Source organism: Blastococcus sp. SYSU DS0510 (assembly GCF_054050835.1).
Window position 1 is genome coordinate 1 of sequence record NZ_JBJHAC010000026.1, and the last position, 57,671, is coordinate 57,671.

The 57,671-nt window shown below is 74.9% G+C and carries 51 protein-coding genes (1 of these 51 running past the window's edge); 24 read left to right on the top strand and 27 right to left on the bottom strand.

All coding sequences use genetic code 11. The features are described from left to right. Positions 1-172 (bottom strand): helix-turn-helix domain-containing protein (locus tag ACI79P_RS18310; protein ID WP_456581648.1); only part of this gene is annotated, 172 nt, incomplete at its 3' end. 103 nt (positions 173-275) lie between these two features. Further along, a complete protein-coding gene (locus ACI79P_RS18315) occupies positions 276-977 on the bottom strand; it encodes a class I SAM-dependent methyltransferase (RefSeq protein WP_456582494.1) in 702 nt (233 codons plus the stop codon). A gap of 79 nt (positions 978-1,056) precedes the next feature. Between ACI79P_RS18315 and ACI79P_RS18320 the strand changes: the two genes are divergently transcribed. Next, on the top strand, positions 1,057-1,809 hold the full coding sequence (locus tag ACI79P_RS18320) for a MerR family transcriptional regulator (RefSeq protein ID WP_456582495.1): 753 nt from the start codon (positions 1,057-1,059) through the stop codon (positions 1,807-1,809). Positions 1,810-1,856: 47 nt separating this feature from the next. On the opposite strand, the gene ACI79P_RS18325 is transcribed toward ACI79P_RS18320, so the two are convergent. After that, complete coding sequence (locus tag ACI79P_RS18325) at positions 1,857-2,651, bottom strand: methyltransferase domain-containing protein (RefSeq protein WP_456582496.1); 795 nt, start codon at positions 2,649-2,651, stop codon at positions 1,857-1,859. 152 nt (positions 2,652-2,803) lie between these two features. Further along, a complete protein-coding gene (locus ACI79P_RS18330) occupies positions 2,804-4,306 on the bottom strand; it encodes a glycerol-3-phosphate dehydrogenase/oxidase (protein WP_456582497.1) in 1,503 nt (500 codons plus the stop codon). Positions 4,307-4,344: 38 nt separating this feature from the next. Between ACI79P_RS18330 and ACI79P_RS18335 the strand changes: the two genes are divergently transcribed. Continuing rightward, the gene (locus tag ACI79P_RS18335) at positions 4,345-5,997 is read left to right on the top strand and encodes an FAD-binding oxidoreductase (RefSeq protein ID WP_456582498.1); all 1,653 of its coding nucleotides are present in this window, start codon (positions 4,345-4,347) and stop codon (positions 5,995-5,997) included. A gap of 158 nt (positions 5,998-6,155) precedes the next feature. On the opposite strand, the gene ACI79P_RS18340 is transcribed toward ACI79P_RS18335, so the two are convergent. Further along, positions 6,156-7,604 (bottom strand): FAD-binding oxidoreductase, encoded by a 1,449-nt coding sequence (locus ACI79P_RS18340; protein ID WP_456582499.1) that lies wholly within the window; start codon positions 7,602-7,604, stop codon positions 6,156-6,158. A gap of 203 nt (positions 7,605-7,807) precedes the next feature. Between ACI79P_RS18340 and ACI79P_RS18345 the strand changes: the two genes are divergently transcribed. Next, positions 7,808-11,125: a BTAD domain-containing putative transcriptional regulator gene (locus ACI79P_RS18345; protein ID WP_456582500.1), complete on the top strand. Its 3,318-nt coding sequence runs from the start codon at positions 7,808-7,810 to the stop codon at positions 11,123-11,125. A 140-nt stretch (positions 11,126-11,265) separates the two neighbouring features. On the opposite strand, the gene ACI79P_RS18350 is transcribed toward ACI79P_RS18345, so the two are convergent. Beyond that, entirely contained in the window at positions 11,266-12,033 is a 768-nt protein-coding gene (locus tag ACI79P_RS18350; protein ID WP_456582501.1) for an SDR family oxidoreductase, read from the bottom strand. Positions 12,034-12,151: 118 nt separating this feature from the next. Between ACI79P_RS18350 and ACI79P_RS18355 the strand changes: the two genes are divergently transcribed. From ACI79P_RS18355 to ACI79P_RS18365, 3 genes are all read left to right on the top strand, one after another. Continuing rightward, on the top strand, positions 12,152-13,378 hold the full coding sequence (locus tag ACI79P_RS18355; protein ID WP_456582502.1) for an arginine deiminase: 1,227 nt from the start codon (positions 12,152-12,154) through the stop codon (positions 13,376-13,378). A gap of 126 nt (positions 13,379-13,504) precedes the next feature. Beyond that, positions 13,505-14,989, top strand: coding sequence for an MFS transporter (locus ACI79P_RS18360; protein ID WP_456582503.1), 1,485 nt, complete (start codon positions 13,505-13,507; stop codon positions 14,987-14,989). Further along, a complete protein-coding gene (locus tag ACI79P_RS18365; RefSeq protein WP_456582504.1) occupies positions 14,986-16,428 on the top strand; it encodes a M20/M25/M40 family metallo-hydrolase in 1,443 nt (480 codons plus the stop codon). The genes ACI79P_RS18360 and ACI79P_RS18365 overlap by 4 nt, the downstream gene beginning before the upstream one ends. 66 nt (positions 16,429-16,494) lie before the next feature. Here the strand turns inward: ACI79P_RS18365 and araA are convergent, their stop codons facing one another. From araA to ACI79P_RS18405, 8 genes are all read right to left on the bottom strand, one after another. Beyond that, entirely contained in the window at positions 16,495-18,003 is a 1,509-nt protein-coding gene (araA, locus tag ACI79P_RS18370; protein WP_456582505.1) for an L-arabinose isomerase, read from the bottom strand. Positions 18,004-18,014: 11 nt separating this feature from the next. Then, entirely contained in the window at positions 18,015-18,698 is a 684-nt protein-coding gene (locus tag ACI79P_RS18375; RefSeq protein ID WP_456582506.1) for an L-ribulose-5-phosphate 4-epimerase, read from the bottom strand. Next, on the bottom strand, positions 18,695-20,368 hold the full coding sequence (locus ACI79P_RS18380; RefSeq protein WP_456582507.1) for a xylulokinase: 1,674 nt from the start codon (positions 20,366-20,368) through the stop codon (positions 18,695-18,697). The genes ACI79P_RS18375 and ACI79P_RS18380 overlap by 4 nt, the downstream gene beginning before the upstream one ends. Positions 20,369-20,397: 29 nt before the next feature. Then, a complete protein-coding gene (locus ACI79P_RS18385) occupies positions 20,398-21,444 on the bottom strand; it encodes a LacI family DNA-binding transcriptional regulator (protein ID WP_456582508.1) in 1,047 nt (348 codons plus the stop codon). Positions 21,445-21,494: 50 nt separating this feature from the next. Further along, positions 21,495-22,745 carry a multiple monosaccharide ABC transporter permease gene (mmsB, locus tag ACI79P_RS18390; RefSeq protein ID WP_456582509.1) on the bottom strand — a complete coding sequence of 417 codons (1,251 nt, stop codon included), beginning with the start codon at positions 22,743-22,745 and terminating at the stop codon, positions 21,495-21,497. Then, on the bottom strand, positions 22,742-24,280 hold the full coding sequence (mmsA, locus tag ACI79P_RS18395; protein WP_456582510.1) for a multiple monosaccharide ABC transporter ATP-binding protein: 1,539 nt from the start codon (positions 24,278-24,280) through the stop codon (positions 22,742-22,744). The genes mmsB and mmsA overlap by 4 nt, the downstream gene beginning before the upstream one ends. 255 nt (positions 24,281-24,535) lie before the next feature. Further along, entirely contained in the window at positions 24,536-25,681 is a 1,146-nt protein-coding gene (gene chvE, locus ACI79P_RS18400; RefSeq protein WP_456582511.1) for a multiple monosaccharide ABC transporter substrate-binding protein, read from the bottom strand. A 429-nt stretch (positions 25,682-26,110) separates the two neighbouring features. Further along, a complete protein-coding gene (locus ACI79P_RS18405) occupies positions 26,111-27,043 on the bottom strand; it encodes a DUF5926 family protein (RefSeq protein WP_456582512.1) in 933 nt (310 codons plus the stop codon). 60 nt (positions 27,044-27,103) lie between these two features. Here ACI79P_RS18405 and ACI79P_RS18410 point away from each other — a divergent pair, with 60 nt between their 5' ends. The 4 genes from ACI79P_RS18410 (at position 27,104) to ACI79P_RS18425 (ending at position 31,417) form a co-directional block, all read left to right on the top strand. After that, positions 27,104-28,312 (top strand): cytochrome P450, encoded by a 1,209-nt coding sequence (locus ACI79P_RS18410; RefSeq protein WP_456582513.1) that lies wholly within the window; start codon positions 27,104-27,106, stop codon positions 28,310-28,312. Positions 28,313-28,367: 55 nt separating this feature from the next. Then, the gene (locus ACI79P_RS18415) at positions 28,368-29,984 is read left to right on the top strand and encodes a long-chain fatty acid--CoA ligase (RefSeq protein ID WP_456582514.1); all 1,617 of its coding nucleotides are present in this window, start codon (positions 28,368-28,370) and stop codon (positions 29,982-29,984) included. 150 nt (positions 29,985-30,134) lie between these two features. Beyond that, positions 30,135-30,641 (top strand): SigE family RNA polymerase sigma factor, encoded by a 507-nt coding sequence (locus tag ACI79P_RS18420; RefSeq protein ID WP_456582515.1) that lies wholly within the window; start codon positions 30,135-30,137, stop codon positions 30,639-30,641. Further along, entirely contained in the window at positions 30,638-31,417 is a 780-nt protein-coding gene (locus tag ACI79P_RS18425; protein ID WP_456582516.1) for a hypothetical protein, read from the top strand. Before ACI79P_RS18420 ends, ACI79P_RS18425 begins: the two co-directional genes overlap by 4 nt. A gap of 76 nt (positions 31,418-31,493) precedes the next feature. Here the strand turns inward: ACI79P_RS18425 and ACI79P_RS18430 are convergent, their stop codons facing one another. Then, positions 31,494-31,823 (bottom strand): rhodanese-like domain-containing protein, encoded by a 330-nt coding sequence (locus ACI79P_RS18430; protein ID WP_456582517.1) that lies wholly within the window; start codon positions 31,821-31,823, stop codon positions 31,494-31,496. Positions 31,824-31,891: 68 nt separating this feature from the next. On the opposite strand from ACI79P_RS18430, the gene ACI79P_RS18435 reads away from it, so the two are divergent. Both ACI79P_RS18435 and ACI79P_RS18440 read left to right on the top strand, forming a co-directional pair. After that, entirely contained in the window at positions 31,892-32,431 is a 540-nt protein-coding gene (locus tag ACI79P_RS18435; RefSeq protein ID WP_456582518.1) for a PH domain-containing protein, read from the top strand. A 6-nt stretch (positions 32,432-32,437) separates the two neighbouring features. Further along, entirely contained in the window at positions 32,438-33,982 is a 1,545-nt protein-coding gene (locus tag ACI79P_RS18440; protein ID WP_456582519.1) for a PH domain-containing protein, read from the top strand. 90 nt (positions 33,983-34,072) lie between these two features. On the opposite strand, the gene ACI79P_RS18445 is transcribed toward ACI79P_RS18440, so the two are convergent. Beyond that, a complete protein-coding gene (locus ACI79P_RS18445) occupies positions 34,073-34,783 on the bottom strand; it encodes a response regulator (RefSeq protein ID WP_456582520.1) in 711 nt (236 codons plus the stop codon). 67 nt (positions 34,784-34,850) lie between these two features. On the opposite strand from ACI79P_RS18445, the gene ACI79P_RS18450 reads away from it, so the two are divergent. The 3 genes from ACI79P_RS18450 to ACI79P_RS18460 all read left to right on the top strand — a co-directional run bounded on the left by ACI79P_RS18450 (position 34,851) and on the right by ACI79P_RS18460 (position 37,055). Further along, complete coding sequence (locus ACI79P_RS18450; protein ID WP_456582521.1) at positions 34,851-35,588, top strand: sensor histidine kinase; 738 nt, start codon at positions 34,851-34,853, stop codon at positions 35,586-35,588. A 224-nt stretch (positions 35,589-35,812) separates the two neighbouring features. Further along, entirely contained in the window at positions 35,813-36,673 is an 861-nt protein-coding gene (locus tag ACI79P_RS18455; protein ID WP_456582522.1) for a manganese catalase family protein, read from the top strand. 100 nt (positions 36,674-36,773) lie between these two features. Then, the gene (locus ACI79P_RS18460; protein ID WP_456582523.1) at positions 36,774-37,055 is read left to right on the top strand and encodes a hypothetical protein; all 282 of its coding nucleotides are present in this window, start codon (positions 36,774-36,776) and stop codon (positions 37,053-37,055) included. Positions 37,056-37,179: 124 nt separating this feature from the next. On the opposite strand, the gene ACI79P_RS18465 is transcribed toward ACI79P_RS18460, so the two are convergent. From ACI79P_RS18465 to ACI79P_RS18490, 6 genes are all read right to left on the bottom strand, one after another. Beyond that, positions 37,180-38,793, bottom strand: a complete 1,614-nt coding sequence (locus ACI79P_RS18465) for a solute symporter family protein (protein WP_456582524.1) — start codon at positions 38,791-38,793, stop codon at positions 37,180-37,182. Further along, on the bottom strand, positions 38,786-39,181 hold the full coding sequence (locus tag ACI79P_RS18470; RefSeq protein ID WP_456582525.1) for a DUF485 domain-containing protein: 396 nt from the start codon (positions 39,179-39,181) through the stop codon (positions 38,786-38,788). The genes ACI79P_RS18465 and ACI79P_RS18470 overlap by 8 nt, the downstream gene beginning before the upstream one ends. 205 nt (positions 39,182-39,386) lie before the next feature. After that, positions 39,387-40,907 carry a sodium/solute symporter gene (locus tag ACI79P_RS18475; protein WP_456582526.1) on the bottom strand — a complete coding sequence of 507 codons (1,521 nt, stop codon included), beginning with the start codon at positions 40,905-40,907 and terminating at the stop codon, positions 39,387-39,389. A 25-nt stretch (positions 40,908-40,932) separates the two neighbouring features. Next, complete coding sequence (locus ACI79P_RS18480) at positions 40,933-41,283, bottom strand: hypothetical protein (protein ID WP_456582527.1); 351 nt, start codon at positions 41,281-41,283, stop codon at positions 40,933-40,935. A 27-nt stretch (positions 41,284-41,310) separates the two neighbouring features. Continuing rightward, positions 41,311-42,054, bottom strand: coding sequence for a LytR/AlgR family response regulator transcription factor (locus tag ACI79P_RS18485; protein ID WP_456582528.1), 744 nt, complete (start codon positions 42,052-42,054; stop codon positions 41,311-41,313). A gap of 68 nt (positions 42,055-42,122) precedes the next feature. Continuing rightward, positions 42,123-43,247 carry a sensor histidine kinase gene (locus ACI79P_RS18490; RefSeq protein ID WP_456582529.1) on the bottom strand — a complete coding sequence of 375 codons (1,125 nt, stop codon included), beginning with the start codon at positions 43,245-43,247 and terminating at the stop codon, positions 42,123-42,125. 186 nt (positions 43,248-43,433) lie between these two features. Here ACI79P_RS18490 and ACI79P_RS18495 point away from each other — a divergent pair, with 186 nt between their 5' ends. Then, entirely contained in the window at positions 43,434-44,747 is a 1,314-nt protein-coding gene (locus tag ACI79P_RS18495) for a Rieske 2Fe-2S domain-containing protein (RefSeq protein ID WP_456582530.1), read from the top strand. Between the two features lie 5 nt (positions 44,748-44,752). Here ACI79P_RS18495 and ACI79P_RS18500 read toward each other — a convergent pair whose 3' ends face one another. Continuing rightward, positions 44,753-44,902, bottom strand: a complete 150-nt coding sequence (locus ACI79P_RS18500) for a hypothetical protein (protein ID WP_456582531.1) — start codon at positions 44,900-44,902, stop codon at positions 44,753-44,755. A 107-nt stretch (positions 44,903-45,009) separates the two neighbouring features. Between ACI79P_RS18500 and ACI79P_RS18505 the strand changes: the two genes are divergently transcribed. From ACI79P_RS18505 to ACI79P_RS18530, 6 genes are all read left to right on the top strand, one after another. Further along, positions 45,010-45,582: a copper chaperone PCu(A)C gene (locus ACI79P_RS18505; protein ID WP_456582532.1), complete on the top strand. Its 573-nt coding sequence runs from the start codon at positions 45,010-45,012 to the stop codon at positions 45,580-45,582. Between the two features lie 75 nt (positions 45,583-45,657). Further along, positions 45,658-46,845: a sensor histidine kinase gene (locus tag ACI79P_RS18510; RefSeq protein WP_456582533.1), complete on the top strand. Its 1,188-nt coding sequence runs from the start codon at positions 45,658-45,660 to the stop codon at positions 46,843-46,845. Next, on the top strand, positions 46,842-47,549 hold the full coding sequence (locus tag ACI79P_RS18515) for a response regulator (RefSeq protein WP_456582534.1): 708 nt from the start codon (positions 46,842-46,844) through the stop codon (positions 47,547-47,549). The genes ACI79P_RS18510 and ACI79P_RS18515 overlap by 4 nt, the downstream gene beginning before the upstream one ends. Positions 47,550-47,680: 131 nt before the next feature. Further along, positions 47,681-48,454 (top strand): ABC transporter ATP-binding protein, encoded by a 774-nt coding sequence (locus ACI79P_RS18520; protein WP_456582535.1) that lies wholly within the window; start codon positions 47,681-47,683, stop codon positions 48,452-48,454. 3 nt (positions 48,455-48,457) lie between these two features. Next, a complete protein-coding gene (locus tag ACI79P_RS18525; RefSeq protein ID WP_456582536.1) occupies positions 48,458-50,914 on the top strand; it encodes an FtsX-like permease family protein in 2,457 nt (818 codons plus the stop codon). Between the two features lie 153 nt (positions 50,915-51,067). Beyond that, positions 51,068-52,276 carry an MBL fold metallo-hydrolase gene (locus tag ACI79P_RS18530; protein ID WP_456582537.1) on the top strand — a complete coding sequence of 403 codons (1,209 nt, stop codon included), beginning with the start codon at positions 51,068-51,070 and terminating at the stop codon, positions 52,274-52,276. Between the two features lie 106 nt (positions 52,277-52,382). Here ACI79P_RS18530 and ACI79P_RS18535 read toward each other — a convergent pair whose 3' ends face one another. After that, positions 52,383-53,237 (bottom strand): Fpg/Nei family DNA glycosylase, encoded by an 855-nt coding sequence (locus ACI79P_RS18535; RefSeq protein ID WP_456582538.1) that lies wholly within the window; start codon positions 53,235-53,237, stop codon positions 52,383-52,385. Positions 53,238-53,733: 496 nt separating this feature from the next. On the opposite strand from ACI79P_RS18535, the gene ACI79P_RS18540 reads away from it, so the two are divergent. Beyond that, positions 53,734-53,874, top strand: coding sequence for a hypothetical protein (locus tag ACI79P_RS18540; RefSeq protein ID WP_456582539.1), 141 nt, complete (start codon positions 53,734-53,736; stop codon positions 53,872-53,874). Between the two features lie 176 nt (positions 53,875-54,050). After that, positions 54,051-54,632 (top strand): AMIN-like domain-containing (lipo)protein, encoded by a 582-nt coding sequence (locus ACI79P_RS18545; RefSeq protein ID WP_456582540.1) that lies wholly within the window; start codon positions 54,051-54,053, stop codon positions 54,630-54,632. Positions 54,633-54,693: 61 nt separating this feature from the next. Here the strand turns inward: ACI79P_RS18545 and ACI79P_RS18550 are convergent, their stop codons facing one another. The 3 genes in view from ACI79P_RS18550 to ACI79P_RS18560 are tightly spaced (at most 7 nt apart) and all read right to left on the bottom strand, a layout consistent with a single transcriptional unit that may run on beyond the window. After that, positions 54,694-55,806: an AMIN-like domain-containing (lipo)protein gene (locus ACI79P_RS18550; protein ID WP_456582541.1), complete on the bottom strand. Its 1,113-nt coding sequence runs from the start codon at positions 55,804-55,806 to the stop codon at positions 54,694-54,696. Beyond that, entirely contained in the window at positions 55,803-57,191 is a 1,389-nt protein-coding gene (locus ACI79P_RS18555; RefSeq protein WP_456582542.1) for a sensor histidine kinase, read from the bottom strand. The genes ACI79P_RS18550 and ACI79P_RS18555 overlap by 4 nt, the downstream gene beginning before the upstream one ends. Positions 57,192-57,198: 7 nt before the next feature. Next, positions 57,199-57,671, bottom strand: partial view of a response regulator gene (locus tag ACI79P_RS18560; RefSeq protein WP_456582543.1) — the 3' portion only. 244 nt of this gene lie beyond the right edge of the window; only the last 473 of its 717 coding nucleotides appear in the window; its start codon lies off the right edge, out of view; it ends in the stop codon at positions 57,199-57,201.

A 57,671-nucleotide genomic window follows, 5' to 3' on the forward strand; every position in this document is an offset into this window, starting at 1 on the left:
GGTCGACCAACCCGGCCTCGCCCTCGTCCTGGAAGCGGGTGACCCAGGTCCGCACGCACTTGCGCGAGAGCCCCATCGCCGCCGCGATGTGCGCCTTCTTCCACCCGTTCTGCCACCGCTGGACGATGAGTTTCCGGCCGTGGAACGTGGTGCGGGCATTACCGTGGGACACGAGAACCTCCGGGCGGATGTGGGCCTTAGGAAGCCACACCCCACTCGGAGGTTCTCCTGCGTTCAAGTCCGGCCGCCGTCACCAACGTCCTGGCCGGGTACACCTAGACCTGCCGCGCCACCAGCACCCGGAAGAGGTTGTGCAGCCGGTAGCCGCCGTCACCGGTGCGGTAGGGCTCGAGGTGCTCCAGCACCGTGTCGCGCAGCGCCTCCGGCTCGGTCCGCCGCACGGCCGAGCGGGCGAGCGGGGTGGCCATGAGCGGCCCGACCAGCTCGTCGGCGCCGGCGTAGTCGAAGGGCACGACCACCTCGTCGAGCCGCTCGACCGCCAGCCCCGCCCGCTCGGCCATCGCCCGCAGCCGGGCCGGCTCGCTCACCGCCGGCCCGCGGCGGGGCCGGCCCGGCGCCAGCGCCTCCTGCAGCACCCGCAGGTCGCACTCCCGGTCCCGGCCCCACACCGTCGCGGCGACGACCCCGCCCGCGCGCCCGGCCCGGTGCAGCACCGCGACCGGGTCGGCGACGTGCATCAGCAGCTGGACGGCGGTGACGACGTCGAACGACCCGGGCGGCGGGTCCTGCGCGTGCCGCACGAGGAACGTCCCGCCCGGGACGGCGGCGGCCGCCTCCGCGACGGCGTCCGGATCGGTGTCGACGCCGGTCACGCGGGCGCCCCGGCCGGCCGCGCGCCGGGCAAGCTCGCCGGCGCCGCAACCCAGGTCGAGCAGGCGGGTGCCGGCGGTCACCGCGGTGGCGTCGAGCACGGCCTCGTGCAGCGCCGCGCCCCAGCTCTCCGCTCCCCCGCTCACCGGGCGACCATAGACGTGCTTGACCCTGACGCGACGTCAGGCTGTTGCCTTCTCCTCGTCAGGTGAACGGAGGGATCCGATGAACGTGGGCGAGGTCGCCGCGATGGCCGGCGTCACGGTGCGCACGCTGCACCACTACGACCAGATCGGCCTGCTACGGCCGTCCGGGCGGACGTCGGCCGGCTACCGGCAGTACGCGCCGGCCGACCTCGACCGGCTGCACCAGGTGCTGGTCTACCGCGAGCTCGGGTTCCCCCTCGAGGAGGTCGCGGCCCTGCTGGACGACCCGTCCGCCGACCCCGCCGAGCACCTGCGCCGGCAGCACCGGCTGCTGCGGGACCGGCTGGAACGGACGCAGGCGATGGTCGCGGCCGTCGAGAAGGAGATGGAGGCGAGAGCCATGGGAATCGGACTGACCCCGGAGGAGCGGTTCGAGGTGTTCGGCGAGCACGACCCCGAGCAGTACGAGGCCGAGGTCGAGGAGCGCTGGGGCGAGACGGAGGCCTACGCGCAGACGAAGCGCCGGACCGCGGCGTACTCCAAGGAGGACTGGCTGCAGATCTTGGCCGAGGGCGAGGACCTCGAGGCCCGCTTCGCCGCCGCGCTGCAGACCGGCGTCCCGGCCGACTCGGATCGGGCGATGGACCTCGCGGAGGAGCACCGGCAGCAGATCAGCCGGAACTACTACGACTGCCCGCCCGAGATGCACGCCGGCCTGGGCCGGATGTACGTCGAGGACGAGCGGTTCACCGCCCACTACGACCAGCGCGCGCCCGGCCTGGCGCAGTACGTCAGCACCGCCGTCCAGGCCAACGCCGCCCGCCAGGGGTGACCGCCCTGCACCAGTGGCCGGCCGGCGAGATCGGCGATCCCGCGTGGTCACACCCGGATCAGCAGCTCCCCGTGCAGCATGCCGAGCCAGCCGTCGTCGGCGTCGGCCCAGCGCAGCCATGCATCGGCGATGCCCTGGAGGTCGCCCGGCGTCGCCAGGCCGTAGGCCACCGCCTGCTCGGCGAAGGACGACGCCGTCGCCCGCCCCGCCCACGAGCCGCCCCACCACCGCCGCTCGGCCGGGGAGGCGTAGCACCACGCCGAGGTGGAGGCCGTCACGTCCCGGAGCCCCGCCGCGTGCGCCCAGGCCAGCAGCCGGCGCCCGGCGTCGGGCTCGGCGCGGTTGCGGCGGGCCACCTGCTGGTAGAGCGCCAGCCACCGGTCGAGCCCCTCGTCGGCGGGGAACCAGGTGGTGGCCGCGTAGTCGACGTCCCGGACGGCGACCAGCCCGCCCGGCCGGCAGACCCGCGCCATCTCCCGCAGCGCGGCCACCGGGGCGGTGAGGTGCTGCAGCACCTGGTGGGCGTGGACGACGTCGAACGAGGCGTCGGGCAGGTCGAGGGCGTAGACGTCGCCGACGGCGAAGGTGACCTCGACGCCGGCGCGGTCGGCAGCGGTCCGCGCCTCGTCGAGCGGGTCCGCCGAGAGATCGAGCCCGAGCACGCGGCCGGGCGCCACGCGGGCGGCGAGGTCGACGGTGATCGTGCCGGGCCCGCACCCGACGTCGAGCAGGTCGAGCCCCGGGCGCAGCGCGGGCAGCAGGTGAGCGGCGGAGTTCTCGGCGGTGCGCCACCGGTGCGACTGGAGGACCGGCTCGGCGTGCCCGTGCGTGTAGGTGTCCACGGCCGCAGTGTGGCCCGGCGTCCCGCACCGTGGAACCGGCATCCCGAGTGGTGAGATCCCGTCGTCCTCCCCCGCCGCAGCGCGTCCTCCCTCAGCGCCCACCGTGCGGGAGGACGCGCCATGATCAGGGAACCTGATCCCGGCGGGCGGGGTCAGCCCTCGGCGAGGACCTGCTCGGCCACCGGCACCGCCCGCTCCCTGTCTGCGGGCACCAGCCCGATGCGGGTGCGGCGGTCGAGCAGGTCGGCCACCGTGCGCGCGCCCTCGTGCCGGACCGCGAAGCGCAGCTCCCCCACCGTCTCCGGCCGCCCGGCGACGACCAGCGCCGGTCCGAGCGCCTCCACCGCGGGCGCCTCGGTGCCGTACCGGGCGACCAGCCGCGCCGGTGCGGGCACCCGGTCCAGGGCCACCCGCGGCGCCGCCCCGGCGAGCGCGAGCCGCGCGGTGGCCGACCGCGCCGCCCCCCGCCCCAGCCGCGTCACGACGGCGTCCACGGCCTCCTCGGCCATCGCCCGGTAGGTGGTCAGCTTCCCGCCGACGACGGAGAGAACCGGTCCGTCCCACGCGAGCAGGTGCCGGCGGGAGAGGTCGGCGGTGGCGCCACCCGGCCCCGTGCCCGCCGACTCGGGCAGGACCAGCGGCCGGTAGCCGGAGTAGGCGCCCACCAGGTCGGCGCGGGTGAGCGGCTCGGCGAGCAGCTGGTTCACGGTGTCGAGCAGCTGCTGCACCTCGGCGTCGGACGGTGCCGCGTCGTCGTCGGGGACCGGCCCCTCGACCGGCTCGTCGGTGAGCCCGAGGTAGACCAGGCCGTCGGGCTGCGGCAGCGCGAAGACGTACCGCGAGCGGGACCCCGGCAGCGGCACGGTGAGCGCGGCCGACGGCGAACCCAGCCGCACGCCCGGCACGACGAGGTGGGAGCCGCGCGAGGGCACCAGCCGGATGCGGGGCGCGAGCCGCTGCGCCCACACCCCGGCGGCGTTCACCACCACCCCCGCCCGCACGGTGAGCGGGCCCTCGTCGGTGGTCACGTGGACGTCCGCGCCGTCGACGGCGGTGACGGTCGCGCCGGTGAGCACCCGCGCGCCGTGGGCGGCCGCCGTCCGGGCCAGGGCGACGACGAGCCTCGCGTCGTCGGTCAGCTGCCCGTCCCAGAAGACGACGCCGCCACCGCCGGGGCGCACCGCGGGCACCAGCCGGCCGACGTCGGAGGCGTCCACCCGCCGGGTCGCGGGCAGCGAGCGCCGGCCGCCGGGCACCGAGAGCCGCACCGCGTCGCCGAGCCGACCGCCCAGCTCCGCGAGCGCGGTGACGTCGCGGCCGGCGGCGTCGGGGACCAGGAAGGGCAGCGGGCGCACCAGGTGCGGCGCCGTCGCCCCCATGAGGACGGCGCGCTCGCGGGCGCTCTCCCGCGCCAGCCCGAGCTCGCCGTGGGCCAGGTACCGCAGGCCGCCGTGCACGAGCTTCGAGGACCACCGGCTGGTGCCCGCTGCCAGGTCGGTGCGCTCGCACAGCAGCACCGAGAGGCCGCGCGAGGCGGCGTCCAGGGCCACCCCGGCGCCGGTCACCCCGCCACCGACGACCACCACGTCCACGGCGGCCCCGGCGACGGCGGCCAGGTCGCGGGCGCGGCGCTCGGGTGAGAGGGAGCCGATCACCCGGTCCCCCAGCGCTGCGGCACCGGCAGACTGTAGCCGTGCCCGAGCAGCCGGAACTGACGATCCAGGGCTGGGGCCCGCGCCCCGCCACCCCGGGGGACGAGAGCCCCGACGGCGCCCTGACCAAGGCCGCGCGCCGCTACCTGACCCGCGAGCTGGGCTGGGAGCCCCGGTACACGCCGCCCGCCGCCGTGGACGAGATCCGCCTGGCGCCCTGCCGGCTGCCCGAGGAGGACCGCGCGGCCCTGGCCGGCCTGCTGGGCGAAGACCACGTGCGCACCGACCGCGACGCGCGGCTGCGCCGGGCCGGCGGCAAGAGCTACCTGGACCTGCTGCGCCGGCGGGAGGGCGACGCCTCCGACGCGCCGGACGGGGTCGTGCTCCCGGGCACCACCCAGGAGACCGCCGCACTGCTGGCGCTGTGCAGCGAGCGCGGCATCGTCGTCGTTCCGTTCGGCGGCGGCACCAGCGTCGTCGGCGGGCTGGCCGGCGTGGACGCCGACGACCGCCCGACCCTCGCCGTCGACCTCTCCCGCATGGCGTCGGTGCAGGCCCTCGACGTGCCGTCGTCGCTGGTCACGGTGGGCCCTGGCATGCGCGGGCCGGCCCTGGAGCAGGCCCTCGCCCGCGAGGGGCTGACCTTCGGCCACCTGCCGCAGAGCTGGGAGTTCGCCACGCTCGGCGGGTACGCCGCGACGCGGTCGGCGGGCCAGACCTCGACGGGGGTCGGCCGCTTCGACGAGCTCGTCGCGGGGCTCACCCTGGCGACGCCCTCGGGGGTGCTCCAGCTCGGCCACCCCCCGGCCTCGGCCGCCGGGCCCGACCTGCTCGGCCTGGCGCTGGGCTCGGAGGGGACGCTCGGCGTGATCACCGAGCTGACGCTGCGGGTGCGGCCCAAGCCCTCGGCCAGCTCCTACGAGGGCTGGTCGTTCCGCACCTGGGCGGCCGGGCTGGCCGCGCTCCAGCTGCTCGCCCGCCACGACCTGCTCCCCGACGTCGTCCGGCTCTCCGACGCCGACGAGACGAAGGCCAACCTGCTCATGGCCGCCGGCACCGGCGCGCGGGCGCTGCGGGGCGGGCTGCGGGCCCGGGGCCACGGCGAGGGGTGCCTGCTCGTCGTGGGCTGGGAGGGGGTGCCCGACCTGGTGCACGCCCGGACGCGCGCCGCCGCGGCGCTGCTGCGCGACGGCGGTGCGGTGCGGCTCGGCCGCCGGGTGGGTGATACGTGGCGCCGGCACCGGTTCGAGGCGCCCTACCTGCGCGACCGCCTCATGGACGGCGGTCTGCTGGTGGAGACGCTGGAGACCGCGGCCACCTGGACGGCGCTGCCCACCGTGTACGACACCACCCGCCGGGCGCTGCAGGAGTCGCTGGCCCGCGGCGGGCACCGGCCGCTGGTCATGGCCCACGTCTCGCACGGCTACGCCACGGGCGCCTCGCTCTACTTCACCGTGCTGGCCGACCGCGACGACGCGCTGCCCATCCAGCAGTGGCTGTCGGCCAAGCGGGCGGCGACCGACGCGCTGCTGGCCGCGGGCGGGACGCTCACCCACCACCACGCCGTCGGCGCCGACCACCGGCCGTGGCTGGAGCGCGAGGTGGGGTCGCTCGGCGTCGAGGTGCTGCGGGCGGTGAAGGAGCGGCTGGACCCCCGCGGCATCTGCAACCCCGGCGTCCTCCTCCCCGACTGATCGCCCCGCGCCATGATCAGGTGCCCTGATCGTCGAGCGTCCTCCCTCACGGTGTGCGGTGAGGGAGGACGCTTCATGATCAGGTCACCTGATCGACGCGAGGCCGGCGCGGCGCCGGGAGGGCCGGGGTCAGGGGCCCGTGACGCCGGGGCGATCTCTCAGAAGGCGTGGCCGAAGGAGAAGACGCGCTCCGGGTCGACCGCCGCCTTCACCTCGGCCAGCCGCTGGTAGACCCCGGGCGGGTAGGCCGCGGCCACCTCCCCGGGGCCGGAGACGTCACCCAGGAAGTTGGTCAGGCACCCGGCGGCCCGCCACGGCGCCATCGCCCCGAGCACGCCCCGCCCGACGGCGGGCACGATCTCGGCCAGCTCGGGCACGCCCGGCCCGACGGTCAGCATCAAGAAACCCCCGTCGCGGCCGGCCACCGCGTTGGGCACCTTCGGCGCGCGGGCGAAGGCCCCGCCGAGCTTGCGCAGCTCGACCATCATGAGCGGGATCTCCGCCTGCGGGCCGGCCACGGCCAGCAGGGCGTCGATGCCGTCGTCGGTCAGCTCGGTGAGCAGCTGCCCCTTCTCCCACGCCGGCACGGGGTCGACCGGGTCCATGTGGATGGAGTCCATCTCGTCGGTCCGCATCGGCCCGATGAAGCCGAGCAGGATCCGGCCGGCCCGCATCATCGGCTCGACCAGCCGCTGGCCCGCGTCGAAGTCGGTGCCGCAGTAGGCGTAGCGGAGGTGGACGGCGGTCTGCCCACGCAGCGGCGGCGGGAGGAACTCCATGTCGGGCAGCCGGACTATCGCGATCGAGGTGCCGACCTCCTCGGGCAGCTCGCGTGACCAGCGGCCGAAGGCGTGCAGGACGGCGGCCATGTCCTCACCGGCGAAGAAGACCCCGCCGGCGTACAGGCCGGTCAGCGGGATCAGGTCCATCTCCAGGGCGGTGACGACGCCGAAGTTGCCCTTGCCGCCGCGGACCGCCCAGAAGAGCTCGGGCTCGGAGTCGGCGGAGAGGGTGCGCTGCCGCCCGTCGGCGGTCACGATCTCCACCGCCCGGACGTGGTCGGCGGCGAACCCGTGCGTGCGGCCGAGGGAGCCCACGCCGCCGCCCAGCGTGTAGCCGATCACCCCGACGTCGGACGACGACCCGCACAACCCCGCCAGGCCGAACTCGGCGGCGGACTCCATGAGCCGCTTCCACTTCACCCCGGCCTCGACGCGGACGGTCCGCCGCTCGGGGTCGATGAACAGCCCCTGCATGCGGCGGGTGGTGATCATCATGGAACCGGCGGCGTTGCGCACCGGACCGTGGCCGGTGGCCTGGACGGCGACGCGCAGACCACGGGCGACGGCCCAGGAGACGGCGGCGGCGACGTCGGCGGCGCAGGTGGCGCCGACCGCGATCGACGGCGTGTGCTGTATCGCGACGTTCCAGGTGGCCACCTCGGCGGCCAGCCCGTCGTCACCGGCGGCGTAGACGGGACCGTGGACGAGGCCGCGGAGCACGTCGACGTCCGCCGCGGGGAACGGCGGTACGAGGGCGTTCACGGCGTCGGCGTCCAGGAGGGCGACGGGCTGCTCGGGCTCGCGGGGGAGCTCGGTGAGGGACATGCGGATTCCTCTTCGCTGCCGCGGTGGTGACCGCGGGTGGGGCACCGCGGTCGGGCCGCGGCTTCTCGGGACGGCGGAAGCGTGCGCGGCCTCGCTTGCCGCGAGCTTGGAGCCGACTTGCAGGAGCACCTTGCGGCCCGCTGCAGGTCCACCGCGCGAAAAGGGGTGCCCCCGGGGGCGCCGCGCTGGGAGCATCCTGCGGCGTGCGCTTCCGAGTCCTGGGGCCGCTCGAGGTCTCCGGCCCCGACGGCAGCCCCGCCGACGTGGGCGGGGCCAAGCCCCGGGCGCTGCTGACCCTGCTCCTGGCGGATGCCGGCCGGGTCGTCGGCATCGACCGCATCGTGAGCACGCTCTGGGGCGAGGAGCCGCCCCCGACGGTCACCGGCACCCTCCAGGCCTACGTCTCGCACCTGCGGCGGGTGCTGGAACCGGGCCGCGGCCCGCGCGAGGCGCCGACCGTGCTGATCACCCGCCCACCGGGCTACCTGCTGCAGGTCGAGGTCGACGACCTCGACCTGCTCCGCTTCGCCCGGCTGATCGAGGAGGGCGACCGCGCGGTGACCGCCGGCGCACCCGCGCGCGGCGTGGCGCTGCTGGACGAGGCGCTGGGCCTCTGGCGCGGGGAACCGCTGGCCGAGCTGGGCGACCTGCCCGCGGCCGCGAGCGACCGGCTCCGGCTCACCGAGCTGCACGTGCGCGCCCGCGAACGGCGCTGCGACGCGCTGCTCGCGGTCGGCCGCCCGGAGGCCGCCGTCCCCGACCTGCAGCACCTGGTGTCCGAGCACCCCCTCCGCGAGCGGTTGTGGGCCCGTCTCGTCACCGCCCTGTACGCCGCCGACCGGCAGGCGGAGGCGCTGGACGCCTGCCGCCGGTGCGCCGACCTGTTGCGCGACGAGCTGGGCATCGACCCCGGGCCGGAGCTGCGCGACCTGGAGCAGGCCGTGCTGCGGCAGGACCCGCGCCTGCTGGAGCGGCTGCCCCGCCCCGTCCTGCCGCCGGCTCCCGCGCCTGCGCCGAGCGCCTCGGTGGACGCGCTGGTCGGCCGCCGGGCGGAGCTCGACCAGGTGCGCGCGGTCGCCGAGCAGGTGGCCGGCGGGCGGTCCGCCGTCGTCGTCCTCGAGGGGGAGGCGGGCATCGGGAAGACCCGGCTCGCCGAGACGGTCGCCGACGGTGCCCGGCTGCTGGGGTGGCCGGTGGCGTGGAGCCGCTGCGCCGACGACACGGGTGCGCCGCCCCTGTGGCCGTGGACGCAGGTGCTCGAGCAGCTGGGCCAGCCGGAGCTGGTCCCCGACGAGGCGGCCGGGGACGACGCCGACGCAGCGCGCTTCCGGCTGTTCCAGGACCTGCGCGCCCGGCTGACCGCCGCGGCATCCCACCCGGCGCTCGTCGTCCTCGAGGACCTGCAGGGCGCCGACACCACGTCGGTGCAGCTGCTCGGCCTGCTCGCCCGCCACCTCCCCCGAGCGCCGGTGCTGCTGGTCGTCACCGCGCGGACCGTCGGCGAGCCGCTGCCCGAGGCCGTCGCGGACTGCCTGGCCCGGCTGGCCCGCGAGCCCGCCGCCACCTGCCTGCGGCTGCGCGGGCTGGACGCCGACGACGTCGCCGCGCTCCTGACCGCCCAGCTGGGCTCCCCGGGCGACCGCGCGCTGGCCGCCACCGTGCACGACCGCACCGGCGGCAACCCGTTCTTCGTCGTCGAGCTGTCGCGCTGGATGGTCGGCGCCCACGACCTCCACCTGGACGTCGTCCCGGTCCCGCCGTCGGTCGGGGAGGTGCTGCGCACCCGGCTCGCCCGGCTGCCCGCGGGCGCCCGCGAGGTGCTCGAGCTGGCCGCCGTCGTCGGCCGCGAGGTGTCCCTGGGCCTCCTGGAGGCGGCCGGCGTCGCCGTGGACGACGCGCTCACGGCGATGGACTCCGCCCTCGCCGTCGGCCTGGTGGTCGAGGGCGGGCGGCCGTGGAGCTGGCGGTTCGCCCACGCGCTCGTGCAGGAGGTGCTGGCCGGCGACCTGCCCGCGGTGCGGCGGGCGCGGCTGCACGCCCGCGTCGGCGAGGCGCTCGAACGGCGGCTCACGACGTCCACGGACGACGGGCTCGTGGAACGGCTCACCCACCACTTCGTCGAGGCGCTCCCCGTGGTCGGGCCCGGCCCGGCGCTGCTCTACCTGGGGGCGGCCGCCCGCGCCGCGCGGGCCCGGCTGGCCCACGGCGAGGCCGCCGCGCACGGCCGGCGGGCGCTGCAGCTGCTCGACCCGGAGGCGCCGGACGCGGCGCGCACCCGGCACGACCTGCTCACCGCCCTGGGCAACGACCTGCTCCGCAGCGGCCAGCTGACCGAGGCGCGCGAGGTGGTGGCCGAGGCGATCGGCCTGGCCCGCCAGCTCGACGACCGGGAGTGCCTCGCCGAGGCGGCGGCGGTCTGGGGCAGCGTCACGCTGTGGAACTGGCGGCCGCACGGGGTGGTCGACGAGGACATGGTCGCCGTCCTGGAGGACCTGCTCGCCGAGCGCGGGGACGGCGACGACCCGACCACCGCCCGGTTGCTGGGCACCCTCGGTGTCGAGCTGGCGTTCGGCCCCGACGACCGCGGGGTGCGGGCCGCCGGGCAGGCGGTCGCGATGGCGCGGCGGATCGGCGACCCGGAGCTGCTGGGCCGGACGCTGAACAACCTGAGCCTGGCGGTGTGGGGGCGTCCGGGCGCCGCCGAGCTGCGGCTGGCGGCGGCCGACGAGTCGTTGGAGCTGGCCGGTCGCGGGCTGCCGCGGCGCACCGAGTTCCTGGCGCACCTGCACCGGGCGGCGATCCGGCTGCACCTCGGCGACCTGGCCGGGTTCGAGGCCGATCACGCCCAGGCCCGGCGGCTGGCGGTGTCGCTGAGCGGGCCGGAGGTGCGCCCGCACGTGCTGTGGCAGGCCGGCGGGCTGGCCTGGCTGCGCGGCAACGCCGCCCGCGCGGAGGAGCTCACCACCGAGGCCTACGAGCTCTTCCGGCGGGTCACCCCCCACGCGCGGCACGCCTACGCGGCGCACCAGTTCACCCTGCGGCGGGCCGACCACCGCCAGGGCGAGACGCTGCCGCTGCTGGTCGAGACCGGGGACGAGGGCAACCCGCTGCTGCAGGAGATGGCGGTGCTGGCCGCGGCCGAATCGGGCGACCTGGCCGAGGCCCGCCGGCTGCGCGCGCGCTGGGGCCGCACGCTGGTGCGCGACTGGGCCAGCGACGTCGCCCTGTACCTGCAGGCCGAGAGCTCGCTGTGGCTGGGGGACGAGCGGGACTGGGCGTCGGCGGCGGAGTCGCTGCTCCCCTACCGCGGCCGGCAGGCGGTGCTCGGGACGCCGGCGCTCACGCTCGGCGCCTACGACGAGCTGCTGGGCCGGATCGCCGAGCGGCTGGCCGACCAGGACGGCGCGCGGCGGTGGTGGACGGCGGCCCGGGAGCAGGGCGCGCTGGTCGGCTCACCGCACCAGGTGGCGCTGGCCGAGTCCCACCTGCGCCGGGTCGCGGCCGAGCCGACCCCCGCCTGACCCCGGACGCGGGGTCCCGGCCCCCCGGCAGTCCCAGCCCGGAGACGCCGTCCTCCCTCGCCGTGGCGCGTCCTCCCTCACCGTCTGCAGTGAGGGAGGACGCTCGATGATCAGGTCACCTGATCATCGCGGGGTGCGGCTCAGGCGGTGGTGGCGATGCCGCCGTCGACCGGGATGACCGCGCCGGTGACGTAGGCGCCCGCCCGCGAGGAGAGGTAGACGACGACGCCGGCCATGTCGTCGGGGCGCCCGATGCGGCCCAGCGGCGACTTGGCCGCGATCTCGGACCCGAAGGCGTCCAGCGTGGCGGCCATCATCTTCGACTCGAACGGCCCGGGCGCGACGGCGTTGACGGTGATGCCCTGGGGCCCGAGCTCCTTGGCCAGCACGCGGGTGAGCTGGTGCAGCCCGGCCTTGCTCGCGGCGTAGGAGTAGGTCGGCATCGGGTTGACGTGCAGGCCGTCGATGCTGCCGACGTTGACGATGCGCGCCGGGTCGCCCTCGGCCGCCGCGGCCCGGAGCCTGGGCAGGAACGCGCGGGTGAGGAAGAAGGGCGACTTCAGGTTCAGGTCGAGCAGCTTGTCCCAGGCAGACTCGGGGAAGGTCTCCAGCGGCTCGCCCCAGGTGGCGCCGGCGTTGTTCACCAGGACGTGCACCCGCTCCTCGTGCCGGCCCACCTCCTCGGCCAGGCGGATGCACTCGGCCTCGGTGGAGAGGTCGGCCGGGGTGGAGACGACGGTGCCGAACTCGGCGAGCTCCGCCGCCGCGGCGTCCCCGGCCTCGGCCTTCCGTGAGCTGATGTAGACCTTCGCCCCCGCCTGCAGCAGGCCCCGGGCCATCATCAGGCCGATGCCGCGGGTGCCCCCGGTGACCACAGCCACCTTGCCGGTCAGGTCGAACAGGTCCACGGGTACCTCCGGTTCGGCGTCGCGGCGCCGTCATCGGCACCGACCCCGCACCCTAACGAGGCGGTCCGCACGCTCCTCCACGACGCCGTCCTCGCCGACCTGTGCCAGCCTGGCGGTCATGATCGAACCCGCCGCGACCCCGGGGGCCACGAGCGAGGTCGGCCCGCTGCGCACCGTGATGCTGCACCGCCCCGGCCCCGAGCTGCGCCGGCTCACGCCGCGGAACAACGACCAGCTCCTCTTCGACGGCGTCCCGTGGGTGACCCGCGCCCAGGACGAGCACGACGCCTTCGCCCAGGCGCTCAGCGACCGCGGCGTCGAGGTGCTGCACCTGGCCACGTTGCTGGCCGAGGTGCTCGCGGTACCCGCCGCGCGGTCCGACCTGATCGGTGCCGCCGTCGACGACCCGCGGCTGGGCGCGACCCTGCAGCGCGACGCCACCCGCCACCTGACGGGGCTCTCCCCGGACGACCTGGCGACGGCGCTCATCGCGGGCCTGGCGCACGACGAGCTGCGCGGCCACGGGCTGGCCTACCAGATCATGGACCGCTCGGACTTCGTGGTGCCCCCGCTGCCGAACCTGCTGTTCACCCGCGACTCGTCGGTGTGGATCGGCGGCGAGGTGGCGGTGACCTCCCTGGCCATGCCCGCGCGGCACCGGGAGAGCACCATCACCGCCGCCATCTACACCCACCACCCCCGCTTCGCCGGGTCCGGGCAGCTGTACTCGCCGGGGCTCGAGCACCTGGAGGGCGGGGACGTGCTGCTCCTGGCCGAGGGCGTGGTCGCCGTCGGCGTGGGCGAGCGGACGACGCCCGGTGGTGCCGAGCGGCTGGCGCGGCGGGTCTTCGCCCGCGGGCTGGCGCACACGGTGCTCGTCGTCCCCATCGCCCAGGAGCGGGCCACCATGCACCTGGACACGATCGCCACCATGGTCGACGTCGACGCGATGGTGATGTACCCGGCGGTGGCCGACTCGCTGGCCGCCTGGACGGTCACGGCGCCCGACGGCTGCCCCGCCGACGACGCCGACACGACCGACCTCGTCGTCAGCGGCCCGGAGCCGTTCGTGGCGGCGGCGGCGCACGCGATGGGCATCGACAAGCTGCGAGTGATCGACACCGGCCTGGACCCGGTGACCGCCGAGCGGGAGCAGTGGGACGACGGCAACAACACCCTCGCCCTGGCCCCGCGGCTGACGGTGGCCTACGAGCGCAACACGGTCACCAACGCCGCGCTCGAGGCGGCCGGCATCGAGGTCGTGCGCATCGCGGGCTCGGAGCTCGGCAGCGGCCGCGGCGGCCCGCGCTGCATGTCCTGCCCGGTCTCCCGCGCCCCGCTCTGAGCCCTTCGCGGCGAGCGGCGGGCTACGACCGGGGGACCTCCCGCTCCGACGAGCCACACCGGTGATCCAGGCCACTACGCTGCCAACTTCCTGCGCCGGCCCGGCGCTCGGCGGAGGGACGGTGCGGTGGCAGGCACGGGGACGGCACGGCGGACCGGCCGGATCGCGGGGATCGGCGGCGGGCTCGTCGGCTACCTGGTCTTCGTCGAGTTCACCAGCGGCGTGCTGCAGGGCTACTACGTCCCGCTGCTGACCGACATCGCCCGCTACCTCGGGGTCAACGACGCCGACGTCAACTGGCTCGAGGCCGCCCAGCTCATGCTCTCGGCGATCGCGGTTCCGGTGCTGGCCAAGCTCGGTGACCTGCACGGGCACCGGCGGGTGCTCCTCTGGTCCTCCGTCGTCGTCGCGCTCTCCACCGTCGTGCTGGCCTTCGCGCAGAGCTTCCCGCTGTTCCTCGTCGCCTGGGCGCTGCAGGGCATGTACGTCGTCTGGCTGCCGCTGCAGGTGGCGCTCATCTGGGACCGGTCCCGCCGGACCCCCGGCGCGGCGAGCCAGACCCGCCGCGCGACCGGGCTGATCGTCGCCGCCCTGCAGGCCGGCGCGATCGTGGGGGCGCTCACCGGCGGGCAGATCGGGCAGAGCCTCGCCGACTCGTTCTGGCTGGTGCTCATGGCGCCGCTGGTCCTGGTCGTCGGCGTCTGCGTCGTCGTCGCCCTGCGCGTGCCGGAGAGCCAGGACCGCACCGGCGGCAGCATCGACACGACCGGCGCCGCGGTGCTGAGCCTCGTGCTGCTGGTCATCACCGGCGGCCTGAGCTTCGTCCGCCGCAACGAGGACGCGCTCTGGCCGTGGGCGGTGACCGCGCTCGGGCTGCTGCTGCTGGTCCCGTTCGTGCTCTACGAGCTGCGCCAGGACGACCCGCTGGTCGACTTCCGGGTGCTGCGCAGCTCCTCGATGTGGCCGGTGCAGCTCACCGCCGGGCTCTTCGGCATCAGCGTGCTCGGCGCCCAGGGCCCGCTGTCGACGTACGCGCGCACCGACCCGGAGGTGTACGGCTACGGGCTGGGCCTCTCCACCAGCGAGGTGTCGGTCGTCATCGGCGCCTACGTGATCTCCATGCTGGTCGGCGCGAGCCAGTTCTCGCGGGTCAGCCGGCTGACCACGCCCCGGCGCACGCTGATCGGGGCAGCCACCCTCACCGGCACCGGCTACCTGCTCCTCGTGCCCTTCCACGACACGCTCGCCCAGATGCTCACCTGCATCGCGATCGCCGGGCTGGGCTCCGGTGCGCTGGTCGCGGCCCTGCCGGCGGCCGCCGCAGCCGCGGCCCCGGTCGGCCGCACGGCGGTGGCCACCGGCCTGACGAACACGACCAAGGTGCTCGGCGGGTCGTTCGCCTCCGCGACCTTCGCCCTCGCGCTGGCCTCGAACGTGCCGCTCCTGCCCGACGGGTCGGCCGGCACCGCCGGATCGCTGTCGGGATACATCACCGTGTGGGTCGTCTGCGGCTCGGCGGCGCTGCTGGCCGCGCTGGCGCTGCTCGTCGTCCCGAAGCTGGCCTTCTCCGACCCGTCCGTCCCCGATCCCGCCGAGGAGTCCCGAGCATGAGGCGCGCGCTGGCCCTGGCCGCGACCGGAGCCGCCGCCGCGGCCGCCACCACGACCGCCCGGCGGGTCGCCCGCTTCCGGCCGGTGGAGCAGCCGGTCCCACCGGTCGACCTGACCGGTCTGGACGCCGACGCCGCGGCGCAGCGGCTCGCCGAGCTGATCCGCATCCCGACGATCTCCTCCCGGGACGCCGACCAGGTGGACGCCGCGGCGTTCGAGGCCTACCGCGCCCGGCTCGCCGAGCTGTACCCGCGCACCCACGAGGCCCTGGAACGCGAGGTGCTCGGGGTCGGCGCGCTGCTCTACCGCTGGCGGGGCAGCACGGACGAGCCGCCGCTGGTGCTCATGGCGCACTACGACGTCGTCCCGGTCGCCGGCCAGGAGTGGACCCGCGACCCGTTCTCCGGGCTGGTCGAGGACGGCTGCGTGCACGGCCGCGGCGCGATCGACGACAAGGGCACGATGGTCGCGATCCTCGAGGCCGTCGAGGCGCTGGTCGCCGAAGGCTTCACGCCCCGGCGCGACGTCTACCTCTCGTTCGGCGACGACGAGGAGGTCGCCGGCGTCGGCGCCCGGCTGGCCGTCGAGGCGTTCACCTCCCGCGGCATCCGGCCCTGGGCGGTCGTCGACGAGGGCGGCGCGGTGGTGAGCGGGATGTTCCCCGGCGTCCCGGGGCAGGTCGCCGTCGTCGGGCTGGCGGAGAAGGGCCTGCTGGACGTCGAGCTCGTCACCACCGACGCCGGCGGGCACGCCTCCTCCCCGGCCCCGGGCGGCGCACCGGCGCGGCTGGCGAAGGCGATCCTCGCCCTGGAGGCCGACCCGTTCCCCGCCCGGCTGCACGACGTCGTCCTCGGCATGATCGACGCCGTCGGCCGGCGGGCCCCGCTCGGCCACCGCGCGCTGTTCGCGCACGCCGCCCAGCTGCGGCCGGTGCTGGCGTCCGTGCTGGCCCGGGCCGGCCGGGAGGCGGGTGCGATGGTGCGGACGACGGTCGCCGTCACCCGCCTCGAGGGCAGCCGGGCCTCCAACGTGCTGGCCACCCGGGCCCTGGCGCACCTGAACATCCGGATCGCGCTGGGCGAGAGCGTGCAGTCGACGGTGGAGCGGCTGCACCGCGTGATCGACGACCCGACGGTGGAGGTCCGGGTCGTGTCGGGCAACGACCCGTCACCGGTCTCACGGGCCGACAACGAGGCGTTCGCGCTGATCGGCGCGGCCGCGCGCGCGACCTACCCCGAGGCCGTCGTGGCGCCGTACGTGATGGTGCAGGCCAGCGATGCCCGGCACTTCAGCCAGATCTGCGACAGCGTGTACCGCTTCATGCCCTTCGACCTGAGCCGGGAGGAGCTGTCGGCGCTGCACGCGGCCGACGAGCGCATCTCGGTCGCCGCCCTGCACCGGGGTGCGGGCTTCTTCCGCCACCTGGTCCGCCACCTCTGAGCCGCTCCCCGGGAGCTCCGCCTCTCCCCACACCGGGTGGGCAGAGGCGGAGCCGCCGGGACGGGTTCACAGTCGCTGGTTGAGGCGGTGGTAGGCCGCGCTCCAGCGCAGCTCGTTGGCCAGCGAGCGCCGGGTGGTGCCGGCGTCGATGAGCACCAGCTCGGTCGCGAAGATCTCGGCGAGGTCGGTGAGCTCGTCGGCGCCGAGCTGGGTGGTCAGCACCGTGTGGTGCGGGCCCCCGGCGGTCAGCCAGCCCTCGGTGGACGTCGAGAAGTCAGGCCGCGGCTCCCACACCGCCCGCGCGACGGGCAGGTTCGGCAGCGGCTCGGACGGCGGCACGACGTCGATCTCGTTGGCCACCCAGCGGAAGCGGTCGCCGAGGTCGGCCCAGCCGATCACGACGCCCTCAGCGGGCGCCGCGTCGAAGACCAGCCGGGCCGGGTCCTCGCGACCCCCGATCGAGAGCGGGTGCACCTCCAGCGAGGGCCGCCCGGCGGCGATGGTCGGGCAGACCTCGAGCATGTGGGCGCCGAGGATCTTCGGCGTCTCCGAGGCCAGGTCGTAGGTGTAGTCCTCCATGAACGAGGTGCCACCGGGGAGCCCGGCCGCGGCCGTCTTCAGCACGCGCAGCAGCGCGGCGGTCTTCCAGTCGCCCTCGCCGCCGAAGCCGTAGCCGTCGGCCATGAGCCGCTGCACGGCCAGCCCGGGCAGCTGCCGCAGGCCGCCGAGGTCCTCGAAGTTGGTCGTGAACGCGCCGAAGCCGCCTTCGGTGAGGAAGCGGCGCAGCGCCACCTCGATCCGCGCCTGGTACCGGACGGCGTCGTGCTGGGCGCCCCCGGGCCGGACGTCGGCCGCCATCTCGTACAGGTCGCCGTACTCCTGCACCAACGTGTCGACGTCCTCGTCCGCCACGGCGTCCACCACGGCCACCAGGTCGTTGACGCCCCAGGTGCTCACGGACATCCCGAACCGGAGCTGCGCCTCGACCTTGTCGCCCTCCGTCACCGCGACGTCGCGCATGTTGTCGCCGAAGCGCGCCAGCTTCAGCTCCCGCGCGGCGGCGGCGCCGACGGCCGCCCGCGCCCAGGAACCGACCCGTGCCCGCACGGCCGGGTTGCCGACGTGGCCGGCGACCGTCGCGCGCGGCTGGCGCAGCCGGGTGAGGACGAACCCGTGCTCCCGGTCGCCGTGGGCGGCCTGGTTGAGGTTCATGAAGTCCATGTCGATCGTCGCCCACGGGAGGGCGGCGTCGGCCTGGGTGTGCAGGTGCAGCAGAGGCGTGCGCAGCGCGTCGACGCCGGCGATCCACATCTTCGCGGGCGAGAACGTGTGCATCCAGGTGATGACGCCGAGGCACGCCGGGTCCTCGTTGGCCTCGCCCATGATGCGCCGGATGGCGTCGGCGTCGGTCAGCACCGGCTTCCAGACCACGCGGACGGGCACCTCGCCGGCCTCGTCGAGGGCGGCGGCCACACGTCGGGACTGCTCCGCGACCTGCTGGAGGGTCTCGTCGCCGTACAGCCCCTGGCTGCCGGTCAGGAACCAGACCTCGCGGTCGTCGAACGGGGCAGTCACACGTTCCTCCATCAGCGTTGTCCGTACACGTTCTGGTACCGGGCGTAGAGCGAGTCGATGTCCGCCTGCGCGATCGGGATGGGCTCCCCGAGCTGGCGGGAGAGGTGCACCGTGCGCGCGACGTCCTCGGTCATGACGGCGGCCTTGACCGCGGCCTTGGCATCGCGGCCGACGGTGAAGACGCCGTGGTTCTGCATGAGCACGGCCGGCGAGCGGGAGCCCCGCAGCGTGGCGACGACGCCCTGGCCGATCGAGTCGTCGCCGATGAGCGCGAACGGGCCGACCGGGATCGGCCCGCCGAACTCGTCGGCCATCGCCGTCAGCACGCACGGGATCTCCTCCCCGCGAGCGGCCCAGGCCGCGGCGTACGGGCTGTGCGTGTGCACCTGCCCGCCGACGTCGGCCATGTGGCGGTAGACGTAGGCGTGGGCGGCGGTGTCCGAGGACGGCGCCTTGACCCCGTCGACGACCTCCCCGTCCAGGTCGCAGACGGTGATGCCCTCCCACGTCAGCTCGTCGTAGGAGACGCCGCTGCCCTTGATCACGAACAGGTCCTCGCCGGGGACGCGGGCGGACACGTTGCCCGCCGTCCAGGTCACCAGCGCGTAGCGGGTGAGCTCGGCGTGCAGCGCGGCGACGTGCTCGCGCAGCTCGCGGTGGGTGCCCCGCTCGGTGCGGGTCTGCGTGTCGGTCATGCCAACTCCTCGGTCAGGACGGCGGAGGGCGTCTCGGGTCCGGCGGTCCGCGGCGTACCGGCCCCTACGTGCTCCACGGCTGCGCGCTCGACCGGGAGCGCGGCGACGTACCGCTGCATGAACGCGTCGAACCCCTCGACGTCGGCGGGGTCGGGCTCCACGGTCAGGCCCGTGCCGGTGAAGACCGTCCTGTCCAGGTAGTCCGCCAGGCTCTGCCCGGGCGCAGCCCGGGTGGCGAAGGCGGCCAGGACGGCGATGCCCCAGGCGCCCCCCTCGCCGGCGACGTCGCCGACGGAGACCGGGGTGTCGATGGCAGCGGCCAGGAAGCGTTGTGCGACGCCCTCGGTCTTGAACAGGCCACCGTGCGCGAACATCCGGTCCAGCCGCACGCCCTCGGTCTTCTGCAGGACGTCCATGCCGATCCTGAGCGTCGCCAGGGACGAGTACAGGTGGGCCCGCATGAAGGTTCCGAGGTCCAACCGGCTGCCCGGGGAGCGCAGGAACAGCGGCCGGCCCTCCTCGAGCCCGGTGATCGGCTCCCCGGAGAGGTAGTTGTAGGCCAGCATCCCGCCGCCGTCGCTCGCCCCGCCCAAGGCTGCGGTGAAGAGCGTCCCGAAGACCTCCGACGGGCCGGCGTCGGAACCCAGCGCGCGGGCGAACTCGGTGAACAGCCCGGCCCAGGCGTCCAGCTCGCTGGCCCCGTTGTTGCAGTGCACCATCGCCACCGGGTCCCCGGCCGGCGTGGTGACCAGGTCCAGCTCGCGGTGCGGCCGGGCGAGCGCGCGCTCGAGCACGACCATGGCGAAGATCGACGTCCCGGCGGAGACGTTGCCGGTGCGCGGGGCGACCGAGTTGGTGGCGACCATCCCCGTGCCCGCGTCACCTTCGGGTGGGCACAGCGGGCTCCCGGGGCGCAGCCGCCCGGTCGGGTCCAGCAGGGCCGCGCCCGTCTCGGTGAGCATCCCGGCCGGCCGGCCGGCGACCGCGATCGCGGGTAGCAAGTCGGCCAGGCTCAGCTCGACCCCGGCCTCGGCGGCCAGCTGGTCGAACCGGGCCAGCATCGTGGCGTCGTACCCACCGGTGGCGCCGTCGATCGGGAACATGCCGCTGGCATCCCCGATGCCGAGGACCTTCTCGCCGGTGAGCTGCTCGTGCACGTGGCCGGCCAGGGTCGTCAGGTGGTCCAGGCGGCCGATGTGGTCCTCGCCGTCCAGGATCGCCTGGTACAGGTGCGCGACGCTCCACCGGTGCGGGATGTTGACGCCGAACTCCGCGCTGAGCCGCTCGGCCGCACGGCCCGTGTTCGTGTTGCGCCAGGTGCGGAAGGGCGTGAGCAGCTCGCCGTCGGCGTCGAACGCGAGGTAGCCGTGCATCATCGCCGACACGCCGAGGGAGCCGACCGCTCCCAGCTCGATCCCGTGGCGGCGCCGAAGGTCCTCGGCCAGGGCCGCGACGCTCTGCTGCACACCCGTCCAGACGGCCTCCAGCGAGTACGTCCACAGCCGGTCCACGAGCTGGTTCTCCCAGTCGTGGCTGCCCACGGCGAGCGGAGCGTGGTCGGGACCGATCAGCACCGCCTTGATCCGGGTCGAGCCGAGCTCGATCCCCAGGGCCGTGCGACCGAGGGTGATCGCCTCACCGGGCCGCATACCCGCACCGACCTCACCCATCAGGCCTCCCGCCTCGTCGTTGTGATCGTTCACATCAGCCTGTCACGGGGTGCCGGCGGACCGGTGCTGGACCGGACCACCAGACTCGCCGGCACCGGGTCCGGGTGCGGCTCCTCACCCCGGAGCCGGCCCAGGACCAGGTCCACCCCGCGCCGGCCCAGCTCGGCGAAGTCCTGCCGGACGGTGGTCAGGGGCGGGACGAAGTACGGCGCCTCGGGCAGGTCGTCGAACCCGACGACGCTCAGGTCGCCGGGCACCGAGAGACCGGCGTCGTGCAGCGCCGCCAGCAGGCCGAGGCTCATCTGGTCGTTGGCGGAGAACACCGCCGTGATCGGTTCACCGTCCCGGCGCCGCGCCACGACCGCCTGGCCGGCCGCGTAGCCGGAGGCCGGCGTCCAGTCGCCACGCGGCAGCGCCTCGGGCACCGGCACGCCGGCGGCGCGCAGCTCGGCGCGCCAGCCGTCGGTACGGCCACGGGCCTCCTGCGAGTCGGCCGGCCCCGGGAGGTGGTGCACCGTCCGGTGCCCGAGGTCGAGCAGGTGCCGGACCGCCGTCCGGGCCCCCGCCACCTGGTCGATCGCCACCGCGGGCCGGTCGTCGGCACCACCCACCTGGACGGCGACGAGCGGGACCGGCGGCGCCAGCCGGCTCACCGCGTCGGCCGCGTCGTCGTAGGTGGACAGGGCGACGACGGCGTCCACCCCGTGGGCGACCAGGTCGTCGACCGCCGTCCGCATCGCCTCCGCGGTGGCCTCGTCGAGGATGGTCACCGACAGCGCGTACCCGGCTGCCCGGGCCGCCTTCTCCAGGCCGATCATCGTCTGCGCCGGCCCGTACTGGGCGATGTTGACGGTGACCAGCCCGAGGGTGCGGCTCGACCCGGTGACCAGGGCACGGGCAGCACGGTTCGGCCGGTAGCCGAGCTCGAGGATCGCCTGCCGCACGCGTTCCCGGGTGAGCGGCGCGACGCTGGGGTGATCGTTGATCACCCGCGACACCGTCTGGTAGGACACGCCCGCTCGCTGCGCGACGTCGGCCAGGCCGGGGGCGCGGGTCCCCGTCACCTCGGCAGCCATGGAGCCTCCCTCCTACGCGCCCGGAGCGGCGGGGTCGACCACGCGCCCGGTCAGCGGGAGGCGCCGGCGCGGCGCTTGTTGTAGACGTCGAAGGCGACGGCCAGCAGCAGCACGAGCCCCTTGACCACGGACTGGATCTGCTGCTCGACGCCCATGAGCTGCATGCCGTTGCTCATCACCGCCATGATCAGGCCCCCGACCATGGCGCCGACGACCGTACCGACGCCACCGGTCACCGCCGCACCGCCGATGAAGGCCGCGGCGATCGCGTCGAGCTCGAACATGTTGCCCGCGGCGGGCTGGGCGCCGTTGGACCGGGAGGAGTAGATGACCCCGGCGACCCCGGCGAGGAAGCCCATGTTGACGAAGATCCAGAAGTTGACCTTCTTGACCTTCACGCCGGAGAGCTGCGCGGCGGCCAGGTTGCCGCCGATGGCGTAGACCTGGCGGCCGAAGACGGTGCGCTTGGTGACGATCCCGTAGGCGATGACCAGAACGGCCAGGATGATCAGCACGATCGGCAGCCCGCGGGCGTGGGCCAGCTGCCAGGCGAAGTACATGACGACGGCGCCGACCACGGCGATCCGGGCGATGAACGCCCCGAGGGACCCGACCGGCTGGTCGTAGCGCACGCGGGCCGCCCGGGTGCGCCAGGCGCTGACCGCGTAGCCGCCCACCGCGACCGCGCCGATGAGCAGCGTGAACGCGTCGTAGCCGTAGCCGCCGAGCAGTCCGTTGAGGAACCCGGTGGCCACGTCGGTGTACCTGTCCGGGAAGGGCGACAGGGAGACGTTGTCGAGCACCTGCAGGGTCAGGCCGCGGAACAGCAGCATGCCGGCGAGGGTGACGATGAAGGCCGGTATCCCGACGTAGGCCACCCAGAACCCGTGCCAGGCCCCGACGAGGATGCCGACCCCCAGGGCGGCGACGATGCCCACCCACCAGGGCAGGCCCTGCTGGATGACCAGTACCGCGGAGACCGCCCCGGTGAGCGCGACCACCGACCCCACGGAGAGGTCGATGTGCCCGGCGATGATCACGATGACCATGCCGATGGCCAGCACCAGGATGTAGGAGTACTGCAGGATGATGTTCGTGATGTTGCCCGGGCGCAGCAGCGTCCCGTCGGTGAGGATCGTGAACAGCAGGACGATCGCGACGAAGGCGACGTAGATGCCGCTCTGCCGCATGTTGCTGGTCAGCTTGTGCCAGAGGTTCTTGTCGTCGTCGGGCCGCGTGCCGGGGGCGGCGGCGCCAGGAGCCGGGGTGATCGACTCCTCCTGGGGCACGGTCTTGGTCACGCCGCGGCCTCCTTGTTCTTCGTCATGAGCGCCATGAGGTTCTCCTGGGTCGCCTCGGCCACCGGCAGCTCACCGGTGATCCGGCCTTCGGCCAGCGTGTAGATGCGGTCGCAGATGCCGAGCAGCTCCGGCAGCTCCGACGAGATGACGATGACGGCCTTCCCGTCCGCCACGAGCCGGTTGATGATCGTGTAGATCTCGTACTTCGCCCCGACGTCGATCCCGCGGGTCGGCTCGTCGAGGATCAGCACCTCGGGGTCGGTGTAGAGCCACTTGGACAGCACGACCTTCTGCTGGTTGCCGCCCGAGAGCTTGCCGACGATCGAGGAGACGCTCGGCGCCTTGATGTTCATGCTGCGCCGGCTGTCCTCGGCGACCTTGGTCTCCTCGTTGTCGTTCACCCAGCCGGCGCGCGACAGCTTGCCGAGGGCGGCGGCCGAGATGTTCTGCCGGATGTCCTGGATCAGGTTGAGGCCGTAGTGCTTGCGGTCCTCGGTCGCGTAGGCGATCCCGTGGTCGATCGCCTCGGCCACTGTCCGGGCCTTGATCTCCTTGCCGTGCAGGAAGAGCCGGCCGCCGGTGTACCGCCCCCAGGCGCGGCCGAAGATGCTCATCGCGAACTCGGTGCGCCCGGCGCCCATGAGTCCGGCGATCCCGACGACCTCGCCGGCCCGCACGGAGATCGACGCCTGGTCGACCACCAGCCGGTCGTTGACCGGGTGCCTCACCGACCAGTCCTCGACGCGCAGGACCTCCTCGCCGGGGTGCGACTCGCGGTCGGGGTAGTAGCTCTCCAGGTCGCGGCCGACCATGCCGCGGATGATCCGGTCCTGGGTGACCTCACCGGCGTCGAGGTCGAGCGTCTCCACCGTCTTCCCGTCGCGGATCACGGTGACCTGGTCGGCGATCGCGGTGATCTCGTTGAGCTTGTGCGAGATCATGATCGAGGTGATCCCGCGCTCCCTGAGGTCGCGCAGCAGGCCGAGCAGGTGTGCGGAGTCGTTGTCGTTCAGCGCGGCCGTCGGCTCGTCGAGGATGAGCAGCTTGACGTCCTTGGACAGCGCCTTGGCGATCTCGACCAGCTGCTGCTTGCCGACGCCCAGCTGGCCGACCGGCGTCGTCGCGTTCTCCCGCAGGCCTACCGAGCGCAGCAGCTCGGCGGCCTCGGCGTTGGCCCTGTTCCAGTCGATCAGCCCGCCGCGGCCGCGGCGCTCGTTGCCCAGGAAGATGTTCTCGGCGATCGAGAGGTAGGGGACGAGCGCGAGCTCCTGGTGGATGATCGCGATCCCGGCGTGCTCGCTGTCGCGGATCCCGGAGAAGGAGACCGGCGTGCCGTCGAAGACGATCTCACCGTCGTACTCCCCGGCCGGGTAGACGCCGGAGAGGACCTTCATCAGCGTGGACTTGCCGGCGCCGTTCTCTCCGCAGATCGCGTGGATCTCACCGCGGCGCACGGCCAGATTGACGTTCTCCAGCGCCTTCACACCGGGGAAGGTCTTGGTGATGGAACGCATCTCCAGGATGTTGTCGTCCATGGACTCCGTCGTCCTCGTCCGTGTCATCGCGTGCTGCGGATGTGTGGGTCCAGGGGCCGGCGCCGGCCGGCGCGGTGGGGCAGCCGGCCGGCGCGCCCTCTGGTGGTGCGGCGCTCGTGCTGAGCGGACCTGCGGTGGTGCGGTCGTGCGGTGGTGCGGTGGTGCGGTGGTGCGGTGGTGCGGTGGTGCTGAGGTTCCCGAGCCGGGCCCGGCGGCGCCGTCGGCAGGCCGCCGGGCCCGGAGCGGGAGGGCAGGTCAGTCGGCCTGGCCGGCGTCGACCTCTGCCTGGGTGTAGTACTCGGTGTCGATCAGGGTCTGCTGGATGTTGTCGGCGAACACGGTCTCGACGGGCAGCAGGTAGGACGGGACCACCTTCACGCCGTTGTCGTACGTGGTGGTGTCGTTGGCCTCCGGCTCCTCACCCTCGAGGAACGCTTCGGCGGCGATGACGGCCTGCTCGGCCAGCTGCCGGGTGTCCTTGAAGATCGTCGAACCCTGGGTGCCCTCGGCGATCAGCTTGACCGAGGCGATCTCGGCGTCCTGACCGGTGATGACCGGCATCGGCTTGGCCTCGGTGCCGTACCCGGCGTTGGCCAGCGCGGTGATGATGCCGCGGGACAGGCCGTCGTAGGGCGAGAGGACGCCGTCGACGACCGAGCCGTCGTTGTAGGCGGAGGTCAGCAGGTCCTCCATCCGCCGCTGGGCGGTCTCCTGCTGCCAGCGCAGGATCGCGGCCTGCTCGATGCTGGTCTGGCCCGACTTCACGACCAGGGTGCCGTCGTCGATGTAGGGCTGCAGCACCGACATGGCGCCCTCCCAGAAGAAGGTCGCGTTGTTGTCGTCCAGCGAGCCGGCGAACAGCTCGACGTTGAACGGACCCGCGACGTCGGTCTCCGCGCCCTCGCGGTCGAGGATGCCGAGCCCGGTCAGCAGGGCGTTGGCCTGCGCGACGCCGACCTCGAAGTTGTCGAAGCTGACGTAGAAGTCGACGTTCTCGCTGTCGCGGATCAGCCGGTCGTAGGAGATGACCGGGATGCGGGCGGCGGCCGCGGCGTCGAGCTGGCTGCTGAGCGCGGTCCCGTCGATGGCGGCGATGATCAGCGCGTCGGCGCCCTGGGTGATCATCTGGTCGATCTGCTGCGCCTGGGTGGGGATGTCGTCGTTCGCGTACGCCAGTTCGACCTGGTAGTCCAGGGCCTCCAGCTGCGACTCGACGGCCTCGCCGTCGGCGATCCAGCGCTCGGAGGTCTGGGTCGGCATCGAGACGCCGACCATCATGTCCTCGGCGCTGGCGTTCTCGTCGCCGGCGCTCGAGCCCCCGCCGGCGCCCTCGCCGCCGCACGCCGCCAGGGTGAGCGCCAGAGTGGCGCCCAGTGCGGTCAAGCCGAGCCGATTGCTCACATTGGCCTCCTCGTCGAAGCATCTGCCGCCGAGCCTCGGCGCTCAGACCCCGCACCTGCGGGAGCACCAATGTGAACGTTCACAACGGGCGCCGTCAAGAGGCCCGGACGTCACGGTCGGGTAACGCCGCGGCCATCTCCGCGTCACCCGTCCGACCGAGGAGAGCCTCGTCCGCCGGTGCAGTGCGTCGCTCGGGACGTCCTCCTCGCCGGGAACGTCAGCTCGGCCGCGCCGCGCGGTGCGTCCCCGAGGCGCCCTCGTCGGCGAGCGCCGCGACCGCCGGCAGCCGCACGCCGCGGCCCGACCCGGGAGGCGGCGCGAGCGCACCGGTGGCCGTCGCGGCAGCCCTCCGCACACAGCGCCCTGTCCGGTCGCCAAGGGGCGGTGCCCGGTCCCGCGCCCCGGCGGTGCGGGGGGCGGGGACGGGGATCAGCGCAGGGTGATCTGGCGGGACAACAGCCCCGCGCGGGCACGCCGCTCGTCGGCGGTCAGCGGCGCGGTCTCGGTGAGAGCCTTCTCCAACCGGCCCTGGAACTCGCGCGCCGGCGCGACCCAGTCCTCGGCGGGGGTGTCGGCAGGCAGGTCCCACACCGGGACGACGAGGCCGTGCGCGCGGAAGGCGCCGGCGTACCGGGTGCCCTCCCCGAGGAGGATCTGCTCGGCGGCCGACAGCCGGGCCAGCGCGTCGAGGAGCTGCTCCTCCTTCTCCGCCCGCACCCAGCGCAGGTGCGCCCGCTCGCTGCCCGGGCGCACCCAGTAGGCGGCCTCCAGCCCCTGGAGCCGCACGGTCGGCAGGATCGCCTCGTTGGCCTGCGCCAGGCCCGCGCGCGCCGCCGGGCTCGGGTCGGTGCCCTCCAGCCAGAAGTCGAACGTGTCGTGCACGGTCACCTCGAGCGGCGCGGTGAGGTCCAGGACCTCCTGCAGCCGCGGCCCCGCCGACCCGGCGCCACCGATGGGGCCCGGGTCCACCGGCGCACCGGCCGGGGCCTCCAGCGCCGCGGCGATCGCGGTGCCCAGGTCGCGGCTGACGTCGTCCGACGAGGTCGCCAGCTGGGCACCGACGAGGATCTGGCCGTTGGCGCGGACCAGGCCCGGGGCGCCCCCGGGCAGCACGCTGGCCAGGGTCAGCTCGCGGCCGTCGGCCGAGCGCAGCGTCGCCGTCGCCGCCGGCACCAGCTCCCGCAGCGCCACCCAGTCCGCCTCGCCGGGCAGACCCTCGAAGGGCCGAGTCACCGGCGGGGCGTAGCCCGAGCCGTGGCAGTGCTTGTAGCGGCGGCCCGACCCGCAGGCGCAGGGGGCCTTCGGGTTGACGCCGCCCTCGGCGACGGGGGCGGTGACGGTGGAGCGCTTGCGGGAAGCCATGCGGGTCAGCGTAGGTGGCGGCGCGCGGGACCCCGTCCCGAGGCTCCTAGGCTTCCCGGCATGACCGTGGCCGCCGATGCGCTCGACCTCCGCGCCCCGTCGTTCGTCGCCGACCCGTACCCGGCGTTCGCGCGGGCGCGGGCGCAGGGGCCCGTGCAGTGGCACGAGGGGCTGGGGCTGTGGCTGGCGCTCACCCACACCGAGTCCAACGCCGTGCTGCGCGACCGGCGGCTGGGCCGCATCTGGCGGGACAGGGAGCCGGCCGAGCGGTTCGGCAGCTTCAACCTCATCCACCGCAACGCGATCCTGGAGATGGAGCCGCCGGACCACACGCGGTTGCGGCGGCTGATCACCAGCGCGTTCGCCCGGGGCCACGTGGAGCGGCTGCGGCCCTGGGTCGAGGAGCTGGCCGGCCGGCTGGCCGACGACCTGGTGGAGCGCTCGGCCGGGTCCGAGCCGGTCGACCTCCTCACCGGCATGGCCGAGCAGCTGCCCGTCGCCGTCATCGCCGAGCTGCTCGGCGTCCCCGAGGGCGACCGCCCGCTGCTGCGGCCGTGGTCGAACGCGATCGTGAAGATGTACGAGTACGGGCGCACGGCAGCCGTCGAGGTGGCGGCCGAGCGCGCGGCGGACGAGTTCGTCACGTACCTGCGCCGGCTCGCCGCGGAGCGGCGCACCGCCCCCGGCGAGGACCTGCTCTCCCACCTGGTGTCGGTCCGCGACACCGACGGCGACAAGCTCACCGAGGACGAGCTGGTCACCACCTGCATCCTGCTGCTCAACGCCGGCCACGAGGCGACGGTCAACGTGACCGGCAACGGCATGCTGGCCCTGCTCCGCCACCCCGACCAGTTGGCCGCCCTGCGCGCCGACCGCACCCTGCTCCCGGCCGCGCTGGAGGAGCTCATGCGCTTCGACCCGCCGCTGCAGCTGTTCGAGCGCACCGCCACCGCCGACGTGCAGATCGGCGGCGTCACCGTGGCCGAGGGCCAGAAGATCGCCGCGCTGCTCGGCGCCGCCAACCACGACCCCGCCGTCTTCGCCCAGCCGGAGACCCTCGACGTCCGGCGCACCGACAACCCGCACATCGCCTTCGGCGCGGGCATCCACTTCTGCATCGGGGCGCCGCTCGCGCGGGTGGAGCTGCAGGCCACGTTCGGCGCCCTCCTGGACCGGACGTCGGTGCTGGAGCTCGGCGGCGAGCCGGTGCGCCGCCCGGAGTTCGTGATCCGCGGCCTGGAGACGCTCCCCGTCGTCCTCGGACGCTGACCGGAGCGCACCGCCTCGGCTAGATCGTGAGCGCGGTCACTGGCAGGATCCGGCCATGCGCGGCTTGATGCAGGACTACCCCCTCACGATCGACTCGATCTTCCGGCACGTCGAGCAGCACTACGGCGACGGGACGATCGTCACCAACAACCCCGGCGGGGTGACCCGGGCGACCTACGCGGAGTGGGCCCAGCGCACCCGCAAGCTGGGCGGCGTCCTCGACACCCTCGGCATCAGCGCCGAGGGGCGGGTGGGCACCTTCGGCTGGAACAGCCAACGGCACCTCGAGCTCTACTTCGCCGCCCCCTGCACCGGGCGGGTGCTGCACACGCTCAACGTGCGGCTCTTCCCCGAGCAGCTGACCTACATCGCCAACCACGCCGAGGACGAGGTCGTCTTCGTCGACCGCACCGTGCTGCCGCTGCTGTGGCCGCTGATCGACACCATGAAGACGGTCAGGCACGTCGTGGTCATGGACGACGGCGGCGCCAACGAGGTCCCCGACGACCCGCGCGTGCTGGACTACGAGACCCTCCTGGCCGACGCCCAGCCGGTCGAGTTCGCCGTCACGGACGAGTGGCGGGCCGCCTCGATGTGCTACACGTCGGGCACGACGGGCAACCCGAAGGGCGTCGTCTACTCGCACCGCTCGACGGTGCTGCACGCCATGGCCGCCATCGCGCCCAACGCCTTCAGCCTGAGCGTCCGCGACGTGGCGATGCCGGTCGTGCCGATGTTCCACGCCAACGCGTGGGGCATCGCGCAGGCGGCGCCCGCCGCCGGCGCCTCGCTGGTCATGCCGGGCGCGATGATGCAGCCCGAGAACCTGGCGAAGCTGATCGTCGACGAGGGCGTCACCTTCACCGCCGGCGTCCCGACCATCTGGCAGGGCGTGCTGCCCCACCTGGCCGGCCAGCCCCACAAGCTGCGCGACATCGGCTGCGGCGGCTCGGCCGTCCCGAAGGCGCTGAGCGAGGCCTACCGCGAGCAGGTGGGCATCCCGATCCTGCAGGCCTGGGGCATGACGGAGACGTCGCCGGTCGCCTCGTCGGGCATCCTGCCGCGCCGATTCCAGGACGCCGACGACGCCACCAAGGCCGACCGACGGGCCCGCGCCGGCGTCCCCCTGTTCGGGGTCGAGGCCCGCATCGTCGACGCCGACACCCTCGAGCCGCAGCCGTGGGACGACCAGGCCACCGGTGAGCTGCAGGTGCGCGGGCCGTGGTGCGCGCAGGAGTACTACAACCCCGACGCCGGGGTGGAGCTCACGACCGCCGACGGGTGGATGAAGACCGGCGACGTCGCGGCCATGGACGAGTACGGCTCGATCCGCATCGCCGACCGCACCAAGGATCTCATCAAGTCCGGTGGCGAGTGGATCAGCTCGGTCGACCTGGAGAACGCGATCATGAGCCACCCGAAGGTGAAGGAGGCCGCGGTCGTCGGCATCCCGCACCCCAAGTGGGACGAGCGCCCGCTCGCCTGCGTGGTCCTCAAGGAGGGCGAGGAGTCCACGGAGGAGGAGATCCTCGACCACCTCCGGCCGCTGGTGGCCAAATGGTGGATGCCCGACGCCGTCGAGTTCATCGACGAGGTGCCCAAGACCAGCGTCGGCAAGTTCTCCAAGAAGGACCTGCGCAGCCGCTTCGCGGAGTACGAGCTGAAGAGCTGAGCCCCCCTCCCTGGTTGATCATCGGCGAGTGGTCGCCCCCCTCGGCGTGGCGGGCGACCACTCGCCGATGATCGACTCCGGCGGGCGCGGTGGAACCTCGCCCGCCACCGGACCCGTCATGCTCTGCAGAGGACGATCTGCGGAGGGCGAGTGGAGCGGGACGAGGCGTTCACGCGGTACGTGGACGAGCGCTGGCCGGTGCTCGTCCGCTCCGCCGTGCTGCTCGGCTGCGCCCGCCCGGAGGCCGAGGACCTGGTGCAGACGGCGCTGGTGCGCTGCTACGTCTCCTGGGACAAGGTCGGCACGGCCGAGAACCGCGACGCCTACGTCTACCGGGTGCTGGTCAACTGCCACCACGACAGCCGCCGCCGGCGCTGGTGGGGCGAGCGGCCGACCGCCGAGGTGCCCGACGTCGCGACCGACGACGGCACCGCGCAGGTGGACGACGCCGACGCGGTGCGCCGGGCGCTCGCGCGGCTGAGCCCGGCGCACCGCGAGGTCGTCGTCCTGCGCTACTACGCCCACCTGGGCGAGCAGCAGATCGCCGACGCGCTGCGCATCGCCCCCGGGACGGTGAAGAGCCGGCTCTCCCGCGCGCTGGCGCAGCTGCAGACCGACCTGGACGTCGCCGAGCTGCGGGGAGGGAGGGCATCGTGACGGAGCGGGAGACCTCGACACTGCTGGGAGAGCTGGCCGACCGGGTGCCGGTGGGCCCGGCGCCGGTGGGCCAGCTGCTGAAGGCCGGCCGCCGGGCGCGCCGTCGCCGCACCGCCGGCGTCTCGCTCGCCGTGGCCGCGGGCGTGGCCGTGGTCGCCGGGGGCGTGGTCACCGTCGTCGACCTGCCGAGCGGGCAGGGCGACGCCGCCGGCTCGGCGTCGGTGCTGGTCGCGGAGGAGCCGCGCGAGGGCGGCCCGGAGGCGGCCGACGCCGATCCGGGCACCGGCATGCCCCCGGCCGACGGCGGGGACGAGCCCGGGACGGCGGCGGGCAGCGAGCTGTCCCAGCTCGCCGAGGACCCGACCGCCGGGCGCACCGGGCCGCTCGACAGCACGGCGACGAGCTCCTGCGCCGTCGAGTACAGCCCGGCCGCGCTGAGCAAGCAGGAGTTCGCCTTCGCCGGCGTGGTGACGGGCATCGGGCCCGCCGTCACGACGCGGCCGGGCGCCTCCGGGCCGCCGGAGGACCTGGTCGGCGTCACCTTCAGCGTGCAGGAGTGGTTCTCCGGCGGGTCCGGCGGCCCGGTGACCGTGGACCTCCCGGCGCCGTACGACCCGGCCGCGGGGAGCAGCACGCCGGGCCCGGTCTACGGCGTCGGGTCCCGCCTGCTGGTCAGCGGCGCCGACCGGTGGGAGGGCGACCCGCTGGAGCCGATCGCCTGGCTGTGCGGCTTCACCCGCTACTACGACGAGGAGACCGCGGCCGCCTGGCGCTGAAAGAGGACCCCGTCCTCCTCCCCGCTCGCAGGCTCGCGGCGAGCCTCGGGACGGGGCCGCGCTGCTCCGCCGGCTGTCAGCGCACGAAGGGCTCTTGGCCCGTCTCGCTGACCATGGGCTTTCCGGCGGCCTGCCACTCCCCCATGCCGCCGCCGACGTTCACCGCGTCGAAGCCGTTGGCGTTCAACCACGCGGCCACGCGCGCCGAGCGGCCACCACCGCGGCAGGTGACGTAGAGCGGGTCCCCCTCGGGCAGCTCGTCGAGCCGGGAGGGGACGTCGCCCATCGGGATGTGCGTGGCGCCCTCGATGTGGCCGTGCACCCACTCGTCGTCCTCGCGGACGTCGAGGACCACGGCGTCCTCGGGCAGCTCGGAGGCGGGCACGGTCGGGACCTGCTGCGGCATCACACCTCCATCGTGGCACGGGCACCGGCTGCACGACCGGGGTCCACCGCACTGGGAGGATGGGCGCGATGTCCCCGAGCCACCGGGCTGCCGCAGGCGGCGCCCGCCCGACCCCCGTGCGCGAGCCGGCCTGGGAGCTGCCGCGCTCGGCCATCGGGCTGTGGGTGGTCGAGAGCCTGATCAGCACCGTCTTCGTGTGGCTGGCGATCGGTGCCTTCCTGCTCCTCGTGCCCGCCGACGTCGGCGACCCCGTGCCCCTGCTGCGCCGGCTGGCCCCCCTGGCCGGCGCGGCCTACGCGGTGATCGCGCTGAGCATCCGCCCGTGGTTCAAGCACCGGGTGTACCGGTGGGAGATCACCAACGAGGCCGCGTACACGCGCACCGGCTGGCTCACCCAGACCTGGACGCTGGTGCCGATCTCGCGGATCCAGACCGTCGACGTCACCCGCGGGGTCCTGCAGCAGATGTTCGGCCTGGCCACCGTCGCGGTGCTCACCGCCTCCAGCCAGGGCACCGTGCGGATCTGGCACCTCGAGCAGGGCGTCGCCCAGCGCGTCGCCGACGACCTCGCCCGCCGGGCCGAGATGGTCCGCGACCAGGCCACCTGAGCCGCCGTGCAGCCCGCGCCCCCACCCCCGCGCCGGCCGGCCGGCCCGCTCCCGCCCTGGCCCCCGCCGCTCGGCCCGCCGCCGGCCCCGCCGACGGCCGGCGCCCCGCGGCGGCTCTCGCCGCGCGTCATCGCCGTCCACACCGCGACGTTCCGCCAGGCCCGGTCCTTCGTGCCCGCGGTCATCCCGATCATCGCGGCGACCGGTTTCGACGGCGGGCTGCGCACCGTCGTCCTCCTCGTCGTCGGCGTCACCGTGCTCTCGCTGCTCACCGCGACGCTGAACTGGTGGCGGTTCAGCTACGCCGACGGGCCCGCCGCCGTCGTCATCACCCGCGGGCTGCTGGCCCGCTCGGTGCGCACCGTGCCCAACGACCGCATCCGCGGCGTCGACGTCGAGGCGCCACCGCTGCACCGCATCTTCGGCCTGGTGCGCGTGCGCATCGACGCCGCCGCCGGGGCGGTCACCGACGGCGACGAGGAGCTGCTGGTCGACGGCATCTCCCGCGCGGAGGGCGACCGGCTGCGCGTCGCCGTCCTGACCCACCGCAACGCAGCGGCCCCCGGCCCGGCCCCGGACGGCGCGCCGGCGGCCGAGCCGGCCGAGGAGGAGTACGCCCGCTTCGACCACCGCTGGCTCCGCTACGCCCCGCTGATGGGGACCTACCTCGCCGTGCCGCTGGCCGCCGTCGGCGCGCTGTTCCGGCTGGCCGACGAGCTGCCCGAGCAGTGGACCCCCGAGTTCCAGGAGCCCGACCTCTCCGACGTCCGGCTGATCGGCGTGGGGCTGGTCCTCGCGCTGCTCGTCCTGCTCGTCGGGTCCGTCGTCGGCGCCGCCCTGGTCAACTGGCGCTTCCGGCTGGTCCGCCGCGGCGGCTCGCTGGTCGCCGCCCGCGGGCTGCTCACCCGTCGGCACACCGAGCTGGAGATCGACCGCATCCGCGGCGTCACGGTCACCGACGGCCTGGGCATGCGGCTGGTGCGGGCGGCGCGGGTCAGCGCCCTGGTCACCGGCCTCGGCGACACCGCCGGGCGCGGGCACCTCTTCCCGCTGGGGCCGCGGGCGGAGGCCTGGGCGCTGGCCCGCCGCGTCACCGAGGACCCCGGCCGGCTCGTCCCGCACCCGCCGGCGGCGCGCCGCCGCCGGGTGCTGCGGGCAGTCGCCTTCGGGCTGCTGGTCAGCGCGGGCGGCGGCGTCCTCCTGGCCGGGGAGGGCGCGTGGTGGCTGCTGGCCGCAGGAGCCGTGCTGACCACGCTCGGCGTCCCGGTGGGGGTCGCCCGCTACCGCTCCCTCGGGCACGCCGCCGGGCCGCGGACCTTCACCGTCCGCAGCGGCTGGCTCGTCCGCGAGCAGGCGGTGCTCGAGCGGCGGGCCGTCGTCGGCTGGCAGGTCCGGCAGTCGTTCTTCCAGCGACGGGCGGGCCTGGCCACGGTCACCGCCTGCGTGGGCGCGGGCAGCGGCGGCTACGCGGCCTTCGACATGGCCGCCGACGAGGTGCCCGGCTTCGCGCTGGCCGCCTCCGAGCCGTGGGCCGGCGCGCTGGGCAGGTGATCCTCCGGGGCCGGGACCACGAACTTCCGAGACCGGTGGTTGTCGATCACGGCCCCGGGTAGCTGGCCCCGCGATGACGTCCTGGGGAACTCAGCCCACGAGGCCACCGGTGTGCCGCACCGGCTCGCCGGCGCCCAGGCCGACGCGGCCGGCCAGCGCCGCCGCCTCCACCCGCGTCGCCACGTCGAGCCGCCGCAGCAGGTGCGCCACCAGCCGCTTCGTCGTCCGCTCCGAGACGTGCAGCGTCGTCGCGATGTCCACGGTGCTGGCGCCGTCGGCGATCAGCCGCCACAGCCGCCGCTCGTCGGCGGTCAGCTGGTCGACGACGCTCCGCTCCCCCGTCGGTGCGGCGTCCTCCAGCAGCTGGCGCAGCAGCGCCTCGGGCAGCACCGACCACCCGTCGAGCACGGCCAGCAGCGGCCGCACCAGCGACTCCGGGTCCGCCGTCTTCGGCAGGAAGCCCGACGCGCCCGCCCGCAGCGCCTCGATCGCGGCGTCGGCCTCGGCCAGCCCGGAGAGCGCGACCACCCGCACCATCGGGTCCGCCCGGCGAACGGCGGCTATGGCCCTCGTCCCGCCGGGCGGTGGCATGTGCAGGTCGACGATCGCGACGTCGGCGTGGTGCCGCCGCACCAGCGCAGCGGCGGCCGACGCGTCGTCCGTCGTCGCCACCACCCGCACCCGGCCCTCGCTGAGCCCCGGCAGGAGCAGGCTCAGCCCACGCGTGAACAAGGGGTGGTCGTCCACGACCACCACATCCACCGGCGGCCTGCGGTCAGCAGCGGTCGCGTCGTCGGTCACCCCCACAACTCTCCCGTCGGTCGGTGCGTCTCCCGGCGCCTCCGGCCGGCTCCCCGAGGAGGTGCCCGTGACCCTGGCTGCCGACACGCAGGCGTCGACGCGTAACCGTGGACTGCTCAACGATCTCGCCCAGGTGCTGCGCGCGCATCTCCCGCGCCCGCGCCGGGTGCCCGCCCCCGACCCGGAGACGCCCAGCCCCGAGGACGCCGTCGTCCGGGCGCTCTGCCACGACATGCGCACCCCGCTGGCCTCGCTGGAGGCCGTGCTGAGGTCGCTCGACCGCGCGCCCGGCCAGGCCGGTGAGCTGCTCGCGCTCGCCCGGGCCCAGACCGCCCACCTCTCCTCGATGCTGCGCACGGCCGACGCCACGGGCGGCGCCGTCCAGCGCTCGCGCGGCACCCGCCCGCTCGGCGACGTCCTGCGCGCCTCCGTGGCGGCCTCCGGGCTGCCCCGGTCCCAGCTCGCGCTGGAGCTGGAGGACGGCGCCGGGGAGGTCGGCGTCGCCGACGCCCGCGTGCAGCGCATCCTCCTCAACCTGCTGGAGAACGCCCACCGGCACGGCGACGGCGCACCGGTGCGCCTCCGGGTGACCGCGCGCGACGGCTGGGTGGACCTGGCGATCACCCAGACCGGCGTCCCCGTCGACCGGGTCCTGCAGCACCTGCGGCAGGACCGGCCACCGGTGGACCTCACCGGGCTCGGGCTGTGGTCGGTGCGCCGGCAGGCGGCGGAGCTCGGGGGCCGGGTGCTGTGGTCGGAGGACGGCGCGCGGTTCACCCTGACCGTCCGCCTCCCCGACCGCTGAGCTCGACGGGCCCGGTCGCGCCGAGTGGGGCCCGGAGGGCTCCGCGCAGGCGTGACGCAGCGGCTCCGCGTGGTAGGGGACGGCACGTGGCCGCGGTGCCGTCCGGAGGACGGCCGTGTGATTGGCACCCCCGGGCCACGGAACGGCACCGGTGGGCCAGCCGGGGCGGGCAGATCCCCTGCGTCACCGCGATCGCGGCGACGTGACGACGCAGAGGAGACACCGTGTTCACGCACACCCAGGCCCTGCAGTACGAGGCGAAGCCCGATGGTCCCGACGCCGCGTTCGCCCGCCGGATGCAGGAGATCCTCGGCGGTCAGTGGGGTGAGATGACCGTCGCCACCCAGTACCTGCTGCAGGGCTGGAACTGCCGGCTGCCCGGCAAGTACAAGGACATGCTCCTGTCCATCGGCACCGAGGAGCTCGCCCACGTCGAGATGATCGTGACGATGATCGACCGACTGCTGGACCACCAGCCGCTCAAGCCGGACGCCGCCGACCGGACCAAGGAGGCGGCGGCCGGGTACGGAGACGTCAACCCGCAGCACGCGATCGTCAACGGCGGCGGCGCCTACTACCGCGACTCCATGGGCCTGCCCTGGAGCGGCGGGTACGTGACCGCGAGCGGCAACCTGATGGCCGACTTCCACTACAACGCCACGGCCGAGATGCAGGGCCGGCTGCAGGTGTCGCGCCTCTACAACATGACCGACGACCCCGGGGTCAAGGAGATGCTGAAGTTCCTGATCGCCCGCGACCACATGCACCAGATGCAGTGGCTCGCCGCGATCGAGGAGCTCAAGGCGGACGGCCTCGAGGGCATCCCGGTGCCCGAGGCCTTCCCGCTGGAGGAGGAGCCGGGCGACGCCGGCTACGCCTTCATCCTCGCCTCCGACGGCCCCGAGGCCGCGGCCGGCCGCTGGGCCCACGGCCCGACCCCGGACGGCCGGGGCGAGTTCACCGCCCGTCCGATCGAGGCCACCGCGGACGCCCCGCAGCTGCCCCCCGGTGACCCGCGGCTCTTCCCCACGCCGCAGATGGAGGGTCAGTCGATGCTGCAGAAGGCCAAGGACATGCTCACCTGAGGTCCGGACCAGCTCGTCGCGCCGTCGCCGTGCCGGCGGCCCGCCCTCCCCGGGTGCGGCCGCCGGCCCGGCGGGCCCAGCCCCTCCCGGAGGTCCTGCCGTGCACCTGCACCTGCACCTGCCCCGCCTGCCCGTCGCCGCGGTCCTGCTCTCGCTGGTCTACCTGGCGGCGGTCGCCGTCGCGATCAGCGCGCCCGGGCAGCACGCCGTCGCCGGCCTGGTCGTCCTGACCGGCCTGGTCGCCCGCTGGGTGGTCCGCGCCCGCCGTCCCGAGCGCGCGGCCGATCCCGTCGCGCTCGCCGTGGCGGGCACCACGACCGCGGTCGACGCCGTCCTTCCCACCGAGCCCGTCCCCGCCGCGGCGCACGCCACCGCCGCCTGAGCAAGGCCCGACGCGCGAGGCGCGCGCCCCCTCCCGGGGACGCGCGCCACGCAACTGGATGGAACGGCCTGGCTCCAGGGGCCCGCGCCGAGCGGAGCGAGGTGCGGGGAGGAGCCAGGTCCTCTCAGTGCTTGACGGCCTTCTCCGCCCCGATGCCGGTGAACGCCCGGACCTCGAGCTCGGCCCACTTGGCCTCGTTCGGCTTCTCCTTGGTGACGACGGTGCCCAGCCACCCGAGGAAGAACGACGCCGGGATGGAGACCAGCCCGGGGTTGCGCAGCGGGAACCAGGCGAAGTCGACGCCGGGGAACATCGACGTCTCGGTGCCCGAGACCACCGGGGAGAAGAGGATCAGCCCGACGCAGATGATCAGCCCGCCGTAGATCGACCACAGCGCGCCCTGGGTCGTGAACTTCTTCCAGAACAGCGTGTAGAGGATCGTCGGCAGGTTCGCCGAGGCGGCCACCGCGAACGCCAGCGCCACCAGGAAGGCGATGTTCAGCCCGGCGCGCAGCGCCAGGATGCCCAGCCCGATGGAGATGGCGCCGATGACGACGGCGGTGATCCGGGCGACCTTGACCTCGCCGTTGGGCGGGACGTCACCCTTCTTGATCACCGACGCGTAGACGTCGTGGGCGAAGGAGGCCGACGCGGTGATCGTCAGGCCCGCGACCACGGCGAGGATCGTGGCGAACGCGACGCCGGCGATGATGCCGAGCAGCACCGTGCCGCCGAGCTCGAACGCCAGCAGCGGGGCGGCTGCGTTGACGCCACCCGGGGCCGCGACGATCGTCTCGGCACCCACCATGGCACCGGCGCCGTAGCCGATGATCAGGCTGAACAGGTAGAAGATGCCGATCAGCCAGATGGCCCAGACCACCGACGTCCGGGCGGCCTTCGCCGTCGGCACGGTGTAGAAGCGCATCAGCACGTGCGGGAGGCCGGCGGTGCCGAGCACCAGGGCCAGCGCCAGGCTGATGAAGTCCAGGCGGGTGGTGTCGCTGATGCCGTACTGCGCACCCGGGTTGAGCACGCCCGTCGTGCCCGCGCTCTCCACCGCGCCACCGAGCAGCGCCGACAGGTTGAAGCCGTAGTCGGCGAGCACCCACAGCGTCATGACCAGCGCACCGGCGATGAGCAGACTGGCCTTGATGATCTGCACCCACGTGGTGCCGCGCATGCCGCCGACGAGGACGTAGAAGATCATCAGCGCGCCGACCACCGTGACGACGAGCGCCTCGGCCACCGGCCCGCTCACGCCGAGCAGCAGGGCGACGAGGCCACCGGCCCCGGCCATCTGGGCGAGCAGGTAGAAGAGCGAGACCGCCAGCGTGGAGATCGCGGCCGCGGTGCGCACCGGGCCCTGCCGCATCCGGAAGGCCAGCACGTCGGCCATCGTGAAGCGGGCGGTGTTGCGCATGAGCTCGGCGACGAGCAGCAGCGCCACGAGCCACGCCACCAGGAAGCCGATGGAGTAGAGGAAGCCGTCGTAGCCGTAGATCGCGATGGCGCCGGCGATGCCCAGGAACGAGGCCGCCGAGAGGTAGTCGCCGGCGATCGCCAGGCCGTTCTGCTGGCCGGTGATGGTGCGGCCGGCGGCGTAGTAGTCGGCGGCGCTCTTGTTGTTGCGGCTGGCCCGGAAGGTGATGGCCAGGGTGACGACGACGAACGCGCCGAAGATCGAGATGTTGATCGCCGGGTTGCCGATCGTGGCGTCGGCGGCGTGCAGGTCAAGCACGGGTGGCCCCCTCGGTGCGGGTGTCGCCGCCGGCGGGCGTGCCGGGCGCGTAGTCGTGGGCCTCGAGGCGCTCGCGCATCTCGTCGGCGATGGGGTCGGTGCGCCTGTTCGCGTGCGCCACGTAGAGGTGGGTGATGACGAACGTGGTCACGAACTGGCCGAGCCCGAAGAGCAGGCCGACGTTCACGTTGCCGAAGACCTGGGTGGACATGAAGTCCGAGGCGTACGTCGAGAGCAGCACGTAGAGCAGGTACCAGACGAGGAACGCCACGGTCATCGGGAAGGCGAAGCTCCGGAAGCGCTTCTTCAGCTCCACGAACTCCGGCGAGTCCTGCGCGGCGCGGTACTCCTCGGGCGTCAGCAGACGCCGTTCCTGTGGATCGGTCAAGGTGCGAGCTCCTGGTTCGATCGAGCGGGCGTCGACATGCGGGCAGTCGGAACTGTGAGCCCTGTCACGGTAGGGCCCTGGGTCCTGGGAGGGCAGCGGCCGCGCCGCCGCTGCGCCGAGCGGTGAGCCTGCGTCGGCATACGGCAGGTCCGGCGAGACGAGCGGTCACGCCGTCCACCACGGGCGTCGCGGGAACGCGCCGTCCTCAGCGCGGCAGGACGCCGCGGTCGAGCTGCACCGCCTCGGGGGTGTGCAGCAGGACCATGGTCCGGGCGGCGTGCCGCGGCACCCGCCGGGGCGTGGCCAGGGAGACCGCCACCATGGTGAGGAACGCGAGCGGGACGGTCCAGGCCGCCGGCTGGGCGAGCAGCGCCCCCGGCCACCCGGCCGGCGCCGCGCCCAGCAGGGTGGCCAGCACCGCGCCGCCGGCGCACCCCCCGCCGACGAGCATCCCGGCGATCGCACCGGCGTCCGTGAGCCGGCGCCACCAGATGCCCAGCACCAGCAGCGGGCAGAACGTGGAGGCGGCGAAGGCGAAGGCCAGCCCGACCGCCCGGGCGACGCCCACCCCCTCGGCCAGCAGGGCCAGGCCCAGCGGCACGAGGACGGCGACCACGGCCCCGGCCTGGAAGGCGCGCACGCCGCCGAACCGGCGTCCCAGCCCGTCCTGGCTGATGACGCCCGCGACCGCGACGGTCAGCCCGGACGACGTCGACAGGAAGGCCGCGAACGCCCCGGCCGTGGTCAGCGCCGAGAGCAGCTCCCCCAGCGTGCCGCCCAGCATGCGGGCCGGGAGCTCCAGCACCACCGACTCGGTGTTGCCGCTGGCGATGAGGTCGGGGGCGTAGAGCCGGCCCAGCCCGCCGTACACCGGCGGCAGGAGGTAGAAGACGCCGAGCAGAGCCAGCACGAACAGGGTCGTGCGCCGCGCCGCGGCCCCGTCGGGGTTGGTGTAGAAGCGCACCACGACGTGCGGGAGGCCCATCGTGCCGAGGAACGTGGCGACGATGATCGAGTACGTGGTGTAGAGCTCGTGCTCGCCCGTCCCGGCCAGCGGCGACTCCCAGGAGTCCCCGGGCGTCGTCCCTGTCGAGGCCGGGGAGACGCCGCCGTCCCCGAGCCAGGTGGTGACCATGAACAGCAGCGGGAACAGCAGCGCGGTGAGCTTCAGCCAGTACTGGAAGGCCTGGACGAAGGTGATGCTGCGCATGCCGCCGAAGAGCACGTTGACCAGCACCACCGTCGCGACGAGCACGCCGCCCAGCCAGGCGCCGGTCCCCGTGGTGGCGGCCAGCGCGAGGCCGGCGCCCTGGAACTGCGGCATCAGGTAGAGCCAGCCGATCGCCACGACCAGCAGCGCGGAGAGCCGGCGCACCCCGCGCGACTCCAGCCGGCTCTCGGCGAAGTCGGGCAGCGTGTAGGCACCGGAGCGGCGCAGGGGCGCGGCGACGAGGACCAGCAGGACGAGGTAGCCCGCCGTCCAGCCGACCGGGTACCAGAGCATCTCCGTGCCGAAGGCCAGCACCAGGCCGGCGACGCCGAGGAAGGACGCCGCGGAGAGGTACTCCCCACCGATGGCCGAGGCGTTCAGCCCCGGCCGCACGGTGCGGGAGGCCACGAAGAAGTCGCTGGTCGTGCGGGAGAACCGCCAGCCGTAGGCGCCGACCGCCAGCGTCGCCACGATGACGAACGTGACCGCGGTGACGCTGTAGCCCGCGGCGCTCACGACCGGCCGCCGGACGGCCGGGGCGTCACGACCGGTCCAGCACGTCGGTGAAGGCGCGTTCGTTGCGCTCGGCGGCCCGGACGTAGAGCCAGCCGACCACGAAGAGGAACGGGTAGACGGCGAAGGCCAGCAGGAGCCACGGGAGCGGCACGGCGAGCACCTCGACCGTGGTCAGGTCGGGCGCGAGCCAGAAGAGCAGGGGGATGCCGCCGACCACCACGACGAGGGTGGTGAGGGCGAGCAGCGCCAGCCGGAGCTGGGAGCGCAGCAGCGAGGACATGTACACCTCGCCCAGCGCGGTCTGGGTCTCGATCTCGCGGGCGCCCGGGACCCGCTGCACGCGGGCCGCGCCGGTGCGCGGGCTCGTGACGCGCACCCGGCGGGGCGTGGGGTCCGGCACCGGTCAGCCCCGGCCCGGCGCACCCGGCCGGGCGCGCCGCACCAGGAGGTCGCGCAGTTCCCGGGTGTGCCGCCGGCTCACCACCAGCTCCGTGCCGCCGACGACGACCGTGCACCGCCCGGCGTCCATCCGGACCTCCTCGACGTGCTGGAGCGCGACCAAGAGCGACCGGTGGATCCGCACGAAGCCGGCGTCCTTCCAGGTCTCCTCCAGCGTCGTCAGCGGCACGCGGACCAGGTGGCTGCCCGACGCGGTGTGCAGCCGGGCGTAGTCACCCTGGGCCTCGACGTACCGGACGCCCGAGCGGGGGACGAACCTGGTCACACCGCCCAGCTCCACCGCGATGTCGTCGTCCACCGCCACCGGCCCACCCGCCCGCGCGCCGACGACCCGGCGGACCGCCTCCGACAGCCGGTCGTCGCGGACCGGCTTGAGGACGTAGTCGACGGCGCCGAGCTCGAACGCGTCCACCGCGTGGTCGTCGTACGCGGTGACGAAGACGACCGGCGGCGGCACCTTGAACCGGGACAGCACGCGCGCCAGGTCGACGCCGCCGAGCCCGGGCATCCGGATGTCCAGGAAGACGGCGTCGACCGACCGCTCCTGGAGCAGGCGCAGCGCGTCGGTGGCCGAGTCGCTGGTCAGCACCGTCCCGATCCGCCCGTCCCGCTCGAGCAGCCAGCGCAGCTCCTCGAGGGCCGGGCGTTCGTCGTCCACGACCAGGACGGTCAGCCGGTCTGCGGTCACGGCACCTCCTCGCCGGCGGTCGTCGGCGTCGAGACGGACCGTGCGCGTGCGGGACGTGGCCCACCCGGTCACGGGCGCACCCCGGGCGCGAACTTCGGGACCCGCACGATGACCTTCGTCCCCGCGCCGGGGCAGGTCTCGACGACCAGACCGTAGTCGTCCCCGAAGGCGGTGCGCAGGCGGGCATCGACGTTGCCCAGCCCCACCGAGTCGACCGAGACGTCACCGGCGAGGGCCCGCCGCACCTTCTCCGGGTCCTCGCCGATCCCGTCGTCCTCCACCGAGATCAGGCACTCGCCGCCCTGGTCGGCGGCGATGATGGTCACCGTCCCGGTGCCGGGCTTGCGTTCGAGGCCGTGCCGCACCGCGTTCTCCACCAGCGGCTGCAGGCAGAGGAACGGGACGGCGACCGGCAGGACCTCCTGCGCCACCCGGAGGGTGACCTGGAGCCGGTCGCCGAACCGCGCCTTCTCGAGCACCAGGTACCGCTCGATCGACCGCAGCTCCTCCGCCAGGGTCGTGTACTCGCCGTGGTGGCTGAAGGAGTACCGGGTGAAGTCGGCGAACTCCAGCAGGAGCTCCCGTGCCCGCTCGGGGTCCGTCCGCACGAACGAGGCGATCGCGGTCAGCGAGTTGTAGATGAAGTGCGGGCTGATCTGCGCCCGCAGCGCCCGGACCTCGGCCTCCATCAGCCGCGTCCGCGAGGCGTCGAGCTCGGCGAGCTCCAGGTTCCCCGACACCCAGCGCGCGACCTCGGTCACGGCCCGGACGAGCCCGGCGGAGGCCGACGAGGTGAACGCCTGCAGGGTGCCGACCACCCGGTCCTCCACCACCAGCGGGCTGATCACCACCTGGCGCAGCCCGCACCCGGCGTCCGAGCAGGGGAAGTTCCTGCGGTCCCGGACCACCGTGTTGCCCGACTCCAGGACGACGGCGGCGAGCGCTGCCGCGTCCTGCTCGTGGTGCCCGAAGCGGCCGTCCCAGGCCAGCGTCGTCACGGTGTCGGTCAGCGCGACGGCCGGGACCCCGAGCAGGTCGCGCAGGTGCCGGATCGCGCGCCCGGCGGAGCCGCTGGTCAGGCCCTCCCGCAGCTCCGGCGCCGTGAGGGAGGCCGAGTGGAGGGTCCGGAACGTGGCGTGCTCCGCCTCCGTGCCCAGGTGGCCGGGGCGCAGCCATCGCAGTGCCTCGCGCATCGCCGGTGTCTCCCTCCAGGCGGGCCGGCCGTCTGACCGGAAGCCAGCAGACCCTAGATCCTGACGGTTCGCGCACGTGTGCGACGCGGGGACGTCCCGGAGCGGGGCGTCTCGCCCAGGACGAGACGTAGCCGGATCGCTCCACCGCCGTAACGCCGCGCGAACACGGCCCCGGTGCAATGGCTCATGGTCGCGATCAGCGCTCTGCCCTCGGGTTGGTTCGCGGTGGCCCGGGCCGCCGACGTGGGGACGACGCCGGTGCCGGTGGGCGCCGGCGGGCGGGCCTGGGTGGTGGTGCGGCTGCGGCCAGGTGCCGAGGTCAGCGCCTTCCCGGCGCAGTGCCCGCACCGGGCCGCCCCGCTGGCCACCGCCACGGTCTCCGGTGGGCGGCTCGAGTGCTCCCGCCACGGCTGGCGCTTCGACGCCGACGGCCGGTGCGTCTCCGCCCCCGCCCTCGGCCCGGCGGGCGTGCCGCCCCCGCGGGCGGACCTGCCCGTGCCCTGGGCGGTCGAGGAGCGGCACGGCTGGGTCTGGCTGGCCCCGGACCGCACCGCCCTGCCGCTGCCGCCCCGGCCCGTGGTACCGCCCGCGCCCGAGGCGGTGCCACCCGCCCCCGGGCCCCGGGGCCCGGTGTTCGGCAACCTCGACCCCTCGCTCGCCGCGGCCTGGCACCCGGTGGCCCTCTCCCCCGAGCTGCGGCCCGGCGGCTGGCTGCAGGTCCGGCTGCTCGGGCGCACGTGGACGCTGCGCCGGGACGGCGACGAGGTGCGCGCCGATCCGCCCGCGCACGGCGTCCGGGAGCGGCAGGGCGTGGTCGAGCTGGCCCCGTCCGCGCCGGGCGACGTCCCGCTGGAGGTGCCGGAGGACACCGACCGCCGGTTCCTGCACCGCTGGCTCGCCCCCCGCCGCACCCCGGCCCCCGCGGCCGTCGTCGCCGACCTCCTCCTGGACGTCGCGCGGCTGCCCTTCGTGCACGGCGCCACGACCGGGGCCGCCGACCACCCGGAGGTGCCGCCCTACGAGGTGGTCCGGGAGACCGGCGGTCTCCGCTCGGTGCAGGAGCAGTGGTGCGACGACCCGCTCGACCCCGAGGTGGCCCTGGGCGGGCGGCCGCTGCGGCAGCGCCGTCGGGTGACCTACGTGCACCGGGTCCCCTTCGCCCTGCGAGTCCGCCGCGACCAGCTCGACTCGGGGGCGGCGACGACCGTGGTCACCCTGCTGCAGCCGGAGGACGCCGACTCCACCCGCGTGCTCACCCGGCTGCTGCACTCCGCCGGGCCGGGGCAGCCGCTGCCCTCGCGCGCGCTGATGGCCGCGCACGCCGCCGCCGAGCAGCGGGCCCTCGACGCCGACCTCGCACTGCTGGTGGGCACCGGGCTCCCCGGCCTGCCGCTGGACCGCCGGGACGAGCTCCACCTGCCCGCCGACCTGCTGGGGGTCGCGCTCCGGGACGCCCTCTGCGACTTCCGGGCGGCCGGGCGCACGCGCGCGGCCGCCTGACCGGCTCACTCCTCCGGCAGGCGCTCCCCGCACCGCGGGCAGGCGGTGGGCGGGTCCTCGTCGGCCAGCCCGCCGCAGGCCGGGCACACCCGGCGCAGCCAGCACGCCGGGTCACCGCCGTCGTCGTCGGGCCGGTACCGGCGCTCGTCCTCCACGCGTCCACCCCCAATGCGACAACTCTGTTGCGGTCCGCCCACCGGAGGGTCGGGGGGACCGGCCGGGGTAGCCCTGGACGGTCGTACGCCACTCCGGGAGGACCAGCATGACCCGCCGCTCGCGCAGGCACCCGTTCGCCGCCCTGCTCTTCGCCACCGCGCTGCCCCTGGCGGCCTGCGGGACCGTCGCCGAGGAGGAGGAGTCGGCGAACCCGATCGAGGAGTTCGGCACGGAGGTCGACGGCGGCAACCCCGGCCCGGACGAGGCGGTGACCGAGGACATCAAGATCACCGCCCTGGGCCTCGCCTACCCGGAGGACGAGGTGTGGGAGGTCGGCGAGGACGTGACGCTCTACGCCGCGATCGCCAACACCGGGACCACCGGCGACCAGCTGATCGACGTCCGCGGCGAGGACTTCGCCGGGGCGGAGCTGACGGCGCTGGACGGGACCGACGGCGCGATCGACGTGCCCGAGGAGGACAACGTCTACCTGGAGCCCGAGGGCCCGCCGTCGGTGGTGCTCACCGACCTGGACACCACCCTGCGGTCGTCGCAGTCGATCCCGGTCACGTTCGTGTTCGAGGAGGCCGGCGAGGTGACGATGGAGGCCCCGGTCGTCTCCGCGCCCCCCGGTCAGGGCGACTTCGAGGCACCGGAGGACCCGACCTCGGAGAACTGATCCGCCCACGGAAGGACCCGGGGATCATCCCGAGGGGCGACGAGACCGGCGCAACGGCTCCCTAGGCTCGCGGGCATGGAACGCCCGCCCGCCGCCGAAGGCCTGGTCCCCTGGCTGCGGGACCGGCCCTTCGTCGTCGACGCGGGGCTGGCCGCCCTCATCGGCCTGGTCACCGTCGTCCTGCCCGCCGGCGCCTACTGGCCCGGCGAGGCGGCGGCGTTCGTCGTCGGCGTGCTGCTGGTGGCCCCGCTGGCGTGGCGGCGCCGGGCGCCGGTCCACGCCGCGGCCGCCGTCGTCGCGGCCGGCGTGCTCGAGCTCGTCGTCGTCGACCAGTTCCTGGCCGCCAACTGCGCGGCGCTCGTGATGGTCTACTCGCTGGCCGGCTACGCCCCGCGCTGGGCGAGCCAGGCCGGGCTGGGCATCGGCCTGGCCGGCGCGGCCCTCGCCGCCCTGCGGTACTTCGGCGGGGGCCTCACCGAGAGCACGATCCTCACCGCCGGGGCGATCGGCGTCTCGGTGGTCGCCGCCTGGGCGCTGGGCGATCTGCGGCGGGCGCGGCTCCAGCGGTTGGCCTCGCTGGAGGAGCGTGCCCAGCTGCTGGAGCTCGAGCGGGACCAGGAGATGCGGCTGGCCGCGACCGCCGAGCGCGCCCGCATCGCCCGCGAGATGCACGACGTCGTCGCGCACTCCCTGTCGGTCGTCATCGCGCAGGCCGACGGCGGCCGCTACGCCGGGAAGGCCGACCCGCAGGCGGCCACCGACGCGCTGGAGGCGATCGCCGCGACCGGCCGGCAGGCGCTCACCGACATGCGCGCCCTGCTCGGCGTGCTCCGGGACGGCGGCGGGGAGGAGTACGCCCCGCAGCCCGACGTCGACGCGATCCCGGCCCTGGTCGAGGACGTGCGCGCCAGCGGCCTCGACGTCGACCTCATCGTCGAGGGGACGCTGCAGCCGATGCCGGCCGGACCGCAGCTGGCCGCCTACCGGATCGTGCAGGAGTCGCTCACCAACGTGCTCAAGCACGCCGGCCCGGCCGGCCGCGCCTGGGTGCGGCTGCAGTGGCGGCCCGACGCGCTGGAGCTCTCCGTCCTCGACGACGGCCGCGGCGCGGCGGCGGCGATCACCGGGTCCGACGGCCTGGGCCAGGGGCTGCGCGGCATGCGCGAGCGCGCCCAGCTCCACGGCGGGCGGCTCGACGCCGGCCCCCGGCACGGTGGCGGGTTCGGCGTGCACGCCGCCCTCCCCTACCGTTCGCCCCGATGAGCGACGCGATCCGGGTCGTCCTGGTGGACGACCAGCAGATGGTCCGGGCCGGTTTCCGCATGGTCATCGAGTCGCAGCCCGACCTGACCGTGGTCGGCGAGGCCGGCGACGGCGCGGCGGCGGTCGAGCTGCTGGCCGGCACCCCCGCCGACGTCGTCCTCATGGACATCCGCATGCCCGGCACCGACGGCATCGAGGGCACCCGGCGGATCACCGCGCTGCCCGAGCCGCCGCGGGTCGTCGTCCTGACCACCTTCGACCTCGACGAGTACGTGGTCGCCGCCATCGGGGCCGGGGCCAGCGGTTTCCTGCTCAAGGACGCCGCCCCCGAGGAGATGCTGGCCGCGATCCGCACCGTGCACGCGGGCGACTCGGTCATCGCGGCGAGCTCCACCCGCCGGCTGCTGCAGCACGTGGCGCCCATGCTCCGCGGCGGCGCGGCCGGCGGGGTGCTGCCGGCCACGGGCGGGGACGACGCCGCGCTGGCCGAGCTCACGCCCCGCGAGCGCGAGGTGCTCGAGCAGATGGCCTACGGCGCCACCAACAGCGAGATCGCCGCGCAGTTCTTCGTCAGCGAGGCGACGGTGAAGACGCACGTGGGCCGCGTGCTGGCCAAGACCGGCTCCCGCGACCGGGTGCAGGCCGTCGTCCTGGCGTACCGCTCCGGGCTGGTCGCCCCCGCGGACCTGCTCCGCAACGCCTGAAGGACCCCGGGCTGACCGGGGCCGGTACGACCTGGGGATGACAGCGGAGATCGTCCTGGGCTCCGACGCGGGACGACGCCTTGCGGCGAGAGCGTGAGCACCGTCGTCGTCCCCGACCTCGGAGGCATCCCGTGTCCGTCCCCGTCATGACCGTCCCCGGCGAGCCGCCGGCGTCCCTGTCCGGCGCCGCCGTCCGCGCCACCGGCCTGCGCAAGACCTACGGCAGCGGTGAGACCGTCGTGCACGCGCTGGCCGGCGTCGACGTCGCCTTCGCCCGTGGCGAGTTCACCGCGATCATGGGCCCCTCGGGCAGCGGCAAGTCCACGCTGATGCACTGCCTGGCGGGGCTCGACACCGCGACGGCGGGCCAGGTGTGGCTGGGCGACACCGAGCTCACCTGCCTGCACGACGACCAGCTCACCACGCTGCGCCGCCGGCGGATCGGGTTCGTCTTCCAGGCGTTCAACCTGCTGCCGGTGCTGCCCGCGCGCGAGAACATCGTGCTGCCGATGCAGCTGGCCGGGCAGCGCCCCGACCCCGTCTGGTTCGACGACGTCGTCGCGCGTCTCGGCCTGCGCGAGCGGCTGGGCCACCGCCCGCACGAGCTCTCCGGCGGCCAGCAGCAGCGCGTGGCGATCGCCCGCGCCCTCCTCGCCCGCCCCGACGTCGTCTTCGCCGACGAGCCCACCGGCAACCTCGACTCCCGCAGCGGCGCCGAGGTGCTCGGCCTGCTGCGCTCCAGCGTGAAGGAGACCGGGCAGACCGTCGTCATGGTCACCCACGACGCCTCGGCCGCCGCGTACGCCGACCGCGTGGTGCTGCTCGCCGACGGCCGGCTGGCCGGCGAGCTCACCGACCCGACCGCGGCGTCCGTGCTCGACGCGCTCCGCGACCTGGGGGCCTGACCCGTGCGCGCAGTGACGCTGGCGAGCATCCGGGCGCACCTGCCCCGCCTGATCGCCTCCACCCTCGCGATCGTCATCGCCGTGGGCTTCGTGGTCGCCACCCTGGTGCTCAACGAGACCACCCGCGCCACCGTGCTGACGGCGGCCGGAGCCCCGTACGTGGAGACCGACGTGGTCGTCACCTCCGACAGCGGCGTGGGCCTGGCCGGGCACGTCGACGCCCTCACCGGGCTGTCCGGCGTGCAGGCCGTCGACCCGACCTGGCAGACCTCCGTGCAGGCGGTCACCCCCGGGCGCACCGGCGCCCAGTACCTGCTGGTCGAGTCGGTGGCCGCCGACCCGCAGCTGCGCTGGCAGGAGCTGGCCGACGGCGCGCTGCCCGCACGGCCGGGGGAGATGGCGGTCAGCGAGCGCGTCGGCGCCGCTGTCGGCGACGTCCTCCCCGTCACGAGCTACGACGCCGAGGGCACCGAGGTCACCACGGACACCACCGTGACCGGGGTGGTCGACCTGGGCGGGGACCCCACCGCCGGGATCTACGGGAAGGTCTACGTCGTCGCGGACCAGGCCCGGGCCTGGGGCGCGATCGAGCCGACCGAGCTGCGGATCGCCGGGACCACCGCCCCCGACGTCCTGGCCGGCGAGGTGCGCGCCGCCCTGTCCGACGCGGAGGTCACGGTCCGCACCGGCACGGAGCAGGCCGAGAACTCCGTCGCCGCCCTGACCGGCGACGCCACCTGGCTGACCACCGCGCTGCTGGTGTTCGCCGCCATCGCCGTCGTCGTCGCCGGGCTGGTCATCGCGAACACCTTCGCCGTGCTGCTGGCCCAGCGCACCCGCGACCTGGCGCTGCTGCGCTGCGTCGGCGCCACCGCCCGGCAGGTGCGGCGCAGCGTGCTCGGCGAGGCCCTGCTCACCGGGCTGGCCGCCTCGGTGGTCGGCGTGCTGGCCGGCGTCGGGCTCTCCGCCGCCGTCTCCGCGGTGGTGTCGGGGACGGACTCCCCCGTCCCGCTGTCGGGGGTGTCCGTGCCGCTGCACGCCGTGCTGGTCGGCCTCGCCGTCGGCACGGCGACCACGCTGATCGCCGCGCTGGCCCCGGCCCGCGCCGCCACCCGCGTCGCCCCGCTCGCCGCGCTGCGGCCCACCGACCCGGCGCCGCTGCGCTCCCGCGGGGGCGTCGCCCGGCTGGTCACCGGGCTGCTGCTCGCCGTCCCCGGCGTCGGCCTCATGGCCCTCGGCGTGGGAACCGCTCAGCTCCTGATCTCGCTGGCCGGCGGGGTGCTCAGCGCGCTGGGCCTCCTGCTGCTCGCGCAGCGGGCCGTGCCCCCCATCGTGGCGGCGGCGGGGGGAGTGCTCGGTCGGTTCGGCGGGCTCCCGGCCCGCCTGGCCAGCGGGAACGCCACCCGCAACCCCCGGCGGACGGCGGCCACCGCGACCGCGCTGCTCATCGGGGTCACCCTGACCACGGCGATGGTGGTGGGGGCGAGCTCGACCCGGGCCACCGCCCAGGCCGGCCTCGCCGCGGCCTACCCGACCGACGTGGTCGTCAGCGGCTCGGGCGACGAGCTGACCAGCTCCCTGCAGGGCCGGCTGGCATCGGTGGACGGCGTCGTCGCCACCACCGCGCTGACCGGGGCCGAGCTCGCCGGGCCGGGCGACACACCCACGCTGGCCGCCGGCGTCGACGCGGCGGAGGCGCTGCCCGTGCTGCGCTCGACGGCCGACACGACCCTGCCCGAACCGGGGCAGGTAGTGCTCGACGGCTGGAGCGCCGAGCACTGGGGGGTCCGGGCCGGTGACCCGGTAACCCTGACCGCCGGCGACCGGTCCCGCACGCTGACCGTGGTGGCCGGCGAGACCGACTACCCGCTGCTGGCGGCCACCGACCTGCAGGCGCTGGTGCCCGGAGCGCCGGTGGACACCATGTGGCTGCGGCTGGCCGACACCGCCGACCACACCACGGTGATCGACGAGATCACCGACCTGGCCGGCAACGCGCTGCCCGCCTCGTTCGTGACGGGGCTGGCCAGCGAGCGGGCCGCGATCGACGAGGTGGTCGACGTCCTGCTGCTCGTGGTCACCGGGCTGCTCGGCGTGGCGGTGCTCATCGCGCTGATCGGGGTCGGCAACACCCTGGCGCTGTCGGTGGTCGAGCGGCGGCAGGAGAGCGGGCTGCTGCGGGCGCTGGGCCTGACCCGCGGCCAGCTGCGCGCCCTGCTGGCCTGGGAGGCGGTGCTCGTCGCCGGCGTGGCCGCGGTGCTGGGCGTGCTGCTGGGCAGCGTGTACGGGCTGGTCGGCGTCGCGTCGGCGCTCGGCTCGTACGGCGAGCTGGTGCTGAGCATGCCGTGGCTGCAGGTCGGCGCCATCGTGCTGGTCGCCACGGTGGCGGGGCTGCTCGCCTCGGTGCTGCCGGCGCGGCGCGCGGCGCGGACCCCGCCGGTGGCCGCCATCGCCGGCTGACCCCGGCGATGATCAGGGAACCTGATCGTGCGGTGTCCTCCCTCAGCGCCCACCGTGAGGGAGGACGCTCCACGATCAGGTTCGCTGATCGTGGACGACCAGACGTCGCTCGCCTCACAGCCGCCATCCACCTCCGGCTGGGATGCTCGAACCGTGCCGTCCCGCATCGCTCGCCGCACCGCCCTCACCGCCGCCCTCCTCGCCGGCCCCGTGGGCTGGGTGACTGCCGCTGCCTGGGGCCTGCCGACCGCCCTGGGCGCGCACCGCCGCCGGCTCCGCCCCGTCGTGGCCGGCTCACCGCAGTTCTTCGACGGCAAGTTCCACAACCGCATGCCCACCCCGGCGCTCTCCCCGGCCAACACCCGCGACGGGCTGCTCCGGCAGTGGCACGAGGAGCGGCACGTCGGGCTGCCGGGTGGCCCGATCCCGCTGGCGCAGGCCCAGCTGCCGGACGACGCCGCCGAGCTCGCCGTCACCTGGTTCGGCCACGCCAGCGCGCTGCTCGAGATCGACGGCCACCGGGTGCTCCTGGACCCAGTGTGGGGTCACCGCGTCTCGCCGTCGCCGATCATCGGGCCCACCCGGCTGCACGAGCCGCCGATGGCCCTGGACGAGCTGCCGCAGGTAGACGCGGTGCTCATCTCCCACGACCACTACGACCACCTCGACCTCCCCACCGTCCGCACGCTGCTGCGCACCCAGCGCGCGCCGTGGGTGGTGCCGCTCGGCATCGGGGAGCACCTGAGGAAGTGGGGCGTCCCCGAGGCCCGGATCGTCGAGCTCGACTGGGAGGGCGTGCACCGCATCGGCGACCTGGCGCTCACCTGCACCGAGGCCCGCCACTTCTCCGGTCGGTACTTCCACCGCGACACCACCCTCTGGGCCTCCTGGGTGGTGTCCGGCCCGCGGCACCGGGTGTTCTTCGGCGGCGACACCGGCTACACCCCGGCCTTCGCGGGCATCGGCGCGCGGCTGGGCCCCTTCGACCTCACCCTCCTGCCGATCGGCGCCTACAACGACGCCTGGCACGCGATCCACATGGACCCCGAGGAGGCGGTGCGCGCGCACGGCGACCTCGGCGGGCGCGTCCTGCTGCCGGTGCACTGGGCCACCTTCAACCTGGCGTTCCACCGGTGGTCCGAGCCGGTGGAGCGGCTGCTCAGCGCAGCCCGGGCCCGCGGTGTCGACGTCGTCGTCCCGCAGCCCGGCGAGCGGATCGACGTGCTCTCCCCGCCACCGCCGCGCGACTGGTGGACGGCGGTGGGGTCGGCCCGGCCCGACGCGGAGCCGGACGACGCCGGCGTCGGCAGCAGCGTCCTCGTGCGGGCGCTCACCCGCCTGGCGTCACTGCTCCCCGGCTAGCGCGAACCGGCGTCCTCCCTCACCGCGCCGTGTCCTCCCTCACCGCCCACCGTGAGGGAGGACACGCCATGATCAGGTGAGGTGATCATCGCCGCGGGCGCGGGGTTCAGCGCAGCAGCTTCGACATCCGCCGGTCGGCCAGCGGCTTGCCGCCGGTCTGGCAGGTGGGGCAGTACTGCAGCGAGGTGTCGGCGAAGCTGACCTCGCGCACCGTGTCCCCGCAGACCGGGCACGGCAGCCCGGTGCGCGCGTGCACCTGCAGCCCCGAGCGCTTCTCCCCCTTCATCGTGGCGGCCCGCTGGCCGACCTGGCGGCCCAGCGCCTCGGTGAGGGTCGCGCGCACCGCGTCGAAGAGACGGACCAGTTCGTCGTCGGTCAGCTTGTCGGCCATCTTGAACGGCGAGAGCCGCGCCGCGTGCAGGATCTCGTCGGAGTAGGCGTTGCCGATCCCGGCGACGACCGTCTGGTCGGTCAGCGCCCCCTTGAGCTGCCCCGACCGACCCGCCATGAGCCGGGCGAAGGTCTCCCTGTCGACCTCCAGCGCATCCGGGCCGAGCCGCGCGATGCCCGGCACCTCGGCCGGTGACCGGACGACGTAGACGGCGAGCCCCTTGCGGGTGCCCTGCTCGGTGAGGTCGAAGCCGTTGCCGTCATCCAGGTGGACGCGCAGCGCCAGCGGCCCCTTGCCCGGCTTCGGCGGGGCGGTCGGCAGGTTCTCCCGCCAGTGCAGCCAGCCGGCGCGCGCCAGGTGCACGACGAGGTGGACGCCGGAGACGTCGAGGTCGAGGAACTTTCCGTGCCGGGCGGCCCCGGTGATCTCCAGGCCCGCGAGCGCCGACAGGGGCGGGTCGAAGGTCTTGATCGCCTGGACGGCGGCGAGGTCGGCGCGTGCCAGCACGCGGCCGACGGCGTTCTCGCGCAGGAACGCCGCCAGCGCCTCCACCTCGGGCAACTCGGGCACCCGACCATGATCCACCCGATGCGCCCGCGGCGCGGCCCGCCGACCGCGATCGGGCAACGTGGACGACACATTCCCCGCAGCAGCGTGACGGTTCGGCGACGCACGGAGCGTGGCCGTTCACGGCCCGCCGGGGTGGACATGCCTCCGTTGCCGGTCCACGGCAGCTGGGCGGGCCGGCTGAGAAGCACCAAGCACTCCCGAGGAGCGTTGACCATGCCGACGACCCGCACGAACAACCGGACCCGCCTGCTGGCCGTCCCCGCGGCGCTGGCCCTGGGGATGACCGCGGCGGCCTGCGGCGACGACGACACCGTCGTCGAGGAGGCCGAGGAGGCGCCGGGCGCCCAGCTGGTCGCAGGGGAGGAGGTCACCATCGAGGGCGAGGTGCGAGAGATCCTCGACACGCACGCCTTCACCATCGGGGACGACGAGACGCTGGTCTACGGCGACGAGGCGTTCACGGTCGACGAGGGCGACGAGGGCGACGAGGGCGACGGTGACCGGCGCGGTCGCCGTCTTCACCCTCGTCGAGGTCGAGGAGGAGTTCGGCCTGGACCTGACCGACGACCTGTACGTCGACTACGAGACCGAGCTCGCGGTCGTGTCGGAGGACACGCAGGTGACCGAGGGGGACTGACGGCGGGAGGGGACCGTCCGACGTCGAGGATCTTGCGGCGGTGCGACGACCGCGTGACGGTCACGACGACCTGGTGGAGACCCTGTTGCGGCGGCTCCCGGGGCCCTCCGAGGCGAGTAGACCTCCGTCCACAGGCCCGCGCCGCAGGGGTGCCGGCCCGGTAGATGGAGGCCATCGTGAAGAGATCCCGACTCGGTTTCCTGGCGGTCCTCGCCGGCGTGCTGGCGCTGCTGGTCGGCCTGGTCGCCCCGGCGTCGGCCGCGGGGACCACCGCTGGGCCCTACTGCGGGCTGGTGTGGGGCTCGCTCCCGGAGGGCAGCGCGGCGACCGTCGGCGGCGCCACCGTGACCGACGTCCGCGCCGGGCGCCACGCCTGCTTCGACCGCCTGGTCGTCGACCTGGGCGGTCCCGCGGCGGCCGGCGGCTACTCCGTGCGCTACGTCGACGCGGTGCACCAGGTGGGCACGGGCGACGTCGTGCCGCTGGCCGGCGGAGCCGCGCTCGAGGTCGTCGTCCAGGCACCCGCCTACGACGGCCACGGCCGGCCCACGTACCTCCCGCCCAGCCGCAGCGAGGTCGTGGACGTCGACGGCTTCCGCACCCTCGAGCAGGTCGCGTGGGCCGGCTCGTTCGAGGGCAGCACCACGCTGGGCGTCGGCACCCGCGCCCGGCTGCCGTTCCGCACGTTCACCCTGGTCGGCACCCCGGGTGACGACCAGGCCGTGCGCCTCGTGGTCGACGTGGCCCACCGCTGGTGACCGGTCCCGCCCCGAGGGGGCCTGCGCGCCGGGAGCCTCCCGGCGCGCAGGTCCCCTCGTCTCACCCCTGGTGGAGCACCTCCACCACGACCCGGTTGGGGTTCTCCAACCGGTAGACGCGGAACGGGCGCTCGGCCGCGGCGCCGAGGAACGAGACCATCTGCCCCTCGAAGATCGTGTCGATCAGGATCTCCTGCACCACGGCGCCGCCCGCGGGCAGCGGGTCGGGCCCCGCGTAGGGCGCGATCCCGGTGTCCCCCGGCAGGCCGACCCCGGTGAGCACGAGCTGGAGGACGGCGTCCCCGGCGACGTCCACCGGGAACCCGCTCCCCGACGACCGGGCCTCGGCCACGTAGCGGGCGTCCCACCCGGGCAGTCCGGCACCGGCCACCTCGAAGACCACCCGGTCGAAACCGTCCTGCCGGCCGGCGCGGACGTCGGTCACGGTGACGGCGGCCCCCGGGGAGGCCGCGGCGGTGTCAGGCCGGCTGTCGGCGACGAACGGCGGTGGGGCCGTCGGGGAGGGGACGGCCGTGGTCGCCGGCGGCCGCGGGGTAGCGGTCGGCGAGGGGGGCGCCGTGGACCGCGACGGCGGGCTGAGGAAGACGGCGTAGTCGGCCGGCAGCAGCGGCGCGTCCGTGAGCGCCCCCGAGGGGAGCGGCGCCTCCACCGGCTCCCCGCCGCTGGTGAGCAGCACCGCCTCGACGCCCGGCAGGCTGGTCGCGGTGAGCACCAGCTGCGCGACCGCCCGGCGGGTCGAGGGCAGCGGCGCGGCGCCGGAGAGGTCGATGGTGGCCGTGCCGTCGTCGATACCGGTCACCGACGCCTCCAGGCCCGCGGGGAGGGCCGTGGAGAGCCCCTCGGCCCGCTCCTCCTCGGTCGGTCCGGCGACCAGGGCGGACAGCAGCTCGCCCAGCCGCTCGTCGATCGGCCCGGTCCCGCTGTCCCGCGCACGGGGCACCAGGGCCTCGTCCGCGCCCACGAGGTAGGCCCAGCCCGCCTCGATGTCGGGGACGGGTGCCGGTGCGGGCGAGGGCGGGGACGACGGCGCGGCGAGCCCGTACGGGACGTCGGACGCCGCGATCGTCGACGGATCGGCGCCGGTGGGCACCCCGCACGCCGTCGTCACCGCGAGGAGGGCTCCCGCCGCACCCAGCCGCCGCAGCCGGTTCACGACCGCGCCGCCGGGAGCGAGAGGACGAAGCGGGCGCCCCCGGCCGGGCTCGCGGCGCACCACGCCGCGCCGCCGTGCTGCGCGGTCGTCTCGGCCACGATGGCCAGCCCGAGCCCGGCGCCGGGGACCGAGCGGCGCGCCGATCCGGGAGCGCGCGCGAAGCGCTCGAAGATCCGCTCCCGGTCCAGCGGGGCCACGCCGGGGCCGGCGTCGTCCACCGTCACCACCACCGAGCCGTCGCAGCGCTCCACCGCCACGCGCTCGGGGCCCCCGGCGTAGCGGTCGGCGTTGTCCAGGAGGTTGCGCACGGCCCGCTCCAGCCGGGACTTGTCCCCGAGCACGGTCGTCTCCGGCTCGGGGCCGCCGGCCAGTAGGTCCACCGGCCGCCCGGTGCGCTCCAACACCTCGCGCACGAGCGCCGTCATGGACACCGGGACGGCGTCCGGCCCGTGCCCGGCGCCGTCGAACCAGGCCAGCTCGAGGAGGTCGTCCAGGGTGACGCGCAGCCGGGAGACCTCGCCCTCCACGAGCGCCAGGGCCTGCTGGGCCCGCGGAGGGAGCTCCTGACGCCGGGTGGCCAGCACCTCGACGCTCGTGGTCAGGCTGGTCAGCGGGCTGCGCAGCTCGTGGCTGACGTCGCCGACGAACCGGGCGTCCCGGGAGATCCGCGCAGCGAGGGCGTCGACCATGCTGTTGAAGGCCGCCACGATCCCCACGAGGTCGGGGTCGTCGGTCGGCGGGAGGCGGGTGGAGAGCTCGCCCCCGGCGATGCTCGTCGCGGCGCCGGCGACCTGCTCCAGCGGGAGGACGGCGCGCCGGCTGGCCCAGGCGCCGAAGCCGGCGCCGGCGAGGGTGGCGACGACCGCACCGGCCCCGAGCACGACCGCCAGGGTGCGCAGCAGCGTCTCCAGGTCGTCCAGCGGCGCGACCTCGTAGAACTGGATCCCCGCACTCACCACGGGGACGGCGACGACGAGCCGGGGGCCGTCGGGCGACTCGACCCGCAGCGCGCCGGCCGCGCCCCCGGCCAACACCTCCTGCAGCGCCTCGGGTACGTCGCGCCGGCCGATCTCCAGGCTGGAGGAGAACCAGTCGTCCCCGCTGCGGACCACGACCTCCGCGTCCCCGAACGGGACGAGCTCGCCCAGCACGGCTCCCACGTCGGCGCCGGCGGCGGAGAGCCGGTTGCGCAGCACCTCGGCGTCGGCGAACGCCTGCTGGGTGAGCGCCTGCTCGCGCTGCTCCACCACGAAGCTGCGGGCCAGCAGCCACGTCGTCGTCACCAGCACGGCGGAGACCAGCAGGGTGCTGGCCGCGAAGCCCAGCACGATGCGGCGCCGCAGTCCCCGCCGTCCCGGGACCCGCCGCCCCGGGACCCTGCTCACGCCCGGCTCATTGCGGGTCCAGCCGGTAGCCCAGCCCCCGGACGGTGACCACGAGGCGCGGGCTGCCCGGGTCCCGCTCCACCTTGGTCCGCAGCCGGCGCACGTGGACGTCGACGATGCGCTCGTCCCCGAAGAACCCGTGCTCCCACACCCGCTCGAGCAGCGCCTGCCGGCTGAAGACCCGGCCCGGCGCCGCGGCCAGCTCGCACAGCACGCGGAACTCGGTCAGCGTCAGCGGCACCAGCCGGTCGCCGCGGTGGACGGTGCCGCTGGCCTCCCGCAGCACCAGCGGGGCCTCCGGGTCGTGGTCGAGGACGACGCCCGCCCGGGCCGCCGCGGTCGGGGCGCCCGCCGGCACCGGGGCGGTGCGGCGGCGCAACGCCCGCAGCCGCGCGGTGATCTCCTTGATCTGGAACGGCTTGGTGACGTAGTCGTCGGCGCCGGCCTCCAGCGCCTCGACGATGTCCTGCGTGTCCGCGC

Bases quoted from the DNA above. Each gene is read 5' to 3' on its own strand.
- ACI79P_RS18510 (WP_456582533.1), top strand. From the start codon at position 45,658: ATGGAACGCCCGCCCGCCGCCGAAGGCCTGGTCCCCTGGCTGCGGGAC.
- ACI79P_RS18365 (WP_456582504.1), top strand. From the start codon at position 14,986: ATGAGGCGCGCGCTGGCCCTGGCCGCGACCGGAGCCGCCGCCGCGGCC.
- ACI79P_RS18490 (WP_456582529.1), bottom strand. From the start codon at position 43,247: ATGCGCGAGGCACTGCGATGGCTGCGCCCCGGCCACCTGGGCACGGAG.
- ACI79P_RS18405 (WP_456582512.1), bottom strand. From the start codon at position 27,043: ATGGCTTCCCGCAAGCGCTCCACCGTCACCGCCCCCGTCGCCGAGGGC.
- ACI79P_RS18355 (WP_456582502.1), top strand. From the start codon at position 12,152: ATGATCGAACCCGCCGCGACCCCGGGGGCCACGAGCGAGGTCGGCCCG.
- ACI79P_RS18415 (WP_456582514.1), top strand. From the start codon at position 28,368: ATGCGCGGCTTGATGCAGGACTACCCCCTCACGATCGACTCGATCTTC.
- ACI79P_RS18495 (WP_456582530.1), top strand. From the start codon at position 43,434: ATGGTCGCGATCAGCGCTCTGCCCTCGGGTTGGTTCGCGGTGGCCCGG.
- ACI79P_RS18515 (WP_456582534.1), top strand. From the start codon at position 46,842: ATGAGCGACGCGATCCGGGTCGTCCTGGTGGACGACCAGCAGATGGTC.
- ACI79P_RS18340 (WP_456582499.1), bottom strand. From the start codon at position 7,604: ATGTCCCTCACCGAGCTCCCCCGCGAGCCCGAGCAGCCCGTCGCCCTC.
- ACI79P_RS18320 (WP_456582495.1), top strand. From the start codon at position 1,057: ATGAACGTGGGCGAGGTCGCCGCGATGGCCGGCGTCACGGTGCGCACG.
- ACI79P_RS18410 (WP_456582513.1), top strand. From the start codon at position 27,104: ATGACCGTGGCCGCCGATGCGCTCGACCTCCGCGCCCCGTCGTTCGTC.
- ACI79P_RS18435 (WP_456582518.1), top strand. From the start codon at position 31,892: ATGTCCCCGAGCCACCGGGCTGCCGCAGGCGGCGCCCGCCCGACCCCC.
- ACI79P_RS18385 (WP_456582508.1), bottom strand. From the start codon at position 21,444: ATGGCTGCCGAGGTGACGGGGACCCGCGCCCCCGGCCTGGCCGACGTC.
- ACI79P_RS18505 (WP_456582532.1), top strand. From the start codon at position 45,010: ATGACCCGCCGCTCGCGCAGGCACCCGTTCGCCGCCCTGCTCTTCGCC.
- ACI79P_RS18430 (WP_456582517.1), bottom strand. From the start codon at position 31,823: ATGCCGCAGCAGGTCCCGACCGTGCCCGCCTCCGAGCTGCCCGAGGAC.
- mmsA (WP_456582510.1), bottom strand. From the start codon at position 24,280: ATGGACGACAACATCCTGGAGATGCGTTCCATCACCAAGACCTTCCCC.
- ACI79P_RS18375 (WP_456582506.1), bottom strand. From the start codon at position 18,698: ATGACCGACACGCAGACCCGCACCGAGCGGGGCACCCACCGCGAGCTG.
- ACI79P_RS18380 (WP_456582507.1), bottom strand. From the start codon at position 20,368: ATGGGTGAGGTCGGTGCGGGTATGCGGCCCGGTGAGGCGATCACCCTC.